This window comes from gamma proteobacterium SS-5 (assembly GCA_009497875.2).
Classification (GTDB): Bacteria; Pseudomonadota; Gammaproteobacteria; order Chromatiales; family Chromatiaceae; genus Magnetovirga; species Magnetovirga frankeli.
Map to the genome: position 1 here is coordinate 2,818,444 of CP032508.2, position 57,671 is coordinate 2,876,114.

The window sequence follows — 57,671 nt, forward strand, 5'->3', positions numbered from 1 at the left end:
TGAGGCCAAGCCGCTGGGCAAGCCCCTGTGGCACAGCCACACTGGTTGCACCTGTGTCCAGCAAAAACAGTACCGGATGGCCATTGATCTGGCCCGGAGCCAGGTAGTGTCCGGCCCGGTTGCGCTTGAGCACCACCCCCACCTCGCCCTGCAGCCGCTGCAACTCCTGATTGGGATTGCTGAATTCATCCAGCCGCGCCTGAAACAGCCAGGTGAGCAGGCCCAGCAGCAATGCCCAGGCGGCGATGATCATGCCCTTGCCGATGCCGCCAGTCACCATCAGACGGCCACCATCAGCTGGTGATCTTGCGGTAGATGTCGGAGACCTTCAGCGGCAGGCGGCTGACCTCGTCGATCACGGCAAAGTTGGCCTTGCCGTACATGTGCGCCAGGTAGTTCTTGCCGGTCTTGTCGATGGTGATGCAGTAGGCGTGCACGCCCTGGCGATGGGCCTCGTAGAGGGCCATGCGGGTGTCTTCGATGCCGTAATCGCCGCGGTATTCCAGGTCGTAGTCATCGGGTTTGCCGTCGGACAGGGTGACCAGCAGCTTGACCCGTGCCTGCACCTGATTGAGCAGGCCCGAGAGGTGGCGGATGGCCGGGCCCATGCGGGTGTAGTCACGCGCCTGCATGGCGCAGATGCGGCCCTTGACCGCCTCGCTCAGGGGCTCGTCGAAGCCCTTGACCTTGAACACCTCGCAGCGCTTGCGCCCCCAGCCGGAAAAGCCGTAGATGGCGTAGCGGTCACCGAGGACCTCCAGCGCCTCGGCGAGCAGGATCAGCGACTCACGCTCGGCCTGGTTGATCCAGCCCTTGGTGGAGCCGGACAGATCGACCATCAACATCACCGCGATGTTGCGCTCCTCCCGCTGCAGCCGGGTGAACAGGCGGTCGCTCAGCTCCAGGCCGGAGCGCATGTCGGCCCAGCCGTCCACCAGGGCGTCGATGTCTATGCCCTCGCCATGGGGCTGGCGCCTGAGCAGCCGGTCCTCGCCGCGCAGGGCCTCGAAGGTGCGGCGCAGATGGCCGACGATGTAGCGGTAGCGGGTCAGGGTCTGGCGGTAGAAGTCGGTATCGCCGGGATCGATGCTGTGCTCGCGCACCACGCACCAGTTCTTGCGGTAATGCTGGCGGCGGAAGTCCCACTCGTTGTAGAGCGAGGCACCTTCCTCGTGATAGGTGCCGGACCAGACCTCATCCACGCCGCTGGGGTCCTTGCGGTACTGGCTGAGGTCATACTCACCCTCCCCCGCCGGATGCAGATAGTCCTCCGGCAGCTCGCCCAGGTCCAGCAGCACCGAGCTCATCATCGCCGCCACGTCATCCGGCGGCGGCAGGGGCTTGCCGTCGAGCATGATCTCCTTGGGCAGCTCCTCCGGAGCCAATTCAGTACCCTGCTCGGTACGGGTTCGGCGCAGCTCGAAGCGGTCATCGTCACGGCGCGCCCTGCCCTCCTGCTCCAGCTGATCCAGCACCTCGGCCAGGCGCACGCGGATCATCACCTTCTCCCGCTCGATGCGCTCGCGCTTGCGTGCCTCGATCAGCTCCGGCCGGAACACCCCCTGATAGCACACCGGCACTACCTCCAGGCCAGGATAAAACCTTGCCACCGCCGCCAGGCTGTCAAAGGCGGTGGCGCTGGGCTCGGCCAGCTGGGGCGGGCAGTCGGCCTCGACATCCCCCAGCCAGTGGCGCAGCTGCAACATGCGCCGATGCAGGCCGGGCAGCTCGCGGGCGAGGCAGGCATCCAGGCGCAGGCGCTCAAAATGGTGATAGAGAAACTGCGCCCTCTGGGGGTCATCGAAGGGGGCAAAGACTTCAGCGAAATCCGGCCGCAGGCTGCCGAAGCGGGTCTGCGCCCAGAGGTGGGTGGCCGTGGCCTTGTACAGCAGAAAGTTCCGCTCCGGGTCGTGCAGCCGCGCCACGACCTGGGGCAAGAATAGGGTCTCGCCATCGGTCCAGGCCAGCTCGTCCTGTTCGATCCGTAGCCTGCGGCCAGACAGGCCGCGCAGAAAGGAGCCAAGCACCCCCTGACAGTCTTCCAGGTAGGCACCGAAACGGCGCTCATGGGCACTGGCGACAAAGCCCTCGGGATTGCGGATCACCGCCAGGGCCGGGGCCAGGCCGGCGCTGTCGTAGCGGTCCATGGCCAGGTGGGTCCAATCACGGATCATGGCAGGCTCCATCAATTCCAGGGCCTGGCCTGCGCGGCGGGCGAACTGATGCGCCAGCTCGATATTGGTCGCCGCCACCCGCCGCACCAGCTCCAGCACAAAGGACTGCTGCGCTTGCCCCAACCGCGCCAGCTCGGCGGCCAGGGCCTCGACGCGGATGAAGCTGAACTCCGTCTCCAGCCAGTCATCCAGTAAGGAAATAATCTCCTGCTCAGTCAACCGGGGGGGCATAGGGGCCTCTGTTGGCTTGGGTGTAAGTATCGGGCTATCAGCCTTTTTCAACTCTGCGCTCGTTCGCGTTCCGTGCATCCTTTTTGCGTTCCAGATTCAAGGAGCGACTCAAATCTTCCCCCTTCGCCAAAGGGGGGCCGGGGGGATTTCCTCACCCCCCCCCTTTATCAAAGGGGGGCCGGGGGGGATTTCCTCAATCCCCCTTTTGCAAAGGGGGAGGCCAAGTTTCTCCCCAAAAGGGTAAGTGGGCCTAAGGGTCCGGGTGGTCAAGCCCCGGCTTTATCCGGGTTAGGCACCGGCAGGGCATTATCCTCCCCGTCTTCCGCGCCCAGTTCCACCTTTTCGATCCGCTCGAAGCGGCGGCTGATCTTTTCTGCCGAGCTGTGGATCTCGCTTACGTCCCTGCCGGCCTGGTCGATGTGGCGGGCCAGGTTATCCATGCGCTTGCGGAAGCGGGCGAAGTCCTGCGACAGGCCGTTGAGGTGATCCTGGATGACATGTACCTGCTGGCGCGTTTCCGCATCCTTGAGTACCGCCCGCGCCGTGGTCAGTACCGCCATCAGGGTGGTGGGCGAGACCAGCCAGACGCGCCGGGCATGGGCCTCCTCCACCAGTTCGGGGAAGCGGCCGTGGATCTCGGCAAATACCGCCTCGGCGGGAATGAACATCACCGCGCCCTCGGCGGTCTCACCAGGGATCAGGTACCGGCTGGCGATGTCGTGGATGTGTTTGCGGATATCACGCCGGAACTGCCCGGCCGCCAGCTCGCGCTGGGCCGGGGTCTGGGCCTCGTCGCTCAGCCTCCTGTAGCCCTCCAGGGGAAACTTGGCATCGATCGGCACATTGCCGGTGGGATCGGGCAGATGCAACATGCAGTCCACCCGGTTACCGTTACTGAGGCTGTATTGCAGAGAGAAGTTGCGCTCGGGGATCAGGTTGCGGATCAGGCCATTGAGCTGGATCTCGCCAAAGGCCCCGCGTGAGCGCTTGTCCGATAGCACCTCTTGCAGGCTGACGACATTGCTGGACAGCTCGGCGATGCGCTTTTGCGCCTCGTCGATGCGGCTCAGGTGTTGCAGCACCTGGGCGAAGGTGGCGGTGGTCTTCTCGAAGCCCTCGTTGAGGCGCTGCTCCACTTGCTGGCTGATCTCGCCCAGACGCTGTTCGGTGGTCTGTCTGAGCTGCTGCATTTGCCGCCCCAGCTCTTCGTTATTGCGCGACAGGCCCTCGCCCAGCTGGCGGCCGCTGCTCTCCAGGCCCTGTTGCAGGGCCTGCTGCAACTGCAGAGACTGGGCCGATTGACGCTGCTCAACCTGCTCGCGGTGCTCGGCAAAGGCCCGTTGCAAGGTCGCCTGCAACGCCGCCAGGGCCTCCTGCTGCTGAATTCGGCTCTCCGCCAGCTGGCCGCTGGTGTGCCGCTCCAGCTGATCGAAGCGCTCCACCAGGCCCAGCTGGATATCCCCCAGGCGCTGTTCGAACAGCCGCGCCAGCTCACTGCCCTGGGCCATGAAGCCCTTCTGCAGGCGCAGCATGGCGCGCAGCTGCAATTCCTTCTGCGCCTCCAGGCCCTGACCCAGGCCCTGCAGCTGGCCTTGCAGATTGCGCAGGCGCAGGCCCTGCCCCCAACAGAACAGCAGCAGGGCCAGGGCCAGGCCGGTCAGGCCCAGCAACAACAGCATTTCCAGGGTGAATTCGATACGCATGGGGGTCAAAAGGGGCATTGGCCAGGGTTGGGGCAGTATAATGCCTGTATTGGGGATTCGGGGCCCGGGACGTAACATCTAACGCCCATGGAGCGGACAGCGCCACCCCGGAACATGAAACATCTCTTGGCGGCTTCGGGGTTCGGGACTCAGGACTCGACATTTGCCACGGATGTTTCACAGTAAGGCTTGATGTACTCACTAAGAGCATACGTCCTTAGTATGACATTCTATCTGAGAAGGTGGCTACTTGCCCCTCCCTGCCTCTTTCCCTGCGGACTCCATGTGCTATCATTGCAATCATAGCTCTTTGCACAGGTGTTTTACATGGCCAACCTCGTCGTTAGAAATCTTGATCCCACTGTCGTGGCTGCATTAAAGCAGCGGGCCAGTCGGCATGGCCGGAGTACCGAAGCGGAACATCGTGCCTTGCTGGAAGAGGTACTTCTGCACCCTCGACCCAAGTCTTTTGCTGAGGTCCTGCTGGGTATTCCTGATGTAGGCAGGGATGAGGACTTTGTCCGTCAGGAGGACAAAATGGATGCGGCTCGTGTATTTGATTGATACGAATATTATCAGCGAACTGCGCAAGCATGAACAGGCTAATGCTGGCGTTTTAAGGTTCTTTCGGCAGGCCATTGAGCAGAATGACAGGCTTTATCTCTCTGTCATCACTGTCGGTGAACTGCGTCGTGGGGTTGAGTTGATACGTCATCGCGGTGATCTGCAACAGGCGGTGATCCTGGAGAGCTGGTTGGTTCAACTGTTGATTGATTACGGCGCTCAGGTACTCGACATCAACGCAGATGTTGCTCAATTATGGGGGCGTATTCGCGTACCTCATCCCGAAAACGCGCTGGACAAGCTCATTGCCGCCACTGCCCTGATTTATGATTTGAAACTGGTAACTCGAAACAAAAAGGATTTTTCTATCTCTGGCTTGACGGTACTCAATCCTTTCTCCTAGCAACAGATACCCCGAGCCAAGGCACACCAGCGGGCCATGCTGGAGATGATTGGCTCTGGTGCCGTTCGTGGTGGGGGATGGGGGTTCATCCTGCAAGGGATTGAGATGAAAGACGGTTGCGTGGTCGAGTTTCAAGGCCTTTTTGTAGTGGCCAGCTCATAGCTTGTTGGTCACAGTGCCAACTGCTACATTCAACTTGACCATATGGTCACTTTTAAGGGAGAGGCCCATGCGCCATGTCCAGATTGCAGAGGCCAAAGCCACCCTGTCGGCGTTGCTGGCACGTGTTGAGGCCGGTGAGACTGTGGCGATTACTCGTCACGGTCGGGTTGTTGCGCGCTTGGTGCCTGATGAGGCGCGGATGGCATCTGAGCTGTTTGCGCCCCTTTGGTCTGAATCGGATGAGATTGATTTCTCCGCGCCTGAAGATCATCCACCCCAGCCCATTGCTCCGCTCTGATGCGTTATCTACTTGATACCAATGTTTTTATAGGAGCGATGAAGGGGCTGGCGCCGATTCGACAGCGGTTGCAGGTCACGCCCCTGTCTGACATTGCCCTGTCTGTCATTGTGTTGGGGGAGCTCGAATTGGGAGTGGAGAAAAGCGCCTACAGGGACAAGAATGCCGCCAAGCTCTCAGCTATTCTGGAGAATATCGAAGTTTATCCGCTGGATGCTCAGGTCAGCCGAATCTATGCCCAGATTAGGGCTCGGCTGGAAGGGAAGGGGGTGACCATTGGGGCCAATGATTACTGGATTGCCGCACAGGCCCTGGTTTTGGACCGCGTGCTGGTCACTGACAACGAAGCAGAGTTTTCCCGCGTACCCGACTTGCGGATTGAAAGCTGGTTGAGGGGTTGATTTGCCCAGCAGCAATCGCATTGACGCGCTGTATTCCCCACGCCTGAGTGCCATCTTCACCCGGTTGGCGCAGCAGCGTTTTGGCACGCTGACCGATGCACACCAGCTGATGGAGGATGCCCGCCAGCAGCTTGCCCTTGGATTGGAGCGCCGACTCAGGGATTCCGATTTTGAACCCACCGACAGCTACCTCATCGTCGCCTTCAAGCATGCCCTGACAGACGTGATGCGCGCTCGCTTTGGCCGCCCGGAACCTCGGGCCTGGCTCAAGGCTTTCGGTCCATTGGGTCGCTGGCTGTTTGAACGCTATTGCCTGGAGGGAAGGGCGCAACCGGAAATCATTCAGGCGGCACTTGAAGAGCCCTCTCTGGCCCAGCTCACCACCGAGGATCAGATACGCCAGCTGCTGTGGGAAATGGACCGTGTTCAGGAGTGTGAGGGGCCGCGAGGTCAAGAATACTCCCTGCATGACGAGGATGGTCAGGTGCTGGAAATACCCGTTGATGCCAGCCCGGAGCGCCAGCTGATGGAGGAGCAGCGCCTAGCCCTGCAGGCGCGTATCTTTCAGCACGGCCAGGCGAGTCTACAAGCTGCCAGGGGCCTGATCAGCCATATTGATTCTCTGTTGGGCCAAGCAGGTGAGCGGCTCAGGCTGGATGATGACCAGCGATTCATCCTGCAAGCCAACCTGGATGGCGAGCTGACGGAAGAGCGCATGGGCGAACTGCTCAACGGACTGAGCGTGCGCCAAGTGCGCTATCGCCGGCAACAGGCGCTGGAGAAGCTGCGTGAGCTGCTGGACAAAGCGGGGATCAGGCTGGACGATCTTTTACCGGAGGACGATCTCTGATGGTCAGTCAGCGTTGCTCTGCACCCCTTGTCAGAATCCGCCTGTCAGATTCCAGATGCGCCTCCGTTTACTGGCTATGAGCACAAGCAGAACCCTATGAGCCAATCCCATCCCCTGAGTTCCAGCGAGATCCTTGCCCTGGCCGCCGCATTGGCTGCGGATGAGCCAGGCTTGCCCCAAGGCAACCCGCCCGATCTGGCCGAGCTGGAATCCTGGCGGCAGGGCCAGCTGCCTGCACAACGGGCAGAAGAGGTACTGAGCCATCTGGTACGCCAGCCCGAGCTCATGCAGCAGCTGCGGCAGATGGAGCTGGCCGAGTCTGAGTTGAGGCGTCTGACCGAGCAGCTGGATGCACCATCCCCAGCGGCCCTATCCAACCAGAGCACCGAAGATCAACCCCACTGGCTGGCGCAATTCCTCCTCTCTCTCACCCGCCCGGTCTGGGCCATGGCCCTGGTGGTGATGCTACTCGCGGTTGGCATACTGCCCCTGCTCAAGCCGGTCAGCCTGCAAGCCGAATTGGACGCCCTCTATGCCGAGCCCCTGACCCTGCAGACCGATACCTGGCCCTGGCGCGCTGGCCTGGGCGGCAAATCCATCGACCTGCTGTCTGACCTCGTCGAGCCTGCTACCCAGCTGGAGATTCAGGCCTTTCGCCACGGGGTACGCAAAGGTCTGATGAGGATGCAACTCTCAGGCAAAGGCTGGTCTGGCATCATCAACCAATACCCGGCTCAACCGCCTGCCTGTAGCGCAACCCTTAGGGATTGTGAGATCCGGCGCGACCTCGCCATCGCCACCGGCTACTGGGCCATAGCGGCCAGAATCCGCTGCCTGGCCAATCAGCCTTTGCCTGCGGTAGAGCAGTTATTCGAGCAGCTGAACGCCTTGCCGCAGGCATCCGCTCTCAAACAGCAGTTGACCCAGTTGCAGGCGAAAGCCCAGTGCACGCAGCTGGAACAGCTGATGAACTGGGGGCTGAAGTGAAACTTGTCAGATTGCCGCTGGGGTTGGTGATGAGGGGGTCGTCACGCCCCACTTGATAGATTACCAGCGGATACTCAGGTATCCCCAATCCGTAATGGCACGGTCCTTTGTCACCAGTGGCGCGCCTGCCGCTAAACTGCTGGCGACGATGAGCCGGTCCGCAGGGTCGCCGTGGAAATCGCCCGGTAACCGCGTGGAGAGAACGGCTATTTCGGGTGTTAACGGCAGTAGTTTTACCTTGGGTCGCTGTAAGGCCAAGTCGATCCACACCGCTACGTCCATACTCAACCCCACCCGCTTCTTGGCGACCAGCATGGCCAGCTCCCAGCAGCAAATTGCAGGTATGCCCACGGTGTTGCTGGATGCAATGGATTGAGCAGCGGATTGCGGCAAGGCGTCGGATTCATTCATCCACCACAGCCAAGCATGGGTGTCGAGGACAATCACTGATCAGCGTCCCAGGTTGCATTGATCGGCGAGAGGATGTCCTTCTCAAAGGTCAGGCTGCCTTTCAAGGGATTGAAATCAGCAGGCGGGTTGGTTGTCTGGGATTGGTATGCGGGTTTAGTCAGCGCCCCGATGATTCTGTGCAGGGTTTCGATATTGGCATCGTCCACCGCATCAATCTCGGCCTTGATGAGTTCGCGGGTATTCATGTGTGCTCCTGGTGTGTGTTCAGGGCCCGCCTTGGGTGCCAAGGCAAGCCGTATAGCGAAGGGGATACGGGGCCTTGGTCGAGAAGTGTAGCGCAGCACTGATGCCCAAGTCAGGTTCCTTTGGGGGGCATGGGCCTGCCGTTTGCCTACTTATCTGTTGTTCTTGGCCTGCTGTCATCCGGCTGGCCAATAGAGCGATGGGTTAAACTGCCTGGGTAGCTCCAAGCGAATTCTTGTCAGATACCCCCACCGCCTCCGTTAAGCTATCTAACCACCATGGAAACAGGGAGAAAACGATGCGTCACACTCGTCATTTAACCACTCGTCTGCTGCTGTTGCTTGTGCTCCTGCCTGCCCTGAGTGGGCCGCTGTTGGCGGCAGACCGCGCTTTGCTCATCGGCGTGGGTCAGTATGCCAACCCGGCCTTCAATCTGGAGGGGATAGACATAGATGTCAACAACATGCAGGTGCTGGCCGAACGCTTGGGTTTTGCTGAAATCCGTTCGTTGCAGGATCAGGATGCCACTGCCGCTCAGGTGGAGCAGGTCTTCAAGGACTGGCTGATACCTGGCGTAGGGCCCAATGATCGGGTGCTGATCTACTACAGCGGCCACGGCACTCAGGTCAAGGACGATAACGGTGATGAAACCGATGGCGCCGACGAGGTGCTGGTGATGCACGATGCGGCGCTCACCGATGGCAAGATCGGGGGCGTGTTGCGGGATGATCTGATCTACACCTGGCTGAGCCAAATCCCCAGCCAGAACATCATGGTGCTGGTGGACGCCTGCAACAGCGGCACGGTCACCAAGAACATCAGCCTCGGTAGCCTGAGTTCCGGGGTCAATCGCGGCCAGTCGAAGTTTCTCCACTATGAGGGCATGCCCTCGGCCGGGCGCAAGGAGATGGCGCTGGATAACCCGCAGCAGGGCAAGGTCAACTATGTCGCCCTCTCTGCCGCCGCGGACAATGAGCGCGCCCTGGCCACCAGCAAGGGCAGCCTGTTCACCCGTGCAGTTACCGAGATCGTCGAAAAGGGCCTGCAGCAGGAAAACAAGAGCCTGGGTCTGCGCGGGCTCAAGCGCATCCAGAGCGACAGCTATTCTGGCCGAGGGGGCGCTGTGGCGGCCGAGGATTTGACCCTGGAGCGGATTCATCGTGAAGCCAAGCCGCTGATCGCCACCTACATCGGTGAGGAGGAAATCTTCGACAGCTCGCAGATGTTTCACCCGCAGCTCAGCGGCAACCTGGAGCTGGCGCAAAAGGCCCTGATGGTGCGGCCGGTGCTGAGCGGCGAAGGGCCGGAATGGCAGCGTTTTCGTGCCCTGGCCGATGGCGCTGGTGACCAACTCAAGGTCAGTGCAGAGAGCCAGCGGCTGGAGGAGGGCGACCTGTTGCAGTTACGCGTGGAAACCCCTGGCAAGGGCTATCTGAACATCCTGCAGGTCAACGCCAATGACCAGGTGACGGTGCTCTATCCCAACGGCTTTGATCAAGACAACCAGGTAGGCAAGGGACTGCAGGAGTTTCCTGGCCCGCGGCCCTTTGACTGGGTGGTGCAGGAGCCCTTTGGCCCCAACCTGATCATTGTCCTGTTCAGTCGCCGCCCGCTAAACCTCTACCAGGCCAGCAGTGGTGCCCGCGATGCCTCGGGCAAGATCCTCGATGCCTTCACCAGCATGAATGCGGCCACTACCCGCAATGTGGTCGCTGCCCAGCCCCTGCAGGCCAGCGCGTTGCAATTGATCAGCTGCGCCGACCTGCGCCAGTGTGGGCCATGAGCGGCTCTCGGCGGCCCTCGAATTCAGGACGCAGAGAGCGCAGAGTTGTAAATACTCACTCCCTCTCCCCTTCAAGGGGAGAGGGCTGGGGTGAGGGGTGTTCTGATCCGTGCCCCTCTCCCCAAAGGGACGAGGGGCATAACGGACTGAGCAGTTAAGCGCAAAGAGAAAATTAACGCTCCGCGTTCTCCGCGCTTCTCTGCGATCTCTGCGTCCTTTTTGGTTCCGGCTAGGATAACTGCTGAATAGGAAGACAAATCATGAAGATGACAAACTGGTTGGTGATGGCCAGCCTGCTGCTGACTGGCCCTGCAATGGCGGCTCCCTTCTACGGCGGTCTGTTTGACCTCTACGAAAAAAACCGGCGTGAGCAGGTGCCCAACTACATCACCGAAGACCTGCTGTTGCTCAGCTATGGTCTGCTGGAAGCTCAGGCCACCCAGAATCTGGAACAAGAACAGATCATGCCCCGGACGCAGGCCATGATCCAAAAGCTGGACCAGGCTCTAAAGGTGGCTCTAAACCAGAACCAGCCGGAAGACCAAGATGAAGTCAGTCAGGCCAATCGGGACTACCTGGCTGTGCTCATGGCCCTGGGCAGCGACACAGCCTTTCCCTTGTCGCAACGCGCTCAAGCCGAGCATCAGCTGATTCAACAGGCCAAGGGTATCAGCCGCTCACCCCTCTGGGGCTATGACCTGGACTACAGCCAATTCAAGCCCCGCGGACGCTATACCCAAAGCCCGCAGTTGCAGGCGTATTTCCGCAGCCTGCGTTATGCCAATACGGTGCTGTTTGCCGTCACCCCCAGTCGCGCCACCGGGGTGACCGCAGAGATGGCCCAGCGCATGGCGGCGCAAGCGGCGCAGTTGCAGCAGCTATTGCAGACCGATGCCGAGCTGGATCAAGCCCGTCAGGCGCTATTGCAACTCATGGAGCAGCGATTCGGTCGCAACGAAGACCTCAGCGATCAAGACCTGCGCCAAGTAGTGCAGCAAAACCCGGACGACCTTGCCCTGGCCCTGCTACAGCGGGCACGCCAGCAGCAACGCCAACCGCGCATCCTCGGCGGGCTGATCGACCTGGCCAAGTTGGAGCCCGAGCTCAGCCCAGCAGATGCCCTGACCGGCTGGCGACTGCTACCTGCCAGCTTCAGCGCCGAAAGCGCCGCCTTCCAGCAACTCGTCGCTCCCTACAGTGGCGTTTGGACCGGGCAACAATCCGACCTGGCCAACCCTGATTATGCAAGGCCCTTTGGCCTGGGCAGCCTGGGTGGCCAGCCGGTCAAGGCCTATCCCAGCAGTCTGGAACTGCTCGCCCTGCTCGGCAGCCAAGAGGCCAGCCAACGCCTGCACCAGCAGCAGGAAGATCAATTCAGCGACTACGCCCAGGCCTTTGCCCAGGCCAAAACCCTGCTGCAGAGTGGCCAGGGGCTGGGGCAGCAGCGGCTGGGGCAGCAGCGGCTGGATTTCATCGCCGCCAGCGCCAATCCCGAACCGGGCAAGGATGCTCTGGAGCGCACACAAGCCCTGCGCGCCCTCTGGACCCAGAGCCGGCACAGCGAACAGCTCTACCTCAAACAGTCCTACACCCCCACGTTCAAGGCCATGGTGCTGAGCAAACCCAGAGCGGGCACCCGCTTGGAGCCCTCGGCACAGCTCTATGCCGGCCTCGGCCAGATGGCGGAATCCTGGGCGCAATCCTGGGCCAAACAGGGCATGCAAGGTTGGAGTGAGTTCGCCAAGCTGTTGCAACGCTTGGTAGAACTGAGTGAGAAGCAGGCAAGCGGTGTGCTGGATGAGGAGGAAGAGGCTTTTCTCAACCAGCTGGACAAGCAACTGCTGGCCCTCACCGGGTGTCGAGTCCCGGCTGATCATGACATGGGCGGTGCTGCTTTTCAGCTACCTGTTGCATTACTGTGAAAGCCGCGAAGCCTCGGTTGACCATTGGACTTCGCGTCCCGCCGCCGCAAACTGGCCCTATTCGGTAGCATAAGCTCACCGACGTTCAACCGAGGCCGCCTCATACCTTGTTGGTCTGAGGCGGAACCTTGCTAAACTTGGTACCGATGATCCTACACCTGAGCAGCCTTGGCTGCCGCCTTAATGAGGCCGAATTGGAGACCTGGGCGCGCCAGTTCCAGCAGCGCGGCCATGTCCTGAGCCCGGACCCACAGCAGGCCGATCTGCTGGTGGTGAATACCTGCGCGGTGACCGATGAGGCGGTGCGCAAGTCACGCAAGCTGCTGCGCCGGGCGCAGCGTGACAACCCCAGTGCCCGGCTGGTGGTGAGCGGCTGCTACGCCTCGCTCAACCCCCAGGAGTCGGCCAGCCTGCCCGGCGTCGATCTGCTCATCGATAACCGCGACAAGCCCCGTCTGGTAGAGCTGGTCTGCCAGCAACTGGACCTGCCGTTGATGCCGACAAGTGCCGCCGAGGCCGAGGCCAGCCCCTTCCGGCGCGGCCGTCAGCGTGCCTTCATCAAGGTGCAGGACGGCTGCCGCTACCGCTGTAGCTACTGCATAGTTACCCTGGCTCGGGGCGAGGAGCGCAGCCGACCGGCGGGGGAGATTATCGATGAGATCAACGCCCTGCAGCACCAGGGCATCCAGGAGGCGGTGCTCGCCGGGGTGCATCTGGGGGGTTACGGTAGTGATACGGGCAGCAGCCTGACGCAATTGATCGGCCAGGTGCTGCGGGAGACCGACCTGCCGCGCCTGCGCCTGGGCTCCCTGGAGCCTTGGGGGCTGAGCGCCGATTTCTGGGCCCTGTTCGCCGACCCGCGCCTGTTGCCGCACCTGCACCTGCCCCTGCAAAGCGGTGCCCGCTCGGTGTTGCGGCGCATGGCCCGGCGCTGTGATCCCGCCAGCTATCGCCAGCTGGTGGCCGAGGCCCGTGCGGCGGTGGCCGGGTTCAACATCACCACCGATATCATCGTCGGCTTTCCCGGCGAAAGCGAGCCGGAGTGGCGGCAGACCCTGGAGTTCTGCGCCGAGATCGGCTTTGGCCATATCCACATCTTCGCCTTCTCACCGCGCCAGGGGAGCAAGGCGGCGACCCTACCGCAGCAGATCCCCACCGAGATCAAGCGTCAGCGCAGCAAACAGCTGGAGCAACTGGCCGTGCAGGGCCGGGAGCGGTTGTTGCGGGACCAGGTCGGCCGCCGGGTGCAGGTGCTGATGGAGGGTAAACAGGCCGATGCCCAAGGCTACTGGTGGGGCTACACGCCCAACTATCTGCGCCTTGCCCTGCCCACCGAGCACGGGCTGGAACTGGGTAACCGCATCCTGGAGGTGGATATTACAGGCTGGCAGGGGGGTCACCTGCTGGGCGAACAGAGGACAGAAGTCGGGGACTGAGGATAGAAGTCAGATCGCTGAAGGCGTTTTGCGCCAGGCTAAGTAACCGATCGCGCAGCGACACCAAACACTGTCCTCCGTCTTCCGTCTTCTACCTCTGAATCAGCTTGGTCCCGCTGCAAAGGTAATGCTGTCGATGCGGCAGCGTGCGGCGGCTGTCTCGGTTGCGGCGTTGGAGCCGGTCAGGGAGAAGGGTACGGCCTTGTTGCCCAGCTGCAATTCAGCGCTCTTGCCCTTGCGCATGGCCTCCAGCAGGGCCTTGCTCAGGGGTTTCTGCAGGGCCTGATTGAAGCTAGCCTCGCCGATCTTGATGGCAAAGGCCTGGGTTTTTTCCGATACGCCGGGGGCGCTGACCCTGAGCATGGGCTTGCAGCCAAGCTGTGCATGGAATTGCAGGGCCAGCCGGGCCGGGCCATTACCGGTGAGGGCGACAAAGCGCCCCTTGCTGGCATCCAGCATGGCCCAGTCACCAAAGGCCAGGGGTTTATCCGCCGCTAGGGCAAGACCGGGAGACAACAGGGATATCAGCAGGAGTAAGTAACGCATGGCGGCATTGTAACGTGCCCGGTCCTGAGGTTAAACCTGAGAACCGGAGTTTTTTTCAGAACAAAGTCCGTGTCTCTACGACATTACGAGTAGGCATGGCAACCTCCCAAACTGAGCTTATGACACATTCTGCCAACGCGTCTTGAGCAAAATAACCCGGCAAAACCGGATCGGAATCGGCCAGGGTATCAGTCGTGATCCATATAGGACTTGCGGAAATTGAGGATCTCGGGCAGCACCTGCTTGAACAGGGGGGTGAGCCTGGGGTCGAAGTGGCTGCCGCTGTCGCGTTCGATCAGGGCGGCGGCATCCTCCACGCTCCAGGCCTTTTTGTAAGGGCGTACCGAGGTCAGGGCATCGAATACGTCGGCAATGGCGCAGATGCGCCCTTCCAACGGGATGTCCTCGCCGGCCAGGCCCTGGGGGTAGCCGCTGCCGTCCCATTTCTCGTGATGGGTCAGGGCGATGGTGCGGGCCATCTGTAGCAGGGGGTTGGGGTTGTCGCCGATGATCTCGGCACCGATCAGGGTATGCTGCTGCATCTGCCGCCATTCGTCGGCATCCAGCTTGCCGGGCTTGAGCAGGATCAGGTCGGATACGCCGATCTTGCCGATGTCGTGCATGGGCGCGGCGTTGAACAGCATCTCGGTCCACTCCGGGTTGCTGCCGTAGGCCTGGGCGATGAGCTTGGCAAAATGGCTCATGCGGATGACGTGGTAGCCGGTCTCGTTGTCGCGGTACTTGGCGGCGCGGCCCAGACGGCGGATGATCTCCAGGCGCGTGGTGTTGAGTTCCTGGGTGCGGGCATTGACCTGCTCGGCCAGTTGCCGCTGCTGATCGTACAGGGCCAGATGGGTGCGGACCCGGGCCGATACCACCGAGGGGCTGATCGGCTTGGTGATGTAGTCCACCGCGCCCAGCTCAAAGCCGTGTTCCTCGTCGGCGCTGTCATCACGGGCGGTGATGAAGATGATCGGGATATCGCTGGTCACCGGGTCGGCCTTGAGGCGCTTGCACACCTCGTAGCCGTCGATGCCGGGCATCATGATATCGAGCAGGATCAGGTCCGGCTTGGGATCGCTGACGGCGATACGCAGGGCCCGCTGGCCATCCAGGGCGACCTTGATATTGTAATTGCGGCGCAGGATGCCGCCGAGGACATCGATGTTATCGGGAACATCGTCAACAATCAGGATAAGCTGGCGCTTGGTTAGGTTTTCCATGGGTTCCCAGGGTGATGGACGGGGCTGCGGGCTGCACGAGGAGATCCGGCAAGCGCCTGGTTTTCGGCTTGCGCGATAGAATCTCATTATTCGACGGAACAAATCAACCGCAGGGCAGCGAGCGTGGTCCTGGACCCGATCAGCGGCAGGATCGGCAGGGGCATTGCCCCTCCTGGGTACCGCGACTATACTTTGTCGCGGCCCGCTGCTGGCGGCTGACGGCTGCCCGCTGAAAGCTGACCGCTGAAACCCGACTTCCACGGTAACCCTGATGCCCCAAACCCACCCCCAGCGCCGGATCCGGTTCCCCAGCCTGTTACTGCTGATCAGCCTGGCCCTGCTGCTGGGGGTCTATTATCTGATCAGTCAGACCCTGGGGGCCTATCTATCCCAGGCCATCACCGAGACCACCCAGGCGGGCAACGCCACCCTGACCCGGGTGTTCGTCAACGACCTCTACCCGCGCCTGGCCGCCGATCTGGGCCTGAGCGGCAATCCACGTCAGATGAAGCAGCAACTCAGCGCGGAAGAGTTGGCCCGGGTCGATCAGGCGGTGCGCAAGTTCATGTTCGGCACCGACATCCTCAAGATCAAGCTGTTCAACCTGGATGGCGTCACCCTCTACTCCAGCGAACCGGCCCAGGTGGGCGAAAAAAAGGCCGACTACCCCGGCTTTCGCGCCGCCTCACGCGGCCGCGCGGCCAGCGAGATCAGCTTCCGGGATGAGTTCTCCGCCTTTGAGGGCAAGCTGTTTCGGCGTGATCTGGTGTCCAGCTACATCCCCATCCGGGCTGCCGATGACAGCATCATTGGCGTTACCGAGATCTACACCGACCGCACCGGCATGATGGGCCTGGCCAACGAACTGGGCCTGCGCCTGAAGGCCCAGCTGATTCCCCTGCTGGCGGTGATCCTGTTTCTGCTGGCGGCCATCGTTTGGCGCTTCAGCTACCAGCTGACCCGGTTGCGCGTGGAACGCCTGGAGCGGGATGATGACTAAGAGCCTGTCGGGCCTGTGATCCAGCGTATCAGTTATCGGGGTGCCGCCCTGCTGTTCATTGCCGCCCTGTTCGTTGGCTCCAGCCTGGTGGCCATCACCTGGTGGCACACCAACAACATCGAACAGGCCACCCTGCTGCGTGCCGCCGAATCCTACGCCAAGGCCATCAGCGCCTTTCGCAGCCTCTATACCAGCGAGGTGATCAACAAGATCGCCGGCAGCGGCATCAGCGCCAGCCCCTTCTTCAAGGGCGAGGCGCACACCATCCCCATCCCCGCCAGCATGAACATCGAGGTGGCCCAGTACATCAACAGCCTGGACAGCAAGATCAATGTCGCCGTGGTCAGTGACTACCCCTTTCCCTGGCGGGCCAAGCGGGAACTCAGCCCATTTGAACGCAATGCCCTGAGCCGCTTTGCCCACAGCAGCCTGGACAGCTACCACGAACGGGTGCAGGAAAACGGCCAAACCAGCCTGCAATACGCCACCCCCATGCGCATGACCGCCGCCTGCGTGGCCTGCCACAACGGCCTGGCGGACAGCCCCAAGACCGACTGGAAGGTGGGCGATGTGCGCGGCCTGCTGGTGGTCTCCCTGCCGGTGGGCGGGGGCAATGTGCAAAGCCGCCTGGGCCTGGCCTATCTGATCGGCTTTATCATCATCAGCTTCATCGTCGCCTTTTCCGTGATCCTCTGGCTGTACAACCGCAATCAGTTGGCCTTTGCCGAGCTGGCGCGCAAGGGCCGCAGGCTGGAGAAGGCCCTGACCGAGCTGAATTTCTTCAAGGATGCCCTGGACCAGCACGCCATCGTCAGTATTGCCGACGTGGCCGGCAACATCACCTACGCCAACGACCGCTTCTGCGAGATCAGTGGTTACCGGCGCGAGCAGGTGCTGGGCCAGAATCACCGCCTGGTGCGCTCCGACGAACACCCGTCGAGCTTCTTCCGCGACATGTGGCAGACCATCACCCAAGGCCAGGTCTGGCACGGTGAAATCAAGAACCGCGCCAGCGACGGCAGCTTCTATTGGGTCAGCTCCACCATAGTGCCCTTCCTGAATGACCGCGGTCGCCCCTTCCAGTATGTCTCCATCCGCACCGACATTACCCAACGCAAGCGCATGGAAGAAGAGAAAGAAAAGGACCGCAGCTTCCTGGCCAGCCTGACCAACGCCATTGGTGACGGGGTTTACGCCCAGGACCCGCAGGGTAATTTCCTGTTCGTCAACACCGCCGCCGCCGAACTGCTCGGCTGGCCGGTGGAGCAACTGATTGGCCAGCCGGTACACCAGACCATCCACCACAGCAACGCCCAGGGCCAACCGGTGGCCGACGCGCAATGCCCCATCATGCGGCAGATCCGGGCGGGGCGGGAATACCGCAGTGATCGGGAATACTTCTGGCGGCGCGACGGCAGTGGCTTTCCGGTGCAGATGGTGGCCGTGCCCCTGCACGAATCCGAGCGCCAGGAAGACCAGACGGTGGGCGTGGTGGTCGCCTTTCAGGACATCAGCCAACGCCTGCAGGCGCAGCAGGAGCTGGCCCGGGCCAAGGAGAGCGCGGAACAGGCAAACCAGGCAAAAAGCCGTTTCCTGGCCAATATGAGCCACGAGATCCGCACCCCGATGAATGCCATCATCGGTATGAGCTACCTGGCCCTGCAGACCGATCTGGACCGGCGCCAGCGCGACTACATCGAGAAGGTCAACCGCTCCGCCGAATCCCTGCTCGGCATCATCAACGACATCCTCGACTTCTCCAAGATCGAGGCCAACCGGCTGGAGCTGGAGCGCATCGGCTTCCGCCTGGACGAGGTACTGGATAATCTGATCAGCATGGTGGATATCCGCGCCCAAGAAAAACGCCTGGAGTTTCTGCTCGACCTTACCCCCGACACCCCCCTGGCCCTGGTCGGCGACCCCCTGCGTCTGACCCAGGTACTGATCAACCTGTGCAGCAACGCCATCAAGTTCACCGAGCGGGGCCAGGTCAGCCTGACCATTCTCCCCGAGCACCACCCTGGGCAGGGCATCGGCCTGCACTTCGCGGTGCGCGATACCGGCATCGGCATGACCGAGCAGCAGCGTGCCGGGCTGTTCCAATCCTTTGTCCAAGCCGATACCTCGACCACCCGCAAATACGGCGGCACCGGCCTGGGGCTGGCCATCAGCAAGCGCCTGGTGGAGCTGATGGGCGGCGAGATCCGGGTAGAAAGCCAGCCCGGCCAGGGCAGCTGCTTTCACTTCAGCGCCGAATTCGCCCTGGACCCCGCCGGGCAGGATCAACACTATGCCAGCCAGGTGGCCGAATGGGTCGGGCGCAAGGCCCTGCTGCTGGAGCCCAACCCCCAGGTACGGCGCGCCTGCGGCAGGATACTGCACGCCTTTGGCCTGCAACTGGACGAGGCCCAGGACGCCGCCGAGGCCCTGACCCTGCTGGCGGCAGAGGCCAGCCCGCCGCTGCTGCTGATCGACAGCGGCCTGCTCGCATCGGCCAACGAGGCCATGCTGGAGCTGTTGCGCCAGGCCGATGCCGGGCAGATCATCCTGCTCGGCGACAATGCCTGGCAGGCCGACCCCAAGGGCCCGGCCACGCCCTATCTGAAATCGGCCAGGGCCCTGGCCAAACCCCTGCTGGCGGGGCGTCTGCGGGATGCCATCGCCCAGCTCTGGGATGGACCGCGCAGCGAGCAGGTCAGCGCCAACGGCGAGGACGAACTGGCCCAGGCCCGGGCCCGGCTGGGCGGTGCCCACCTGCTGCTGGCAGAGGATAATGACTTCAACCAGCAACTGGCAGTGGAACTGCTCCAGGCCAGCGGCATTCGGGTAGAGGTAGCCTGCAACGGCCAGGAGGCGCTGGATTACCTCAACCAGGCCAGCTACGATGGCGTGCTGATGGACTGCCAGATGCCGGTGATGGACGGCTACAGCGCCACCCAGGCGATCCGCGCCCAGGCCCGGTTCGCCGACCTGCCGATTATCGCCATGACCGCCAACGCCCTCACCGAGGACGTGCAAAAGACCCTGGATGTGGGCATGAACGACCACATCGCCAAGCCCATCAATGTGCGTGACATGTTCCTCACCCTGGCCAGGTGGGTCCGGCCCAGCGCCGGGTCCAGCGCCGATGACGCAGCCGCCCAGAGCGATGAGCTGGCACCTGTGGCCCTGTTCGACGATATGCCCGAGGAGCACAGCGCCCTGGCAGAGGATATCGACCTGTCCCGGCTGCGCAGCCTGGATACCGAGCAAGGCCTGGCCCGTCTGGAGGGCGACCGAACCCTGTACCTCGGCCTGCTGCGCAAGTTTGCCGCCAATCAGGCCGATAGCGCGGTCCAGCTGGAGCAGGCCCTGCGGCGGCAGGACAGGGACAGCGCCACGCGCCTGGCGCACAGCCTCAAATCCACCGCCGCCGCCATAGGTGCCGAGCCGCTAAGCCAGATTGCCGCCGAGCTGGAGCAGTTGCTCAAGGCCGCCGACCCGCTGGATGCGACGCGCATTCAACCGCTGCAACGCGCCCTGGGCCAGGGCCTGGAACAGGTGATCGAAGAGATCAAGGGCCTGGCACCGTCGGCCAACCCGGCGCAGGGCACCAGACTGACCCAACCCGAGCTGCAACAGGCCCTGGGGGAACTGCGCGAGGCGCTGGAGAATTTCGATGTGCAGGCAGAGGAAATGCTGGCAGACATCATTCAGGGGCTGAACAATACCGACCTGAAGCGGGAGCTGGGCCTGATTCTGCAACGACTGGGCAACTACGACTTTGAGGGTGCCCTGGAGCAGCTAGACAGAAGACTGAGGACTGAGGACTGAGACAGAATCTCACGGCCAGGAAACACATTCGGTAGCCAAGTGGAAACCCATTCATGACTGCAAGCAGCAAGCCCCTCATCCTCTCGGTGGATGACGTAGCAGAGAACATCCATGTGATCAAGGGCATACTCTCTGATGACTACAGGGTATCCGCTGCCATCAACGGTCCGCTGGCGCTCAAGATCGCGCATAAGCAGCAGCCGGACCTGATCCTGCTGGATGTCATGATGCCGGAGATGGACGGCCACGAGGTCTGCCGCCAACTCAAGGCCAACCCGGTCACGGCGCACATCCCGGTGATCTTCGTCACCGCCATGACCGAGGAAAAGAACGAGGTGGCCGCCCTGGAGCTGGGCGCGGTGGACTATGTCACCAAGCCCATATCGCCGCCGGTGCTGCGCAGCCGGGTCTCGGCCCAGATCCGCCTGGCCCGCCTGCGCCGGGAGCTGGACGAAAAAAACCGCCTGCTACAGGCCGAGCGCGATTTTCTCGAACAGCTGGTCGGCCAGATGCAGGAGGAAGACCGCTTCGACGCCAGCCAGCTAAGCTACCTGCACCGCCCCCTGGAGCGCACCGGCGGCGACCTGATACTCTCCGCCCGCCGCCCCGATGGCGGTCGTCACCTGATGGTCACCGACTTCACCGGCCACGGTCTGCAGGCGGCCATCGGCGGCAGCCTGGTGGCCTACATGTTCTACTCCATGACAGCACGCGGCTGCCCGGCAGAGGAACTGCTCTGCGAGATCAACCGGGTGCTGCAACAGAAACTGCCGATCAATGTCTTCATGGCCGCGGCCCTGGCGGAAATCCCCCCCGAGGGGGGCCGCCTGCGCCTGTGGAATGCCGCTATGCCCGACTGCCTGTTGCAGCGGGCCGATGGCCAATGGGCCCCTCTCGGCTCCAACCTGCTGGCCCTGGGCATTGTCGAATCACTGGACCCGGATGGGGCGCAGGAACAGCCCTTCAACCCCGGCGACTGCTGCTATCTCTTCAGCGACGGCATCACCGAGGCGGAGAACCCGATGGGCGAGGCCTTTGGCGCGGAGCGCCTGCGCCAATGGCTACAGACCCAGGGGCCAGGCCAGGACCTGGCCCAGGCCCTGGAGCGGCAACTGAGCGAATTCAGTGCCGAACGCGGCCAGCTGGATGACCTGACCCTGGTAAGGCTCAGGGCCGAATAGCGCAAAGACACCCCAATCAAGCCATGCACGACACACAGCACAAACCCCTGATCCTATTGGTTGACGACACCCCGGAAAACCTGGACGTACTGCGCGGCATACTCACCCCCAGGTACCGCATCAGCGCCGCCACCAGCGGTGAGCTGGCCCTGCGCATCATCGCCAAGAACCGGCCCGACCTGATCCTGCTGGATGTGATGATGCCCGGCATGGACGGCTACCAGGTCTGCCGCCAACTCAAGGCCCATGCCGAAACGGCCAGTATCCCGGTGATCTTCGCCACCGCCATGACCGAACTGGATGACGAGATGCGCGGCTTCGATGCCGGCGCGGTGGACTACATCACCAAGCCGGTTCATCCCGGCATAGTCCATGCGCGGGTTGCCGCCCAGCTGGCCCTGGCCAACCAGCGCCGCGCCTGCGAGACCGAGGTAGAGCGCCGTACCGGCGAGCTGAGCAAAAGCCAGAAGGCGGCCATCTTCATGCTCGGCCAGGCCGGCCACTACAACGACACCGACACCGGCGTACACATCTGGCGCATGGCCGCCTATTCCGCCGCCCTGGCCCGCGCCCTGGACTGGCCGCTGGAGCGCAGCGAGTTGCTGCGCGATGCCGCCGCCATGCACGACACCGGCAAGATCGGCACACCAGACAGCATACTCAAGGCACCGCGCAGGCTCACGGCGGAAGAATGGGAGATCATGAAGCAACACGCCCGCATCGGCTACAGTATCCTCCGCCACAGCGACACCCCGCTGTTCCGCATGGCCGCCGAGGTGGCCCTGGGCCACCACGAAAAATGGGACGGCAGCGGCTACCCCCAGGGCCTGGCCGGCGAGGCCATCCCCGCCAGCGCCCGGGTGGTGGCCATCGCCGATGTGTTCGACGCCCTCAGCATGCGCCGCCCCTACAAACCCGCCTGGCCCCTGGAGCAGACCCTGCAAACCCTGCAAGCGGATGCAGGCAAGCACTTCGACCCGCAGATGCTGAACGCCTTCCTCGGCATCATCGACGAGATCCTGGAGATCAAGCAAAAATGGGACGCCAAGGAGACCCAAGGCCACTAGACACAAAGCCAGGGCCAGGCCGCAAGGCTGGTGCTACAACGATAATGTACGCTGTGGGCATTACCCACTTGTCCCACCTCGATCGGTACGCGGCTGGATCGCGGGCAAGCCCGCTCCCACCGGCAGGCCTAATGGTGTAGGAGCGGCCTTGGCCGCGAAGGGTGCTTGAAAAGTCAGAAGTTTGAAGGGTGAAGTTTGAAGGAATGAGCCCTTCGGGCGTTTTTTAGCATCGTGAGCAAGCCCGCTCCCACTGGGACTGGCCTATTGATACGGTAAAAAATGACCAGCTTGGGCTGGAACAAATGGGTAATACTCACCCCCTGAGTCCACATATTATGTTTTTAACGGTTAAGCAAGCCATCAAGTTATTGAACCTTGTAGCGATAATCTTTTTTGGGGCTCTGGTGGTCTTTGCAGTACCCTCTTTTTTTGATGCCGAAATTGAAGTAATCAATAACTCTCCTGAGGTTGTAATGGTTGTAGCAGAATGGAGAAACAGCCAGAAAGAAATTGGCCCCCTAGATTCCAATTCATCGTTTCAATTCAGCATTGATGATGAGGCCGCAGTGAAGTTCAAAGTAAACTACGCCAGTGGCAAAGAGTTTGCGACTGAGCCGTTGTACTTCACTAGCGGAATCAGGGTGATTGCGAACATTACAAGCGATGGCGTTAAAGTGAGTTATGATTATGAAAGATAATAAAATACACAACAGGTCACCTGATTACCCACAAAGCTCAGCCAATCGAATAGGGCGGCCCGTGGCCGCCGGGCAACCACTAGGAGCCTGTCGGATTTAGGATGCTCCTACTGCACCGGTGGGAAGAACGGCCCAGAATGGTTTTAAACATTGGCCCCGATTTTTCGTTGCGTAGGCCAACTCAGCGCCTCAAAATCGTGAAAATTTGTTCTCGTTCTCCCACCTTGCTCGCTACGGACACCTAAACCCGACAGGCTCCTAGCCGAAGGGCCGAGGCCAGCAGCCACTCGCTTCGACCTCGCTCAGCGAGCGGCCTAAGCGGCCAGTGAATGCCTTAAGTTGACGCCATTGACCCAAGACCGACCACCAGGATGAACCAACCGCCTTCTCACTCAAACACCAATTAAGAGGAAATACAGATGCCTAAACTGACCCTGCTCACCGGCCTGCTGTGTGCTGGCCTGCTCTCTTCATCCCTGGCCCTGGCCGAGGTAATCAGCCAAGAGGTGGATTACCAGGACGATGGCGAGACCCTGCGTGGCGTGCTCTACTGGGACGACCGCATCAGCGGCAAGCGCCCCGGCGTGCTGGTTTATCCGGAATGGTGGGGCCTGAACGCCTACGCCAAGCAGCGGGCAAGGATGCTGGCGGAACAGGGCTATCTGGTATTCGCCGCCGACATGTACGGGCCGGACAAGGTCACCCGTGACGCCTCCCAGGCCAAGGAATGGATGAGCGAGGTGGTGGCCGACCCCGAACTCTGGCGGCAACGGGCCCAGGCCGCCCTCAAGCAGCTGCAACGGTCGGATAAGGTGCTGCCTGAGCGGATCGCCGCCGTGGGCTACTGCTTTGGCGGCGGCACCGTGTTGCAGATGGCCTACGGCGGCGGCGCGGGCCTGCTTGGCGTGGTCAGCTTCCATGGCTCCCTGCCTGCCGCCCCGGCGCAGAGCAAGGGTAAGATCCAACCCCAGATCCTTGCCTACCACGGTCAGGCCGACAGCTTCGTCAAGCCGGATGTGGTCAGTAACTTCCAGGCCAGGCTGGAGGAGGCCCAGGCCCAGTGGCAGATGGTGACCTTCGGCGGCGTGCGCCACAGCTTCACCAACCCCAAGGTGGGTGAATACGGCATACCCAACCTGAAATACGACGAACTGGCCGACCGCCGTTCCTGGGCCGGTGCCCTGGCCTTTCTCAAGGAGCTGTTTGCCCGCTAGGAGCCGGATCGCAAAGGGCGCAAAGAAAACGCAAAGGTCGCAAAGTTTGACCTGATTACCCACAAACCTCAGCCAATCGGACAGGTCGGTCCGGGGCAGCGTGGGAGGGCGGCTTGCTGCGCGACCTGGCAGGGTCGCTGGCAGCTGAACCCTTCCACATATTCAACCTAACGGACATGGAGCGGACAGCGACACCCCGGAACATGAAACACCTTATTGTGCGCTTCGGGACTCGGGGTTCGGGACTCGGGACTCGAAAATTGCCACGGATGTTTCACAGTATATTCCTCAGTTTTTTAGGTTCAAGGACCATCATGCTCGAAACCCTCAGTACCCCGCAATGGTCGGCGGCGGCGGCCATTGTCGCCCTGGCCTATTTTGTGCGCGGCATCACCGGCTTTGGCTCGGGGCTGATCGCCATCCCCCTGCTGGCGCTGATGCTGCCGCTGCCCCTGGTGGTACCCCTGATCGGCCTGCTGGATTACATCGCCTCGGCGGCCCACGGCGTCAAACACCGCGAGGCCATCGTCTGGCGTGAGCTGCTGCCACTGCTGCCCTTCACCCTGATCGGCGTCGGTCTGGCCCTGTACCTGTTCAAGACCCTGGATGCGGTCCTGCTCAGCCGCGTGCTGGGCGGTTTTGTCCTGCTCTATGCCCTGTATTCCCTGCTGGGTCGGGAGCCCTCTGGGCAGGGCAGCCGCCTCTGGTCGCCTCTGGCCGGGGGGCTGGGCGGTCTGGTGGGCACCCTGTTCGGCACCGGCGGGCCCTTTTATGTGATCTATCTACACTTTCGTGGCCTGCACAAGAGCGCCTTTCGCGCCACTATCGCCACCATCTTCCTGCTGGATGGTGCCAGCCGCATTATCGGCTACAGCCTGTCCGGGCTGTATAACCGGGACAGCCTGCTGGGGGTGCTGATCGGTCTGCCGCTGATGCTGCTGACCCTGTGGCTGGGCGGTCGCGTGCATGTCAATCTCAGCCAACAGACCTTTCGCAAGGCCATAGGCATTCTCCTGATCGGGGCCGGGCTGGCGCTGATTCTGCGTTGACCACCGCCCTGCTTTTGGGCGGGAAAAACCGTACAATGCGGCCCTTTCCCCCTCAGCAATCAACAAGGCACCCCAGTGACTGACTACAAGGCCACCCTCAACCTGCCCCACACCGCCTTCCCGATGAAGGCCAACCTGGCCAATCGCGAGCCGGAGATGCTCCGCGCCTGGCAGGAAAAAGACCTCTACCGCAAAATTCGCCAGGCCTGCGCCAGCCGACCCCGGTTTATCCTGCATGACGGCCCGCCCTACGCCAACGGCGAGATCCACATCGGCCATGCAGTCAACAAGGTGCTCAAGGACATGATCGTCAAGTCACGCGGCCTGGACGGCTTCGACGCCCCCTATGTGCCGGGCTGGGATTGTCACGGCCTGCCCATTGAGCTGCAGGTGGAAAAGAAGGTCGGCAAACCGGGTCGCAAGGTCAGTGCCGCCGAGTTCCGCCAGGCTTGCCGCGACTATGCCAGCAAGCAGGTCAACCAGCAGCGCGAGGACTTCCAACGCCTGGGCGTGCTGGGTGACTGGCAAAACCCCTACCTGACCATGGACTACGCCACCGAGGCCGGCATCATCCGGGCGCTGGGCCGCATCGTTGCCAACGACCATGTGCAGAAGGGCTTCAAGCCGGTGCATTGGTGTACCGACTGCGGCTCGGCCCTGGCCGAGGCCGAGGTGGAGTACGCCGACAAGGAATCCTTCACCATCGACGTGCGCTTCCCCCTGCTCAACGAGGCCGCCCTGTTCGAGCGCTGCCACAGCGTGCCCGATGGCCATGGCGAGGGGCCGATCAGCGTCGTGATCTGGACCACCACCCCCTGGACCCTGCCCGCCAATCAGGCGGTGGCGCTGAACCCGGAGCTGGAATACGCCCTGGTGCAGGCGGGCAAGGAGCGCCTGCTGCTGGCGGAGGGCCTGTTGAAGAGCACCCTGGACCGCTGGGGCATAGAAGACTACCGAGTGCTGGCCTACGCCCGTGGCGACAGCTTCGAAGGCCTGCGGCTGCAACATCCCTTCTATGCCCGCGAAGTGCCCATCATCCTGGGCGAGCACGTCACCCTGGATGCCGGCACCGGCGCCGTGCATACCGCGCCGGGGCATGGCCTGGAAGACTATATCGTCGGCCGCCGCTACGATCTCGCCGTGGACAACCCGGTGGGCGGCGATGGCCGCTTTGTCGAGGGTACCGAGCTGTTCGCCGGCGAACACGTATTCACCGCCAACGAAAAGGTCATCGAGGTGCTCAAGGCCCGTGGCATGCTGGTGATGGAGGCGCGGGTCAAGCACAGCTACCCGCACTGTTGGCGCCACAAGACGCCGATCATCTTCCGCGCCACACCCCAGTGGTTCATCAGCATGGAGCACAACCGCCTGCGCGCCGACGCCCTGACCGAGATCGACAAGGTGCGCTGGATGCCCGACTGGGGCCAGGCGCGCATCCAGGGCATGGTGGCCAACCGGCCGGACTGGTGCATCTCGCGCCAGCGTACCTGGGGGGTACCCATCGCCCTGTTCGTGCACAAGCAGACTCAGGCGCTGCACCCGGAGACGGCGCGGCTAATCGAGGAAGTCGCCCAGCGCGTGGAGCAGGCCGGCATCCAGGCCTGGTTCGACCTCGACCCAGCCGAACTGCTGCGCGAGGACGCCGAACACTACGAGAAAGTCGCCGACACCCTGGATGTCTGGTTCGATTCCGGCGTAACCCACAGCTGTGTGCTCGACCAGCGCGACGAGCTGCAATCCCCGGCCGATCTCTACCTGGAAGGCTCCGACCAGCATCGCGGCTGGTTCCAGTCGTCCCTGCTCAGCTCCGTGGCCATGTACGGCCGTGCGCCCTACCGTCAAGTTCTGACCCACGGCTTCACCGTGGATGCCGATGGCCGCAAGATGTCCAAGTCCCTGGGCAACGTGGTCAGCCCGCAGCAGGTCATGAAGACCCTGGGCGCCGACATCATCCGCCTCTGGGTCGCCGCCACCGACTACCGCAACGAGATGAGCGTCTCCGACGAGATCCTCAAGCGCATGGCCGACGCCTACCGTCGCATCCGCAACACCGGCCGCTACCTGCTCGCCAACCTGCACGACTTCGACCCGACCAGCGACCTGGTCGCGCCCGAGCAGATGCTGGCGCTGGACCGCTGGGCGGTGGATCGTGCCCTGCAGTTGCAGGAGGAGATCATCGCCGCCTACCGCGACTACCAGTTCCACCTGATCTACCAGAAGGTGCACAACTTCTGCGTCACCGACCTCGGCGGCTTCTATCTGGATGTCACCAAGGACCGCCAGTACACCTGCCAGAGCAACAGCCTGGCGCGGCGCTCGGCGCAGAGCGCCTGCTACCGCATCGCCGAGGCCCTGGTGCGCTGGATCGCACCCATCCTCAGCTTCACCGCCGATGAGATGTGGCACTATCTGCCCGGCGAGCGCGCGGATTCTGTGTTCCTGGAGACCTGGTTCGACGACCTCAGCCCTCTGGCAGACAGCAGCGCCATGAACCGCGCCTTCTGGGACCGGGTGCTGGAGGCCCGTATCGCCATCGGCAAGCAGCTGGAGGGGCTGCGCAAGGCAGGCACCATTGGCAGCAGCCTGGATGCCGAGGTGGACATCTATGCCGATGCCGAGACCCTGGCGCTGCTGGGCCAGTTGGGGGATGAGCTGCGCTTTGTCCTGATCAGCTCCTACGCCCGCCTGCACCCGCTGGCCGATGCACCGGCTGATGCCATTGCCACCGATCTGGCCGGGATCAAGCTTGGCCTGTCCGCCTCCGCTCACAGCAAATGCGTGCGCTGCTGGCACCACCGCGCCGATGTCGGCAGCCATGCCGAGCATCCCGAGCTGTGCGGTCGCTGCTTAGAAAATGTGGTCGGCGAGGGCGAGCAACGGCGGTTTGCTTAATCCTAAAAAAGCATTTGGCCACAGAGCCACAGAGTACACAGAGAAAAATCAATGTGTTGGAAAGTGAACATGCAACACCTTCTAGGTGAGCCCGGTCTGATGGGTAACTCATTGAAACAACTCTGTGATCTCGGCTCAGGCTCCAGGCTTCGCTCTACCTCCTCCGTCCCTGGAGTCGTCGGCTCTGGCTCCAGGCTTCGCCCTACCTCCTCCATCCCTGGAGTCGTCTGTGTCTCTGTGGCTTAACTGAGGAATATAGGTTAATGCGCCGCTCGCCCTGGCTCTGGCTTGCTCTGGCCGTGATCCTGTTGGATCAGGCCAGCAAGCTGTGGGTGCTGGCGGTGTTCGAGGACTACCAGGTGCTGCCGGTCACCGGCTTCTTCAATCTGGTGCTGGTGTATAACGAGGGCGCCGCCTTCAGCTTCCTCGCCAACGCCGGCGGCTGGCAGCGCTGGTTTTTCATCAGCCTGGCGCTGATCATATCCGTAGTGCTGTATCGCTGGCTCGGTCAACTGAAGCCAGATGAACGCCTCACCGCCGCCGCCCTGGGCCTGATCCTCGGCGGTGCCTGGGGTAACCTGATCGACCGGGTTATCTACGCCAAGGTGGTGGACTTTCTCGATTTCTATTATCGGCAATGGCACTGGCCCGCCTTCAACCTGGCCGACAGCGCCATCAGCTTGGGCGTAGCCCTGCTGCTGCTGGCCATGCTGCGGGAGGGGATCCAGGCAAAGGACCGATCCTAACGGGCGGGGAACGGGCAGCGACTCCCTGCGGGACGGCCTATGGGTAATAAGCAAGCTCAGGCTCGGACCCAGGCCTGCCCCGGCCTTATTCAGACCACATGCACGGCGGCGACCGCCTCGGCGATGTTGACCTTGAAGATGGCCTTGTGTACGTCCCCCATGCTGACCACGCCCACCAGGTAGCCGCCATCGGTAACCGGGATGCGGCGGAACTTGTGCCGAGCCATGACCGAGGCGGCACGCAGGATATGGGTATCCGGGGTGGTGCTGATGGCACCCTTGGTCATCAGGTCGGAGACCTTGAGCCGTACCACCTCCTTGTAGCGCCCCATCATTTCATCCATGTCCACCGAGGCCAGGCCGCCCTCCACCGCCATCAGGTCTTCCAGGCTGGGGAACATCCGCGCCAGCACGTCCTTCTCGGCGATGATGCCCACCAGCTTTCCCTCATCATCGACCACCGGGAGACCGCTGATACGATACAGACACATCAGCGAAACCACCTCCAGCAGGGAGGTATCTGCCTTAACCGAACGTACATTACAACCCATGATATCTTTAACCAGCATGCACTTGCCCTCTCTTGTTTGTTATTGGGATCGAGACAGTTGAGCCCTGCCCGTGGCTATTTCATTGCTCTTTGTACCACTATTTCCGCTCGAAACGCGGAAAAAATGCCTCTCCTGGCCCTCAAATTTTCTCTGCCTGCATAGATGATATAAATTTTAGAACCCGGCAATATTCGAAAAGAACCTATGACTTACACACCAATCAGGGTCGCAGACCCCAGCTTTGATCCCGCCACCCGGCGGCTTGGCCGATCCGGCTGGATGCTGGGCCTTGGCCTGTGGCTGCTGGTCGGCTGGCCCGGCCTGGCCGCGCCGATCGACTTCAGGCTCAATGACCTGGACGGCAAGCCGGTGGATCTGGGGGCGCAGCGCGGCCACTGGCTGGTGCTCAATTTCTGGGCGCACTGGTGCGCCCCCTGCCGTAGCGAGATCCCTGAGCTGATCCGCTTTCAGACCCAGCACCCCGATATCCGCCTGTTCGGCATCCATGCCGAACAGGCAGATGCCGCGCAACTGAGGGACTTCATCCAGCGCTTTGAGCCCAACTACCCGCAACTGCTCATCGGTGAGCTGCCCCTGACCCCCATTGAACCGCTCAAGGGTCTGCCCACCACCGCCATCATCAACCCCCAGGGAGAGTTGGTGAGCAAGCATACCGGGGCGGTGAGCGCCGCCGTGCTGGAGCGCTTTTTTATCCAGGAGGGGGTGATTGGGCACTGAGCCAGGGCCTGAGAAAAAAACGGCACCCCAGGCCGAGGCCTGGGGTGCCGTTTTGGCTCGGAGTCAGCGGTTTAGGCTACTCGTCTTCTTTGGCGTTTCTGATTTTATTGATGAAATAGACAACATACACCAGACCGATGACCAGCGTTGCGCCGATTATGGCCAAGGAGGCATAGAGTTCAATTTCCAATGCATCCATCGTTTTCCCCTTGTGAATTTCAAGCAGGTAAGATTCTAGGGGAAAGGGTCGTTGCAGGCAAGCCTTTTCTGGTCCAGGTTATTGATCTTTAAGCAAAAAAGACCGAGTTTTTTGCTGGGTAATGAAGCCCTGTCCCGAGCGCGATCCCTGGCATAGCGCCAGGAGCCTGTCGGGTTTAGGTGCCCGTAGCGAGCAAGATGGGAGAGCGAGAACAGATTTTCACGATTTTGAGGCGCTGAGTTTCCCTACGCAACGAAAAATCGGGGCCAATGTTCAAAACAATTCTGGGCCGTTCTTCCCACCGGCGCAGTAGGGGCACCCTGAATCCGACAGGCTCCTAGGTCGAGTCCAGCGGCGGCAGGATCTCCACGTCGTCCATGCCCACCAGGCTTGGCAGGGCGTTGATCACCCGATCCAGCCAGGGGCGCAGCTCGGGGTCGTGCAGCTGGTCGCGCTCCAGCCCCTCCAGCCAGGCGTAGAGGGCGAGCTCTAGCTGTTCGCGGGTGCGCACATGCTGGCTGAGGTCATGCAGCAGGTGGGCATACTGGGTGCGCGTGGGGGACATGCCCAGCTGGGTAAACAGCTCATCCAGCTGCTGCATGATCGGCCGTGCCTCCTCGCCCAGGCCGAAGTCCTTGGGCCGGTAACAGACCAGCCGTTGCGATACCCGATTGACCCAGATGCGGTAGCTGGCCTTCTGCAGGGAGTGATAAAGCGGCTGGTCGGAGATCAGCAACAGCAGCAGATAGGCCGAGTTGGCGTAGTAGGAGGCATCCTTTATCTGCCACTGCTGGCTGTCCAGAAAACGCGACAGGCGGATGTGCTCGCGAAAATCCGCCTCGTGCAGCTGATCGATGATGGCCAGGGTCTTCTCCCCCTCGCTGAAGGCGCAGGCCTTGCTCATCAGGTCATCGAAGGGGTCTATGGGCGGCTCCTCGCGGCCGGCCTCATCCCGGCTGGGTGGCAGGATCACCTCCGGCGGTGGCGGTTTCTTCTGGCTGAAGTCGTGATAGAGGATGTGCGGATAGTCCAGGGCCTGGCCCAGGGCATTGGCAAAGGCGGTGCGGTGGCGCGCAGGCTCGCCCTCCAGGTTCAGGCAGCGGATGCCACGCAGCGGGCTGTTGAGCAGGCAGCGGATTTGAAAGCTGTAGTCGTCATTGGACTCGAAACCGAATCGGGCCAGGCGTTTTTGCAGGGATTCGCTCATCTATTTCGGATTCGGGATCAGTTCCCGCGCCAGGTAGAAGGAATAGAAACCCTCGGCGCTGGTGCTGCCCAGATAGCGCCAGCCCTGGTCCGGGCTGTTGAGGTAACGCAGATAGGCGGTGGTGGCCTGGGCCGGGTCCTGGCCCTCGATGCGGTAGTCCACGGCAAAGCGGGTCTCGCCAAAGGGGGCGAAGTCATACAGGGGCCGGGCGGCACGGACCTGGATCACCAGCAGGCGCTTGCGCGCTAGCCTCAGCGCCTGGTCGGCCACCGCGCCCAGGTCCCCCTGGCCGAGGGAGTGGGAGAGGGATTTGATGCCGCCCTCAAGCAGGTCCGTGCTCAACCGCTGGCGCAGCATCTGGTAGATGGCCGGGTCGGACACCTGGGCCACCTGCTGGTAACGCAGAAAGCCGCCGCCAACAAGCAGCAGGGCGAACAATACCGAGACACCGAGAATGCCGCTGGGCTGGCGCATGAGATCCTCAACAAGGTGGTGGATGGGCCTTGCAGCATAGCAAATTGGCCGCGGGATTCATTTTAACCGAACGGACATGGAGCGGACAGCAACACACGGGAATATGAAACATCTCATAGCGGCTCCGGGTCTCGGGCTCGTGATCGCCGGGAGGGCATAGGGCGGCCCGTGGCCGCCCTGCCTCAGGGCAGCAGGGGCAGCACCTCCGCATGGCCCTTGCGCTCTGCCCAGTCCCGTGCGCTCAGGCCCTTGAGATCGCGCAGGGCGGGGTTGGCCCCCAGCGCCAGCAGGCGCTCGACGCTGGCCCTGTGCCCCATGTTGGCGGCCCAGATCAGGGCGCTCCAGCCGTTGGTCTGCTCCTGGTGGTCCAGATTGGCCCCGGCGGCGTGCAGCCGCTGCAGGATCTCGACATGATTGTTGGAGGCAGCCAGCAGCAGGGCGGTGTAGCCCCCCTTGTCGGCCAAGTCCACCTCGGCATCCAGTAACAGGAGGCGCTCCACCACTTGCAGGTGGCCGTTATGCGCCGCCTTCATCAGCGGGGTCCACTGACAGCTGTCGCGCACATCGGGGTCGGCACTGGACTCCAACAACTGCTCCAGACGGGCGATATCACCCGCCTCGGCCGCGCCGATCAGCGGCGGCTCGGCCGACACATCCTCCTGTGCCTGCTGGCCGCAGCCCAGCAGCAGGAGACTCAAAAACAAGGCAAGGGTGAATTTCATAGCGGAATTGTCGGACAAAGGCCGGGAATTTGCCATGCGAAAGCGCAAACAGCGGACAGAAGACAGAATTTTGCGTCGCTACGCGACAGATAGGTAAACCGGGTGCGATGCGCCTCAGTACTCCATCCTCCGTTCTCCGTCCTCTGTCCTCTGTCCTCTGTCTTCTGTTCCCGCTGCCTGCTTTTCGTGCCACACTGGCGGCATGAAGCCAGAATGCCCTCCCCTGCCGCCCAGCCCATTCGATCGGGAGATCGAGCGCGCCGCTACCGACTCGCTCAAGTACGACCTGCGACCGCAGTTGTTTGGTCGCGCCGATGTGCTGCCGCTGTGGGTGGCGGACATGGATTTTGCCACCCCGGACTTCATCATCCAGGACCTTGAGCAGCGCCTGCGCCATCCGATCCTCGGTTACAGCCTGCGCCCCCAGGTCATGACCGAGATCTTGCAGGCCTGGCTTGAGCGGCGTCAGGGCTGGCGTCCAGCCGCCGAGCATTGCCTGTTCAGCCCCGGCGTGGTGCCCTCCCTGGCCCTGGCGGTGCGCGCTTTTTCCCGGCCCGGTGATGGGGTGCTGGTGCAGCCGCCGGTGTACCCGCCCTTTTTCAGTTGCGTCCAGGATAATGGCCGACGCCTGTTGCGCAACCCACTGATCCTGAAAGATAATCAATTCCAGATGGACCTGGAGGGGCTGGAGCGCCTGTTACAACAGGAGGCCCCGGCCCTGCTCCTGCTGTGCTCACCGCACAACCCCGGTGGCCGGGTCTGGCGTCGGCAGGAGCTGAGCGAGCTGATCGCCCTGTGCCAGCGCCATGGGTGCCTGATCGTCTCCGATGAGATCCATGCCGACCTGCTCTATCCCGGCGAATGCTTCACCCCTGCGGCGGCGCTGTCCGAGCGGGTTGTCTGCCTCACCTCGCCGGGCAAGGCGTTCAATATCGCCGGCATCACCCCCTCGGTCAGTCTGATCGCCGATGCCGGACTGCGTCAAACCTTTCAGCAGGAACAGCAGGCGGCCCACCTGACCGATGCCCGCCTGCTGGGGGATATTGCCCTGTGCGCCGCCTACCAAGAGGGCGACGCCTGGCTGGACCAACTCATGGCCTATCTCCAGCACAGCCGTGATCAGGCCCTGGCATACGCCCGCCAGCACTGGCCAGGTATCCGCGTCATGTCGCCCCAGGCCAGCTTTCTGTTCTGGCTGGACTGCCGCGAACTGGCCGCCGAGCGGGGGCTGACCGATACCGCCCTCAACCGCCTGTTCATTGACCAGGCCGGGCTGGGCCTGAGCGCCGGCCACAGCTTTGGCACCGAGGGCAGCGGTTTCATGCGCCTCAACTTCGGCCTGCCGCGCAAGCCCCTGCTGGCCGCTCTGGAGCGCATCGCCCGGCTGCACTAGCCCCTCCCAAGGCCTCCCGGTAAACTTCCCGCACCCCCTGAACAGATGGGCTATCCTCATATCAGACCGGCCTGAGCGGCCCCGCGCAATAAATCAAATCATTTATGGCATATAAGCTGCTAAAGGAAGGTGGAATTTTACTCAAGCTTCCGACCTGGCTACCGATAACCTTGGCGAACACCTTGCATAATGATGACAATGAAAGAAAAAAGCCTCAGCATTCAGACCAAATTCCTCGCCGCCTTTACCGTCGGTTTTCTGACGATCCTGGGCGCATCCACCTTCCTCACCATGGAAAAGGAGAAGCAGCTGATCGATCAGTTGCTGGAAGACATGCTGCACAACACGGCGCGCTCCTATTTCGACGGCATCAACACCATGATGCTCACCGGCACCATGGCGCAGCGGGATGTACTGCGCGACAAGGTGCTCAAGCAGCCGAATATCCTGGATGCGCGTATCATCCGCAACCAGGCGCACGACCCCCTGCTCAAGGCCACCGAGGCGCGGGAACACGAACTGCCTCTGGATGAACTCGACCGCCGCGCCCTGGCCGGGGAACAGATCAGCCTCACCGGACGCAATGAGGCAGGCCGCACCCTGAGCGTGCTGGTGCCCCTCAAAGCGGTGGAAGACTACAGCGGCACCAACTGCCTGACCTGTCACCAGGTACCCAAAAACAGCGTGCTGGGGGCGGTGCGCATCGACATGTCGCTGGCCGGCACCGATGCCGAGATCCACGCCGGTCTGCTGGGCAACCTGCTGGTCAACGCCGCACTCTTTCTCATCGGCCTGGGCCTGTTTGCCTGGCTGTTCCGCCATCTGATCAGGCGCCGGATGCAACGACTGGAGCAGAGCATGACCCATATCGCCGAGCAGGCCGACCTCTGCACCCGCATCGAGGTGGTCGCCAATGACGAGATCGGCCGCGTCTCCATGGCCTTCAACCACATGGTGGAACGCTTTCACCACAGCCTGCAGGAGGTCACCAAGACCAGTCACCAGCTGAACCAGTCCGCCGATGAGATTACTCAGGTGGTGGAACAGACCGCCAACGCCGTGCTGGAACAGCAGAACGAGACCGATTCGGTGGCCACCGCCATCAATCAGCTCTCCGCTACCGCCAACCAGGTGCGCGACAACGCCCAGCGCGCCGCCGAGGTCTCCATCACCGCCGACAACGAGGCGGCGCAGGGCACCAAGATCACCACCGAGGTAATCCAGGGCATAGATCAGCTGATGGCGGAGATCTCCCGTGCCGCCGCAGTGATCGAGCAGCTGGCCAGCCGTTCTACCGATGTCGGCGGCGTACTGGACGTGATCAAGAGTATCGCCGAGCAGACCAACCTGCTGGCGCTGAATGCCGCCATCGAGGCGGCCCGGGCCGGCGAGATGGGGCGTGGCTTCGCCGTGGTGGCCGATGAGGTGCGCAACCTGGCCAATCGCTCCCACCAATCGACCCAGGAGATCGAATCCATGATCGCCCAGTTGCAGCAGGGGGCCCAGGAGGCGGTAACCGCCATGCAAACGGCGCGACAAAGCGCCCAGGAGCGCAGCGAGCAGGTGCAGCAGGCGGTCAACAACCTGAATACCATCAGCGGCATAGTCGGCGATATCCGACAGCTCAACACGCAGATGGACCACGCCGCGCAAGAGCAGTTCTCGGTCACCGAGAGCATCAGCTACAATATCACCCATATCGCCCAACTGGCCGACAACACCGCCGAGGACGCCTCGCGCACCTCGCGCGTGAGCGAAGAGCTGGCCCGTCTATCGCATCAGCTCAACAACCTGATCGAACAATTTAAGCTGTGTGACTGAGCCAGGCGATGCCGGGCCGCGGCCAGCGGGCATTCTGTGGTAGGGTTAGCCCCTGTTGATTGAACGGACCTGCCCATGCGCCGAATCCTTGCCCTGAGTCTGCTGCTGAGCCTGGCCGCCTGTGGCGGCCCCAGTGAACAACCCAGCATCAGCCTCTACCTGGCCCTGCAGCGTGGCGACCTGAACCAGATCGAGCGCCATATTGCCTGGCAGGCCGATCTCAACGCCCCCCTGCCCAATGGCCTGATGCCCCTGCACCTAGTGGCGGCGGACGGACGCGTGGCCATTGCCCGACTGCTGATCAAACAGGGTGCCCAGGTCAATGGCCGGGATCAGAACGGCAACACCCCCATCTACCACGCCCTGCGCCAGGGCCGCACCCAGCTGGCGGAGATGCTGCTGCAGAAGCAGGCCAGGCTGGATGCCGACGCCATGCTCTGGCAACTGGTGCAGGATGAGATCAACGACCGCGATGTAGTACAGTTCCTGCAGCGCCAGGGGGCCGACATCAACCGCCTGCGGCAGGGCAAAAGCCTGCTTGGCGAGGCCATAAGGCGTGACAACCTGCACCTGAGCAAGCTGTTGATCCGCGCCGGGGCCGACGTCAACCTGGCCGAGGAGTCAGGCACCACGCCACTGCACTGGGCCCGCCAGGTGGGCAATGATGACATCATTCGCCAACTCCTGCGCCAGGGTGCCAAGGATCGGCCTTGAAGCATTGACCTAGGAGCCTGTCGGGTTTAAGTGCATCGCAACGGCCTGAGCCGCTCGCGTGAACACGCAACACCTTCCATGTGAACGGGATTGAGACATCACACATTGAAAAACTCTGTGATCTCTGTGGCTCTGTGGCTTAACTGCCAAAAAGCGGCAAACCTGCTCACTGACTGGAACGCCATCCTGAGCTTAAGGGCTTGCCGAAGCAACACACCAGCAAAGAGACCAATATGAGCAATACCCCGGAAGACTTAACCATCAATTACAGCGAGGCCGGCGAGGAGATCGTCAAGGAACTGGACAAGGTCATCCTCAGCCGTGGTGCCTGGACCACCATACTGTTCCGTTACCAGGAACTGGACCGGGCCAAGGGCGAGATGGGCAAGGACAAATACAGCATCCGCCGCTACCAGAAACGCAACGGCGAATATCTGCCCAAGTCCAAGTTCAATATCTCCAGCAAGGATCAGGCGAAGGCCATAGTCGAGGCCCTCAGCGGCTGGATCGATCCTGTCGAATAGATCGCAAGGGGTAAAGACTCCGTCATCAGGAGAATGCAGTGACAGTTCGCATCAAGAGTCATTGGCACGCCGAGGGGGCCGAGCGCTCCCTGGCAGAGATAGGCAGTGCCCTGGCCTTCAATGCCTGGCGTATCGCCAAGGACAAGGCCATCAATCTGCACGGCGAAGACTTTGTCTATGCCGACGACCGGCAGCGCATGGCGGTGATCACTGAATACCTGATATTTCAGGTACAGGTGGCCGATCGTGCCGCCCACCAACTGCTGGAGATGGACGCGGATGCACGCCGCCACCTCATCGTCAGCTTCGTCAAAAGTCTGGCGCAACACCTGCAGGACAACAGTGAAGACCTGTTCGGCCCGGGCGATTATGGTGGCCCCTTCATCGCCCTGCTCAACCAAGGGGCTGCGGACTATGCCGAATACCACTTCTCCGAAGACGGCCCCAGCTACCCCTTCTACCGCCATCTGGGCTTTCAGATACAGCAGATCATGGGGCAGGAAGGGGAAAATCGCTGGGTCATCGACCAGGTCATGGACAAGGATGGCCCGGATGTGGCAAAAAAGACCCTACGCATCCTCATGGACCTGACCGAATAAGCCATGCCTCATCCCATCAACGCCAAACCGGAAAGACTGCTGGACGCCCAGATCGCCAGCTGGGTGGAAAACCTGTGCCATTCCCACGAGATCTCCGACCCGGAGCTGATTCGAACCTCGAAAAAACAGGTCAAGCAATACGTGCTCGATAACCTGGAACAGGGTCAGGCGCTGGATATGAATCGGATTACACCGCTGCTGGCCGAGGCACTGAAGACCCTGAACGGCCAGCTGGCCAACAACGACCCGCGGGAAATCTGAGCCAGAGCACATGACCCTGACCGAACTGCGTTACATCCTGGCGGTCGCCCGGGAGGGTCATTTTGGCCGCGCCGCCGCCAGCTGTTTCGTCAGTCAGCCGACCCTGTCCATGGGCATCAAGCGCCTGGAAGAGGAGCTGGACATGCGCCTGTTCGAGCGCGGCACCTCCAGGGTCAGGGTAACCGCCAAGGGCCGCCCCATCATCGAGCAGGCCCAGCGGGTAATCGAAGAGGCCGAGCGTATCGGCACCATCGCCCGCCATGGCCAAGACCCCATGCAAGGCCCCCTGCGCATCGGGGCCATCTTCACCATCGCCCCCTATCTGCTGCCCAAGCTGATCCCGCTGCTGCACCAGAGCGCGCCGCAGATGCCCCTGCTGATCCAGGAGGATTTCACCGCCCAGCTGCGCGAAAAACTCAAACACGGCGAGCTGGATGCCATCATCATCGCCCTGCCCTTTGACGAGGTCGGGGTAGAGACCCTGCCCCTGTACACCGAAGCGTTCAGGGTGCTGTTGCCCCAGGACCACCCCTGGGCCGAACGCGACTGCATCGACAGCGGCCAGCTTAGCCAACTGGAGCTTTTGCTGCTCGGCCCCGGCCACTGCTTCCGCGACCAGATCCTGCAAGTCTGCCCCGAGTGCAACCGCAGCTCCAGCAGCAACATCGAATTGCAACGTACCCTGGAGGGTGGCTCGCTAGAGACCATCCGTCTTATGGTCAGCTCCGGCATAGGGGCCACGGTGCTGCCCTGCACCGCCCTGGCCGAGCGCCAGGACGCCAACACCCAGGTGCTGCCCTTCAGCGAACCGGCCCCAAGGCGCCAGGTCGCCCTGGCCTGGCGCCGCAGCTTCCACCGCGCCAGCGCCATAGATGCCGTGGCCGAGGCAATCCGCGCCTGCCCCCTGCCCTGCATCCAGAGGCTGAACGAAGATCAAACAGCGGATCAACCCAGCTTGTCACGAAAGGCGAAATAGACCGCGCCACACAGACAGAGCCCGGCCCAGAGATAATCCAGCTTGAGCGGCTCCCTGAGGTAGAACAGGGCAAAGGGGACGAACACGCTGAGGGTGATCACCTCCTGCAAAATCTTCAACTGGCCCACGCTCAACACCGTATAGCCGATGCGATTGGCCGGCACCTGAAACAGATATTCGATCAGGGCAATGCCCCAGCTCACCAGGGCGGCGATGATCCAGGGCTTGTGATTCAGCTCCTTGAGGTGGGCGTACCAGGCAAAGGTCATGAACACGTTGCTGCAGATCAGCAGCACGACGGAGAGGAATACGGGGTGCACAGGGGGAAGGCTCAAGGTGACAGGGATTTTTATCTTGGGTAAGTACTCGTCCACTCTCATCTCTAAGGACAGAGCATCCAATCCCCCCTTTACAAAGGGGGGGCAGGGGGGATTTCTTCAGCCTCAATCCCCCTCAATCCCCCTTTTGCAAAGGGGGAGGTCAATGCTTTACCCATTAAACCCCCTTTGGTTACGGTGAAACATCCGTGGCGACTCACGAGTCCCGAGTCCCCAGTCCCGGAGCCGCCAAGAGATGTTTCATGTTCCGGGGTGTCGCTGTCCGCTCCATGTCCGTTAGGGGCAATAACCGGTCGCCAAGGGCTGAGGTAGTTTCCACAGCTGTGCCACCTGAGGCATCCCTACAGTCGTTTATTCCAAGGGGTGATGGGCCTAATGGTTACTATCTTCGAAAAAGCACGCCAATCGGGCAGGGGCAGGATCAGGCGTAGGTGTCTATGCCCAACACCCGGCTGTTGTAGCTGCGCTCCTCGGCCCCGGCGATGTTGCCGTAGGCGCTGACCGCGTTGCGGGCGCGCCGATCCATCCCCTCGGGCACCACCCGGCCATCCTGCTCCCGCTCCAGCCTGCTGCGTACACGTTCATACTCCCCTGCGTTAAGCGCATCGTCCGCCTTGGCCGACTTGGCCGTACCCTGCACCGCATCCGTGGCAACCGGCTGCCGCCTGGCCTGCTCCTGCTGGGTGCGCACATCCACCTGGGGCGATAACAGCCCCGACTGGTAGAAGGCGGCAATGTTGCTGTCTATTCTCATCTGATTGCAGGCAGTTGTGTACTACGCATGGCCCGATCCGAACCCGTCTTGAAGTGTGGCTCAAAAATGGCCCTTTCGCCAGAAAAATTCAACCCCCCATATCCCCTGTCTTTGACCTGAAGACAGAGGACAGAGGACGGAAGACAGATTTTTGCGTCGCTGCGCGACAGATAGGTGAACCTGGCGCAAATCGCCTCAGCACTCTGTCCCCTGTCCTCTGAATCACCCCGGTGGCCAGGTCATCTGCCGCCCGCCCAGCAGATGCAGGTGCAGGTGATAGACCTCCTGGCCACCGGCGCGGTTGCAGTTGAACAGGGTGCGGTAACCCGCCTCGGCTATGCCCTCGTCGGCGGCCACCTGCCTGGCGGCAAGATACAGCCGACCGATGAGTTCGGCGTCCTCCGCCTGCACGTCATTGAGGGTGGCAATGTGCCGCTTGGGAATCAGCAGCACATGGGTCGGTGCCTGGGGATTGATATCACGAAACCCCAACACCTGATCGTCTTCATAGACCCTTGCTGCGGGGATGTCACCGGCGATGATCTTGCAAAACAGGCAGTCGGTCATGGCAAACTCCAGAGGTTGTAGAGGCTGTCAGCCTTAAGCCAATGTTCTCAGTAAAATTAACTCAATCGAGTAAGTGTGCCCCTCTCCCCAACTCATCTCCCCAAGGGGCGAGGGGCTTAATCTCCTGAGCAGTTATCTCAATAGATGCGAAAAACACATTTTGTCTCTGCGATCTCTGCGCTTCTCGACTCTGGCATCCTGCTTGGATCTACCCTCTGCATCCTTGCAGTCGTTTGCGGTCTCCGCGTCCTTCTCTTCGTGCCAGCCCAAAGCCGACCTCAACCGCCGTTTTCTGGCCCCAGCAGGCCCCGTCGGCCGCTGAAGGCATGGGCCAGGGTGCCGCCGTCGATGAACTCCAGTTCGCCGCCCAGGGGTACGCCGTGGGCGATGCGGCTGGCCCTGACCCCGTTCTCGGCGCACAGGCTGGCGATGTACTGGGCGGTGGCCTCGCCCTCGATGGTCGGGTTGGTGGCCAGGATCACCTCCTCTACCCCGCCGGCCTTGAGCCGCTGCTCCAGCAGGTCCAGGCCGATCTCGGCAGGCCCCAGGCCATCCAGCGGCGAGAGCTGGCCACCGAGCACAAAATAGCGGCCGCGAAAGTCCACCGCCTGCTCCACCACGCGCACATCGGCCGGTGATTCGACGATGCAGATCTGGCCATCATCACGCTGGGGATTGGCGCACAGGGGACAGATATCCATCTCACTGAGGGTACGGCAGCGGCGGCAGCGGCCAATGTGTTGCAGCGACCGGGCAAGCACATCGGCCAGGTGTTGGCCACCTGCCCTATCCCGTTCAAGCAAGTAGTATGCCATGCGCTGGGCAGATTTCTGCCCCACCCCCGGCAGGCAGCGCAGGGCCTCGATCAGCTGATCCAGCAGGCCTTGGGCCATGATGCCCGGCCTAGAAGGGCAGCTTCATGCCGGCCGGCAGGCCCATCCCTGCCGTCAGGCCGGACAAGCGCTCCTCCTGAACCGAGGCCACCTTTTGCACTGCGGCATTGACGGCGGCGGCCACCAGGTCTTCCAGCATCTCCTTGTCGTCCTGCAACAGGCTGTCGTCGATCTGGATGCGGCGCACCTCGTGGCGACCGTTCATAGTCACCCGCACCAGGCCACCACCGGCCTCGGCATCGACCTCTTCATCGGCCAGTTTCTCCTGGGCCTGTTGCAACTCCTGCTGCATCCGCTGGGCCTGTTTCATCAGGTTGCCTAGTCCACCTTTCATCATCTTGTAAGCCTCTTCAAGGGTTCTGTAAGTCATCCCAGATTCAGCATTTATAGGCCACAGAGCCACAGAGATCACAGAGGGTTTTCAATCAAGTAACTTCTACTCATCTCACCTAAGGCCCCTATCACCAAAAGGGCGGGGGGTTAACCGGACTGAGTAATGAGCCTTTTTCTCTGTGTGCCCTGTGGCTCCGTGGCTAAATGCTCTTTCTGAGGTTAGGGTTCTATGGGTCTGATCGATTCGTTCACCACCGCCGCGTCAAAGTCCCTGCTCAGACCCTGCACATAGGGGTTGGCCTGGAACTCATCCTCGGCCCGCCGCTGGTGCTCGGCGCGCTGCTCGGCCTTGCGCTCGGCCGGTGATTGCTGCTGCTGTGGCGCGGCATCCAGCGGCTTCAGCTGTAACTTGATGTCACGGCGAAAATATTCGCTCAGGGCGCGCTGCAACCGCTCCACCGCCCGCTCGCCTGCCAGGCTGTTGCCGCTGGGCAGCAGGGACAGGGTCAGGGTATCACCGCGCCAGCCCTGGAGCAGGCAATTCTCCGCCAACTGCATGGCCATGCCGCCCAGGGCGGGGGCGATGGCGGCGGTGACCTGGTGCCAGTCATCTTCCGCTGCGGCCGAGGCAGCAGCGGGCACCGCCGCCGGGGCAGCATAGGCGCTGTCGGTGCGCTCGGCCACGGCCTGGGCGGGATGGGGTTGCGACCGGGACTGGGATGGGGGCAACGGCCGGGGCTGGGGCTCGGGGGTTTTTTCCGCCGTTTTCACCCCGGACACCGGTACAAAGCCTGGCTGCGCGCCCTGTCCGGCGGGGCGGAAGGCGAGCATGCGCAGCAGAACCATCTCGAAACCGCTGCGTGGGTCCGGCGCATAGGGCAAATCGCGCTGACCGGTGAGGCCGATCTGATAGAACAACTGGGCATCCTCCGGGCTTATGCACTGGGCCAGGGCGCGTACCTGCTCGGCATCGGCATCGGCATCGCTGATCGCCCCGGTGATCTGCTGACACAGGGCGGCGCGATGCAGCAGCAGCAACAGGCCCTGCAGGGCAGAGGCAAAGTCCGGCGCGTAATCGGCCAGCTCCGCCACCCCGGCCAGTACCCCAGGGCCATCACCAGCGGCCACCGCAGCCAGTACCTGATACAGGCGCTCTTGGGGGATCACGCCGAGCATGGCGCGCACGTCCGCCTCCTTGACCTGACCGGCACCAAAGGCAATGGCCTGATCCAGCAGGCTGAGGGCATCGCGCATGCTGCCGGCGGCGGCACGGGAGAGGATGGTCAGGGCCGCCGCCTCGGCCTGGATCTGCTCGCTGGCCAGGATCTGCCGCAGATGGTCCTGGATCAGCTCCAGCGGCAGCTGCTTGAGGTTGAACTGCAGGCAACGGGAGAGCACGGTCACCGGCACCTTCTGCGGGTCGGTGGTGGCGAGCAGGAACTTGACGTGGGGCGGCGGCTCTTCCAGGGTCTTGAGCAGGGCGTTGAAGCTGCCGTCGGAGAACATGTGTACCTCGTCGATCAGGTACACCTTGTAGCGCCCGGCCACCGGGGCGTAGGGGACGTTTTCCAGCAGTTCGCGGGTCTGTTCCACCTTGGTGCGCGAGGCGGCGTCCACCTCCAGCAGATCGACATAACGGCCCTCGTCGATGGAACGGCAGGCGGAGCATTCCCCACAGGGGGTCGAGGTGACGCCCTGCTCGCAGTTGAGGGATTTGGCCAGGATGCGCGCCAGGGTGGTCTTGCCCACGCCACGGGTGCCGGTGAACAGATAGGCATGGTGCAAGCGGTCGTTGTCCAGGGCATTGCCCAGGGCGCGCACCACATGCCCCTGCCCCACCAGCTCGGCAAAGTTGCGGGGGCGCCATTTGCGCGCAAGTACCTGATAAGACATCGCGGAAATAGACCCATTGAAGGTATTGGGTGGCGGGCCATGCCAGCCACACCCCGGCGCCCGCATCCACCGCTGCGGCTGCTCCCTTCCGGGCCTGACCGGGTTCACGGCTTAGCGTCGCGAGGGGACCAACACAGCCCACCATTGAGTACCGCACTTAAGGCGGGTGGTCGATTATACCGATCTTTGCCCAGATCGAAAGGAAATAGCGGTCGGCTGTCGGCCTCCAGCCATCAGCCATCAGCTGGCGGCTGATATAGAATGTCGGCATGAACAAACTCCCCAATACCCAAGCCTTCCGCACCGGTCTTGACCTGCTGCTGGCCGATGACGCGCTGCGCGCCCCGCTGCATGGCCGGCGGCTGGCCCTACTGGCCCATCCCGCCTCGGTCAGCGCCGATCTGACCCACGGCCTGGATGCCATCGCCCAGCACCCGGAGCTACAGCTGTGCGCCGCCCTTGGCCCCCAGCACGGCCTGCGCGGCGAGAAGCAGGACAACATGATGGAATCGACCGATTACCTCGACCCGCGCCTGGGTATCCCGGTATTCAGCCTCTACGGCGAGGTGCGCCGACCGACCCCGGCGATGCTGGCGAACTGCGATGTGCTGCTGGTGGATCTGCAGGACCTGGGCTGCCGCATCTACACCTTCGTCACCAGCCTGCTCTATGTGCTGCAGGCGGCCGCAGAGGCGGGCAAGGCGGTGTGGCTGCTGGATCGACCCAACCCGGCTGGCCGCCCCATCGAGGGCCTGAGCCTGCGGCCGGGCTGGGAGAGCTTTGTCGGGGCCGGCCCCATGCCCATGCGTCACGGCCTAACCCTGGGCGAGATGGGCTACTGGTTCATCCAGCACTTCGGCCTGGAGCTGGAATACCGCGTCATCCCCCTCAACGGCTGGCGGCCGGAGGCCGCACCCGGCTTCGGCTGGCCCCAGGGCCTGCGCAGCTGGATCAACCCCAGCCCCAACGCGCCGAACCTATCCATGGCGCGGGCCTATGCCGGTACGGTGATGCTGGAGGGCACCAACCTCTCCGAGGGCCGTGGCACCACCCGGCCGCTGGAGCTGTTCGGCGCGCCCGATCTGGACGCCGAGGCCCTGCTGGCGCGGATGCAGCAGCTGGCACCGGACTGGCTGGCGGGCTGTCGTCTGCGTCCCTGCTGGTTCGAGCCGACCTTCCACAAACACCAGGGCCAGCTCTGCGCCGGCCTGCAGATCCATCTGGATGACCCGACCTACGACCACGCCCGCTTCCGCCCCTGGCGGCTGATGGCCCTGGCCTTCAAGGCGCTCCGCCTGCTCCGGCCGGACTACCCCCTGTGGCGGGATTTTGCCTACGAATACGAGTTCGACAAGCTCGCCATCGATGTGATCAACGGCGGCCCGCTGCTGCGCCAGTGGGTGGATGACGCCGAGGCCGAGCCGGGCGATCTGGACCAGCTCGCCGCAGCGGACGAGGCCCAGTGGCAGGAGATCGGCCGGGGATTGCGGCTTTATGCCTGAGGCGCAGGCCAAAAAGGGCGCAGAGGACGCAAAGAAGATCCTGATTACCCCTGTATCTCAGCCATTATCTTGGCTTGGCTGGCCGTGCACGTCCTGGGGTGAGAGGCCGACTTTGCCATGCGGCATAGGGCGGGCCGCAGCCGCCGCCAAGCCACAGCAATGAAGCCTGCCCCTGGTGGTTGCACGGCGGCCACGGGCCGTCCTATTCGATTGGCTGAGATTTGTGGGTAATCAGAAAGAAGAATGAGACAGTAAAGCCCCTTGCTCCTTCGTGGAGAGCAACTCTGTACGTAACTATTCAGGGGGCATCCCCATGAAATCGGGCCACCGCCCCTCGTAGAGGAGCCGCAATGCCTGTTCGGAAGATACCCCATTTTTCTGGCAGGTGGACAGATAGCTGCGGATGCGTGCAAAGATTCTTGCCCCAAGCTCTGAACGGAAACAGCCGGAGATCTTCTGCTGAACTTTGCTCATGCGCAGATCCCGTTCTCCCTGATTGTTGGTAAAGGGCACGTCCAGCTCCACCATGAAGCGCAGGACATCGGCCTCGAACTGAATCAACCGTTCCAGCAGGTTTCGGGATTTGGATCATGAGAACAGCCCATTCTCAAACAGAGGATGGAACACAGCATAGATGGGCCTTCCTATGCTGTCAAGGGCAAATGTAGGTGATTTTTGGTTCGGAGAGTTATGGCTTGGCTCTGACGGGCACTTTATTGAAGCGCCTCTGAATAGTTACCTCTGTACAAGATCAACCATCCGCCTCCAGGGCATCCACCCGTTGCAGGCCACGGGGCAGCTTGTGGCCACGGCGGCCGCGCTCGCCGCGATAGGCCTCAAGGTCGGTCTGTTTGAGGCCCATGTGGCGCTTGCCCGAGATCACCCTGAGGCCCTCGCCCTCGGCCAGGGTGGCGAGGGCGCAGACCCGCTCCTCGCCGGCCTTGAGGCGGGCTCCGGGGATGCCGATGATCTTGTTGCCCTTGCCCTTGTTCAGGGCCGGCAGCTCCTGCACCGGGAACATGAGCAGATGGCCCTCGCTGGTGGCGGCCACCAGCAGGTCCTGCTCGGGATCGCGCACCCGCAGCGGCGGCAGCGGTTGGGCACCCTGGGGCAGGCTGAGCAGGGCCTTGCCGGCCTTGTTCTTGGCGTAGAGGTCTTTGAGCTGGATGAGGAAACCGTAGCCGTGATCCGAGGCAATCAGGTACCAGTCCTCCGCCTCGCCGCCAAGCACGGCGACAAAATGGGCCCCTGGTGGCGGCGTCAGCTTGCCGGTGAGCGGCTCGCCGTGGCCCCGCGCCGAGGGCAGGCCATGGGCGGGCAGGCTGTAACTGCGGCCGCTGCTGTCGAGAAACACCACCTGCTGATTGCTGCGCAGCCGGGCCGCCTGCAGGAAGGCATCGCCGGACTTGTAGGTGAGGCTGCCGGGGTCCAGATCATGGCCCTTGCCTGAGCGCACCCAGCCCATTTTGGAGAGCACCACGGTGACCGGTTCGCTGGGGTTGATGTCTTCCTCGCCCAGGGCCTCGGCGGCAGCGCGCTGCACCAGGGTTGAGCGGCGCTCATCACCATATTTCTGCGCATCCGCCTGCAGTTCTTGCTTGATCAGCTTTTTCAGCCGCGCCGGCGAGGCCAAGGTCTGCTCCAGCTCGGCGCGCTCCTTTTCCAGCGCCTCCTGCTCGGCGCGGATCTTCATCTCCTCCAGCCGCGCCAGCTGGCGCAGCTTGGTGTCGAGCACATAGTCCGCCTGCAGCTCACTGAGGCCGAAGCGGGCCATGAGCACCGGCTTGGGTTCGTCCTCGCTGCGGATGATGCGGATCACCTCGTCGATGTTGAGATAGGCAATCAGCAGGCCATCCAACAGGTGCAGGCGTTCGAGCACCTTGTCCAGGCGGTATTGCAGACGCCGACGCACGGTCTCGGTGCGGAAGCTGAGCCACTCCACCAGGATCTCGCGCAGATTCTTCACCGCCGGGCGGCCATCCAGGCCGATCAGATTGAGGTTGGCGCGGTAGCTTTTTTCCAGGTCGGTGGTGGCGAACAGGTGCGACATCACCCGCTCCAGATCCACCCGGTTGGAGCGCGGTACTATCACCAGCCGAATCGGGTTTTCGTGGTCGGACTCGTCGCGCAGGTCCTCCACCAGGGGCAGCTTCTTCGCCTGCATCTGCGCGGCGATCTGCTCCAGCACCCGCGCCCCGGAGACCTGATGGGGCAGCGCGGTGATGACGATCTCGCCCTGCTCCTTGATGAAGCGGGCGCGCATGCGCACCGAGCCCAGACCGGTCTGATAGAGACGGCGCAACTCATCCGCCGGGGTGATGATCTCGGCATCGCAGGGATAGTCGGGACCGGGGATAAAAGCCAGCAGGGCATCCAGATCGGCATCCGGGTGATCCAGCAGATGCACCGCCGCCCCAACCACCTCGCGCAGGTTGTGCGGCGGAATGTCGGTGGCCATGCCGACGGCGATGCCGGTAGCGCCATTGAGCAGCACATTGGGCAGTCGCGCCGGCAGCACCACCGGCTCCTTGAGGGAGCCATCGAAGTTGGGCTGCCACTCCACCGTGCCCTGACCCAGCTCCTGCAGCAGCACCTGGGCGTAGGGGGTCAGCTTGGCCTCGGTGTAGCGCATGGCGGCGAAGGATTTGGGATCGTCCTGCGAGCCCCAGTTGCCCTGACCGTCGATCAGCGGGTAGCGGTAGGAAAAGGGCTGGGCCATCAACACCATGGCCTCGTAGCAGGCGGAATCGCCATGGGGATGGAACTTGCCCAACACATCGCCCACGGTGCGCGCCGATTTCTTGTGTTTGGAAGCCGCCGACAGCCCCAGCTCGGACATGGCATAGACAATCCGCCGCTGCACCGGCTTCATGCCATCACCAATGTGCGGCAGGGCGCGATCGAGGATGACGTACATGGAATAATCCAGGTAGGCCTTCTCGGTAAAGCTCTTGAACGGCAGCTGTTCGAAGCCCTCGACCAGGGTTTGAATGGTACTGCTCACGGATGCACCGCTCCTGCAAGGAAAACCGCACGAGTGTGGCACAGGGACAGAAGGGGGTCAAAATCCCGCGTGGTGCGCCTATCCCAGCCCCGCCGCCATGTGGCGAAAGTTCGCCAGTCGGCGCGGATCGATCTGGCCCTGCTCCACGGCCTGTTGCAGGGCACACTGGGGTTCGCCCCGGTGTTGGCAATTACTGAAGCGGCAGTGGCCGAGATAGGGGGCGAATTCGCGGAAGCCGCACTCCAGGTCACTACGGTCCTTGACTGTCGGGCGAAAGCTGCGCACCCCAGGGGAGTCGATCAGCTCACCGCCCTGGGGCAGGTGGTAGAGGCAGGTGGTGGTGGTGGTGTGACAGCCCTTGCCGCTGAATGCCGACAGGCGGCCGGTCTGGATCTCCCGGTCCGGCAGCAGGGCCGAGGCCAGGCTGGATTTGCCCACGCCGGATTGACCAAGCAGGATGGCGGTGCGCCCCCGCACCGCGTCCAGCAGCGGGGCGAGGCCCTGTTCCTGCCTGGCGCTGACCCGGATCAGCGGGTAGCCAATGGCGGGATAGTCACCAAATTCCTGGCTGAAGGAGGCCTCTCCGGCGGCATCCAGCAGGTCGGTCTTGTTCAGGCAGATCAGCGCCTCTATGCACAGCAGCCGGGCGGCGATCAGGTATTGGTCGAGCAGGTAGCGGCGCGGCGCGGGCTCAGGCGCAAGGACGATGATCATGCGGTCGATATTGGCCGCCAGGGGGCGCTCCTGGCCGCTGTAGTTGGGTCGGATGAGGACCGAGCGGCGCGCCTCGATGGCGCTGACCACGCCCTGCCGGTCACCGGTGGCCTGCCAGGCCACGCGGTCGCCGCAGACGGCCTGGCCTATGTTCTGGCGCAGCAGGCAGGGCACCAGCTGGCCCTGCGCGTCCTCGATGATCAGGTTGCGGCCAAAACGGCTGATCACCCGCCCCGACTGCTGCTGGCCGGGGTCTTGCCGCAGCTGCTGTTCGGCGCTCTCGGCGGCCTGCTGCAGACGCCGCTGCTGAATCGCGCCGATGCGCAGGCGCTGTTGCTGGTTGAGTCGTCGGCCCATCAGCGGTGCTTTGCTCGGATCATCTTCGGCTTCCTGAATCGGGTTGGCGGCAAAAGGATACAGTGCCTGGATGGGCTCTGCTAGAATCGGCTCATTCATGACGGAGTGAGGCCCATGGCACAGAGCAAAGACAACCTGGTGTGGATCGACCTGGAGATGACCGGCCTGGAGCCGCAGACCGACACCATCATCGAGATCGCCACCCTGGTCACCGACAAACAGCTGAACACCCTGGCCGAGGGGCCGGTGATCGCCATCCATCAGCCAGAACAGATCCTGGCCACCATGGATGAGTGGAACACCAATCAGCACGGCAAATCGGGCCTGACCCAGCGGGTACGCGACAGCGACTACGACATGGCCCGGGCGGAGCAGGAGACCCTGGCCTTTGTGCGCCAGTTCGTGCCGCCGGAGACCTCGCCCATGTGCGGCAACAGCATCTGCCAGGACCGCCGCTTCATGGCCCGGCTGATGCCGCAGCTGGAGGCCTTCTTCCATTACCGCAATCTGGACGTCAGCGCCCTGAAGGAACTGGCCCGCCGCTGGGCACCACAGATGGCCGAGGGCTTTGAGAAAGACTCCAGCCACCTGGCGATGGACGACATCCGTGACTCTATCTCCGAATTGGTCTATTACCGCGAACACTTCCTGCGCCTGGAGGGATAGGGCTGCGGCCCAGCCCTGTTGTCTCCCCGCCCCATGCCGCTCGGCCCTGGGTAGCATCTTACCCTTTGCCTAACTACTCAGGCCGTCAAGCCCCTCGCCCCTTTGTAAAAGGGGGATTGAGGGGGATTTCCGGCGCTGGTATTAATTGTTGCAAAAGTAATGGCAGTTTAAATTCTTTCCTGATGCCTGAATTAGAAGCGCCCAGTGAATAACATCAACTGCAAGAACTTATGCAACGATTAATAGTTACGCAGGCGCTGAAGAAATCCCCCCTGCCCCCCTTTGGTAAAGGGGGGGAATTTGAGCGCCCCTTTTGCCAATTATCAATTACACCGATTTTCTGCTTTAATTTCTTTCGAATATAGCGGACTTCTCTTCAAGAACCTCCGCCATTGGACGCTATGCATAGAGAGCCACCGATGAGGGCATCTGCCCGTATCGGAAAACCAGGCCGCCAAATCGACCACCAATAAAGAGAATCAGCGCGTGAAACCAAGCATTCTGAGGAACCTCAACCTATCATTCCTGGCATTTGGCCTCAGCATGGGGCTGGTGTTTCCCGTCTATGCCCAGTTCTTTGTCCAGTGGAAGGAGGGCATGTTCATCTGGTTCATGCTCGGCTGCGTGGTCGCCGGGGTGACCATTGGCATCATCAACTTCCAGCTGTGCAAACACATCCTGCTCAACCGTCTGACGCGCATCTCTGACGTCTCCCGGGCGATCAGCAACAACGACATCAGCCACCGCTGCACCATGCAGAGCCATGACCTCATGGGCGAGATCATCGACAGCACCAACCAGATGACGGACAACCTGCGCGGCATGATCTGCAGCATAGACGAAGCCGTGGGCGTACTGCGCGAGCAGATCGGCCGCATGGCAGAGCTTTCCAACAGAACTAACAGCAATACCGATCATCAGCGGGCCCTTACCGGCAAGGTGCTCAGCGGCGTGGAGCAGATCCGCGATGCCCTGCAGCAAATCGCCGAGCAGGCCAAGGTCTCGGCCGATTCCGCCCGGCAGGCCAATGACCAGTCCGGTCAGGGCGCGCTGATCGCCACCGAGGCCATGGGCTCCATCGCCCGTCTGTCGCGGGAGATGGATCAGGCCGCTGACGTTATCCGCCAACTGGACATGAAGAGCGCCAACATCAGCAAGGTGATGGACGTGATTCGCGGCATCGCCGAGCAGACCAACCTGCTTGCCCTGAATGCCGCCATCGAGGCGGCCCGCGCCGGCGAGCAGGGCCGGGGCTTTGCCGTGGTGGCCGATGAAGTGCGCACCCTGGCCACCCGCACCCAGCAGTCCACCGAAGAAATCGCCGGCATGATCGGTGAGTTGCAGGCCGGTTCCGCCGCCGCCGTGCAGAGCATGGAGGAGGCCAAGGAACAGGCCAATGCCACGGAGACCCGGTTCGAGGATGCAGCGGAACTGCTGGCGGAGATGTCCGGCCTGATCAGCTCCATATCCAATCTGAGCGGCAGCTTCGCCCAATCCGCCGAGGAGCAATCCGCCGAGATCCAGGGCATAGTGGGCGACCTGTCGGAGATCAACAACATCTGCCAGACCACGGCCGATAACGCCGAAGAGACCGCCCAGGCCAGCAACGCCCTCAAGGAGCAGGTAACCGAGCTGAACCGGATAGTCGATCGCTTTCAGCGCTGAGAAACAGAAGACAGAAGACTGAGGACAGAGGACAGAGAACAGAGGACAGAAAAGTTTGAAGACTGAAGCTTGAAGGGTAAAGTGGGGCGGGCCTTGATTGGGCTATAGTTCACACTTCACACTTTTCTACTTCACACTTCCCGAAGGGTAAAGGCATGCCCAACCTCGATGCCCTGCTGGCCGATTGCCTTGCCCTTGACCTGGAGGTCAATGAGTCCGGCGAACTCTACGCCCTGGGTGCCCTGTTTGCCGATCAAGGCTTCAGCCGCAGCGGTGATTTCAACCGCAGCAAGGCCCTGGCCGAGCTGGATGCCTTTGCTGCCCCGGCGGGCCTGCTGCTTGGTCACAATCTGCTGCATCACGATCTGCCCCTGCTGCGCGGTCTGGCCCCTGGGTTGGGTCTGCTGCGCAAGCCGGTGATCGACACCCTATATCTCTCTCCCCTGGCCTTTCCCGAGAACCCCTATCACCGCCTGGTCAAGGACTACAAGCTGGTGCGTGACAGCCGCAATGACCCCCTGGCCGATGCCCGCCTGGCCCTGCGCCTGCTGCGCGATCAATGCCAGAGCCTGAGCGAGCGCCAACAGAAGGATCCGACGCAGATGGCCCTGCTGCGCTACTGTTTCGAGCAACACCCCCAGGGTGCCGGCTTTATCGCCCTGTGGCAGGCCCTGGAGGTGGCGCGGATCAACGCCGCCGAGGCCTTTGCCGGTTTTCAGGAGCAGCTGGCCGGGCGGGTCTGCGCCAGCCAGTTACCCCAGGTACTGCTGGAGCACCTGCCCGATCCGGAAAAACGCCTGCCTTTGGCCTATGTGCTCAGCTGGCTCAGGGTGGCCGGTGGCAATTCGGTGCTGCCGCCCTGGGTACGTCAGCGGCTTACCGCTGTCGCCCCCATTTTGCGCCAGTTACGCGATGTACCCTGTTCCAGTCCGGATTGCGCCTGGTGTCGCCAGGCGCATGACCCTCGGGCGCAGCTGGCGCGTTATTTCGGCTTTACCGAGTTTCGTCCCAGGCCCGCCAGCGAGGATGGCTCCAGCCTGCAACAGCAGATCGTCACCCAGGCCATGGCGGACCAATCCCTGCTGGCGATACTACCCACCGGCGGCGGCAAATCGCTCTGTTATCAGCTGCCCGCGCTGGCACGCTATCAGCGGCGCGGGCTGCTGAGCATCGTCATCTCGCCGCTGCAGGCGTTGATGAAGGATCAGGTGGATAACCTGCGGCAGAAGACCGGCGCGGCCCATGCCGCAGCGCTCTACGGCATGCTCACGCCGCCGGAGCGGGGCGAGGTGCTGGAGGGCGTGCGTCTGGGCGATGTGGCGCTCCTGTATGTCTCGCCGGAGCAGCTGCGTAACCCCAGCTTCAATCGCGCCATCGCCCAACGGGAGATCGGGGCCTGGATATTCGATGAGGCCCACTGCCTGTCGAAATGGGGGCATGATTTCCGCCCCGACTATCTCTATGCCGGTCGCCGCATCCGCGAGATTGCCGAGCAGCAGCAAGCACCCATGCCGCCGGTGCAGTGCTTTACCGCCACCGCCAAGGAGGACGTCAAGACGGAGATCCTGGATTATTTTCAGGCCAATCTGGGCCTGCACTTGCAGCTGTTCAACGGCGAGGCCCAGCGCGACAACCTCAGCTTCGAGGTACAGATGATCCGCTCGGCCGAGAAACAAGGGCGCATCCAGACCCTGTTGCAGGAGCGCCTGCAAACCGGCGCGGCAGTGATCTACTGCGCCACCCGCAAGGGCGCGGAGCAGCTGGCCGAATTTCTGCTGCATCAGGGCTGGCCGGTGGCGGCCTATCACGCCGGTCTGGAGGCACCGCGCAAACGCGCCATCCAGGAGGACTTCATCCTCGGCAATCTGCGTCTGATCTGTGCCACCAATGCCTTTGGCATGGGCATAGACAAGGATGACGTGCGCCTGGTGATCCACGCCGACATCCCCGGCTCCCTGGAAAACTATGTGCAGGAGGCGGGCCGGGCCGGGCGTGATCTGCAGGCGGCCCAGTGCGTACTGCTCTACGATGAACAGGATATAGAGACCCAGTTTCGCCTCGGCAGCGGCTCCCAGCTGAGCCGCAGCGATATCGCCCAGATCCTGCGCGGACTGCGCTCGGCGAAAAAGAACCCCTTGGGCGAGGTGGTGCTCACCAGCGCAGAACTGCTTGGTCTGGAGCAGGTGGAGGCCTCGTTCGACAGCGCCGACCCCGCCGCCGAGACCAAGGTACGCACCGCCCTGGCCTGGTTGGAGCGGGCCGGTTTTGTCCAGCGTAACCAGAACCGCACCCAGGTGTTTCAGGGTCGGCCCAGGGTCAAGGACCTGGCCGAGGCCGAGGCGCGCATCGCCGCCATGGACCTGTCCCAACGTCAGCGCCAGCGCTGGCTGGCGATTGTCGAGGTGCTGATGCAGGCCGACCCGGACCAGGGCTTCAGCGCCGACGAGCTGGCCGAGCTGGGGCCTTTCAAGCCCCAGGACGAGGCCGAGCGGGCCAGCCAGGAGACCGCCGCCCAGCGCGTGCTGCGCAGCCTGCACGACATGGCCGGGGTGGGGCTGATCGAGAAATCTCTGCGCCTGAGCGCCTATCTGCGCCACCGGGTCAAGGACAGCTCAGAGCAGCGCCTGCACGAGGTATTGGCGCTGCAACGGGGCCTGCTCGCCCTGCTGCGCGAGGAGGCCCCACAGGCCGATCAGGGCGAATGGCAGCTGCTGCAACTGCGTCGGCTCAATCAACGCCTGCTGGATCAGGGCTTTCAGTGTCTGCCGGATCAGCTCATCGCCCTGCTCAAGAGCCTGGCCCTGGACGGCAAGGGCCTGGCCGCCAGTCGCGCCAGCCTGGATCTGAGATACCTGGGACAGAACAGCTATCGGATCAAGCTCCAGCGCAGCTGGCAGGCCCTGGAGGAGACAGCCCAGCGCCGCTCCGAGGTGGCCGCCCGGCTGCTGGAGCACCTGCAAGGGCGCATCCCGCCGGACACCCCGGCCAGCGCCGAGCTGCTGCTGGAGTTCTCCGCCGAGGAGCTGGTCGAGGCCCTGAGCGGCGACATGCTGCTGGCGGCGCAGATCAAAGACCCGCTGGCGGCGGTGGATCGCGGCCTGATGTTTCTGCACGAACAGCGGGTGATCATCCTGCAGCAGGGGCTGGCGGTATTCCGCTCGGCCATGACCATCCGCATCCTGCCCCAGGCCAAGGGGCGGCGCTACGCTCAGAGCGACTTCGAGCCCCTGTCCCAGCACTACGCCGAGCGGGTGTTTCAGGTACATGTGATGAACGAGTACGCCCGCCGCGGTCTGCACAAGATCGGCCAGGCGTTGAATCTGGTGGCGGCCTATTTCAGCCTGGACAAGGGGGCCTTCATCCGCCGCTATTTCCCCGGCCGCAAGGAGATGCTACAGCGGGCCACCGGTGAGGAGTCCTACCAGCGCATCGTCGCCGACCTGGCCAACCCGGTGCAGCAGCGCGTCGTCAGCGCACCCTTGCAGCCCAATCTGCTGGTGCTGGCCGGGCCCGGTTCGGGTAAGACCCGGCTGCTGGTGCATCGCTGCGCCTATCTGCTGCGGGTGCTGCGCCAACCGGCGCGGAGCATTCTCCTGCTCTGCTTCAACCAGCAGGCCGCCGAGCAATTGCGCCAGCGCCTGCGCCAGCTGCTCGGCAGCGAGGCGCGGGGCCTGAGCGTACATACCTACCACGGCCTGGCCCTGCGCCTTACCGGTCGTTCCCTGGCCGAGACGGCAAGACGGGATCAGGCGCTGGATTTCGATCAATTGCTGGATCAGGCCCTGGCCCTGCTGCAAGGACAGCTGGAGATCACCGGGCTGGAGCCCGACAGCCTACGCGAGCGGGTACTGGCGGGATATCAACACATCCTGGTGGACGAATATCAGGACATCGACGAGCGCCAGTACCAACTGGTCGCCGCCATCGCCGGGCGCAGCCTGAGCGACCCGGAGCAACGCCTGAACCTGCTCGCGGTGGGGGATGACGACCAGAACATCTACCGCTTTCGGGGTGCCCAGCTGGCGTTCATCCAACGCTTCGTGCAGGACTACAGCGCCGAGCCGGTCTATCTGGTGGAGAACTACCGCTCCAGCGGCCAGATCATCGCCGCCGCCAACCGGCTCATCGGCCACAACCGCCAGCGTATGAAGCAGGACTGGCCGATCCGTATCAACTCCGGCCGCGCCGAGCTGAAACCGGGTGGGCGCTGGCAGCGCCTGGACCCCCTGGCGCAGGGCCGGGTGCAACGGCTGCAAGTGGCCGACCGCTATGCCCAGGCCCGCGCCGCGCTGGATGAGCTGCAACGGCTGCGCCAGCTCGACCCCGCCTTCCGCTGGGCGCAGTGCGCCGTGCTCAGCGGCCACTGGGCCGACCTGGCCCCCCTGCGCATCCTCTGTGAACTTGAGGACGTTCCCCTGAGCCTGCCCCTGAGCGCCGAGCAGCGCCCCAGCCCCTTTCGCATCCGCGAGCATCATCGCCTCTTGCAGTGGCTGCGTCAGCAGGGCGCGGGCCTGATCTCTGTCGCCGCAGTGCAGGAAGCACTCGACCGGCAGGGGGCAGATCGGGGCCACAACCCCTGGCAGCGGCAGCTGCGTCAATTGCTGCGCCACTGGCAGGGGCAGTTTGGCGATGATCCCCAGCCCGCCAGTCAATGGGAAGAACTGCTGTGCGAGACGCTGGCGATCCAACGCCAAGAACCGGTGCGTGGCGAGGGGCTGTTTCTCGCCAGCGTGCACGCCGCCAAGGGCATGGAGTTCGACCATGTGCTCCTGTTCGACGGCGGCTGGCAGCCGCGCCCCGACCCCGCCGAGCAGGAAGAGCGCCGACGACTCTACTATGTAGCCATGACCCGCGCCCGCGAGACCCTCTGTCTGCTGCAACGGGATGACTGCCACAACGCCTTCGGCACCGAGTTGCAGGGGGCCTTTCTGCTCACGCGCTGGGCCGAGCTGGCGGCAGCCTATCCCGATCGGCTCAAGGGCCTGAACTACCTCCCCATCGGCCTGCACGAGATCGACCTGGGCTATGCCGGCCGCTTTGCCGCCCGCCACCCCATCCACCAGGCCCTGGCGCAACTGCAACCGGGTGATTCCCTGAAGATGGCCCAGCAGGGGGAGCAGATTTTATTGATCAGCGGCCAAACGCCAGTGGCCCGCCTGTCCCGCCAGGGGCGCGCCAACTGGCAACCCAGGATAGGTCAAATCCAGGCCCTGCGCGTGCTCGCCCTGCTGGAGCGAAAGCGCCAGGACAGCACCGAGGCCTATCAGGCAGGCTTTAAGCAGGACAGCTGGGAGACGCCGCTGGTCGAGGCACTGGTTGCCATGGCCTGAGTCGTCAAGCTCAGATCAGCCCATCCAGCACGGCATTGAACCGCTCGGCGCGGCTTTCCGGGTCTTCCAGGTCGAGGAAAAAGCGCAGCTTGTCCGGGCCGTCGAGCTTGTATTCCTGCGGCCGGGTCTGGATCAGCTGGATCAGCCTGGCCGGGTCGATTTGCGGCTTTGGCGTGAACAGGATGCGCCCGCCCTTGGCGCTGGCCTCCAGCTTCTTCAGGCCCAGGGCCTCGGCGCGCAGGCGCAGGCGGGTGACGGCGAACAGGGTCTTGGCCGGCTGCGGCAGCAGGCCGAAGCGGTCGATCATTTCCACCTGAAGCTCCTTCAACGCCGCCTCGTCCTTGGCGCCGGCAATGCGCTTGTACTGCACCAGACGCATGTGCACATCCGGCAGATAGTCCTCCGGCAGCAGGGCGGGCAGGCCCAGATCGACCTCGGTGGCTGGTTCCAGACTCATCGCCAGCTCCGGCTGCTGGCCG

The 57,671-nt window shown here is 62.7% G+C and carries 51 protein-coding genes, 1 other RNA gene and 1 pseudogene (2 of these 53 only partly in view); 30 read left to right on the forward strand and 23 right to left on the reverse strand.

Annotated elements, in window-relative coordinates; all coding sequences use genetic code 11:
- From D5125_01085 to D5125_01095, 3 genes are all read right to left on the reverse strand, one after another.
- On the reverse strand, nt 1-253 hold the 5' portion of the coding sequence (locus tag D5125_01085; GenBank protein QFY91022.1) for a TIGR02281 family clan AA aspartic protease. 215 nt of this gene lie to the left of the window's left edge; the window shows 253 of its 468 coding nt (coding positions 1-253); the start codon lies at nt 251-253; its stop codon lies beyond the left edge, outside the window.
- 40 nt (nt 254-293) lie between these two features.
- Nucleotides 294-2,405, reverse strand: a complete 2,112-nt coding sequence (locus D5125_01090) for a nitric oxide reductase activation protein (GenBank protein ID QFY88181.1) — start codon at nt 2,403-2,405, stop codon at nt 294-296.
- 266 nt (nt 2,406-2,671) lie between these two features.
- A complete protein-coding gene (locus tag D5125_01095) occupies nt 2,672-4,126 on the reverse strand; it encodes a DNA recombination protein RmuC (protein QFY88182.2) in 1,455 nt (484 codons plus the stop codon).
- A gap of 309 nt (nt 4,127-4,435) precedes the next feature.
- On the opposite strand from D5125_01095, the gene D5125_01100 reads away from it, so the two are divergent.
- From D5125_01100 to D5125_01125, 6 genes are all read left to right on the forward strand, one after another.
- Nucleotides 4,436-4,672, forward strand: a complete 237-nt coding sequence (locus tag D5125_01100) for a DNA-binding protein (protein ID QFY88183.1) — start codon at nt 4,436-4,438, stop codon at nt 4,670-4,672.
- Entirely contained in the window at nt 4,659-5,075 is a 417-nt protein-coding gene (locus D5125_01105) for a type II toxin-antitoxin system VapC family toxin (protein QFY91023.1), read from the forward strand. Before D5125_01100 ends, D5125_01105 begins: the two co-directional genes overlap by 14 nt.
- Before the next feature lie 229 nt (nt 5,076-5,304).
- Entirely contained in the window at nt 5,305-5,535 is a 231-nt protein-coding gene (locus D5125_01110) for a type II toxin-antitoxin system prevent-host-death family antitoxin (GenBank protein QFY88184.1), read from the forward strand.
- Entirely contained in the window at nt 5,535-5,936 is a 402-nt protein-coding gene (locus tag D5125_01115) for a type II toxin-antitoxin system VapC family toxin (GenBank protein QFY88185.1), read from the forward strand. The genes D5125_01110 and D5125_01115 overlap by 1 nt, the downstream gene beginning before the upstream one ends.
- A 1-nt stretch (nt 5,937) precedes the next feature.
- A complete protein-coding gene (locus D5125_01120; protein ID QFY88186.1) occupies nt 5,938-6,786 on the forward strand; it encodes a hypothetical protein in 849 nt (282 codons plus the stop codon).
- Nucleotides 6,787-6,882: 96 nt separating this feature from the next.
- Nucleotides 6,883-7,773 carry a hypothetical protein gene (locus D5125_01125; GenBank protein ID QFY88187.1) on the forward strand — a complete coding sequence of 297 codons (891 nt, stop codon included), beginning with the start codon at nt 6,883-6,885 and terminating at the stop codon, nt 7,771-7,773.
- A gap of 60 nt (nt 7,774-7,833) precedes the next feature.
- Here D5125_01125 and D5125_01130 read toward each other — a convergent pair whose 3' ends face one another.
- Together D5125_01130 and D5125_01135 are read right to left on the reverse strand one after the other, a co-directional pair.
- A complete protein-coding gene (locus D5125_01130; protein ID QFY88188.1) occupies nt 7,834-8,220 on the reverse strand; it encodes a type II toxin-antitoxin system VapC family toxin in 387 nt (128 codons plus the stop codon).
- A complete protein-coding gene (locus D5125_01135; protein ID QFY88189.1) occupies nt 8,217-8,429 on the reverse strand; it encodes a hypothetical protein in 213 nt (70 codons plus the stop codon). Before D5125_01135 ends, D5125_01130 begins: the two co-directional genes overlap by 4 nt.
- Nucleotides 8,430-8,725: 296 nt before the next feature.
- Between D5125_01135 and D5125_01140 the strand changes: the two genes are divergently transcribed.
- The 3 genes from D5125_01140 to mtaB all read left to right on the forward strand — a co-directional run bounded on the left by D5125_01140 (nt 8,726) and on the right by mtaB (nt 13,568).
- On the forward strand, nt 8,726-10,210 hold the full coding sequence (locus D5125_01140; protein ID QFY88190.1) for a caspase family protein: 1,485 nt from the start codon (nt 8,726-8,728) through the stop codon (nt 10,208-10,210).
- A gap of 260 nt (nt 10,211-10,470) precedes the next feature.
- Entirely contained in the window at nt 10,471-12,132 is a 1,662-nt protein-coding gene (locus D5125_01145; GenBank protein QFY88191.1) for a DUF3160 domain-containing protein, read from the forward strand.
- 146 nt (nt 12,133-12,278) lie between these two features.
- A complete protein-coding gene (mtaB, locus tag D5125_01150; protein ID QFY88192.1) occupies nt 12,279-13,568 on the forward strand; it encodes a tRNA (N(6)-L-threonylcarbamoyladenosine(37)-C(2))-methylthiotransferase MtaB in 1,290 nt (429 codons plus the stop codon).
- A gap of 102 nt (nt 13,569-13,670) precedes the next feature.
- On the opposite strand, the gene D5125_01155 is transcribed toward mtaB, so the two are convergent.
- Both D5125_01155 and D5125_01160 read right to left on the reverse strand, forming a co-directional pair.
- Nucleotides 13,671-14,114: a hypothetical protein gene (locus D5125_01155; GenBank protein QFY88193.1), complete on the reverse strand. Its 444-nt coding sequence runs from the start codon at nt 14,112-14,114 to the stop codon at nt 13,671-13,673.
- Nucleotides 14,115-14,302: 188 nt separating this feature from the next.
- A complete protein-coding gene (locus D5125_01160) occupies nt 14,303-15,337 on the reverse strand; it encodes a two-component system response regulator (GenBank protein ID QFY88194.1) in 1,035 nt (344 codons plus the stop codon).
- A 271-nt stretch (nt 15,338-15,608) separates the two neighbouring features.
- Here D5125_01160 and D5125_01165 point away from each other — a divergent pair, with 271 nt between their 5' ends.
- From D5125_01165 to D5125_01205, 9 genes are all read left to right on the forward strand, one after another.
- Nucleotides 15,609-16,337: a hypothetical protein gene (locus tag D5125_01165; protein QFY88195.1), complete on the forward strand. Its 729-nt coding sequence runs from the start codon at nt 15,609-15,611 to the stop codon at nt 16,335-16,337.
- 15 nt (nt 16,338-16,352) lie between these two features.
- Entirely contained in the window at nt 16,353-20,150 is a 3,798-nt protein-coding gene (locus D5125_01170; GenBank protein ID QFY88196.1) for a PAS domain S-box protein, read from the forward strand.
- A gap of 53 nt (nt 20,151-20,203) precedes the next feature.
- Nucleotides 20,204-21,331 carry a SpoIIE family protein phosphatase gene (locus D5125_01175; GenBank protein ID QFY88197.1) on the forward strand — a complete coding sequence of 376 codons (1,128 nt, stop codon included), beginning with the start codon at nt 20,204-20,206 and terminating at the stop codon, nt 21,329-21,331.
- A 23-nt stretch (nt 21,332-21,354) separates the two neighbouring features.
- Nucleotides 21,355-22,398, forward strand: a complete 1,044-nt coding sequence (locus D5125_01180) for a response regulator (GenBank protein QFY88198.1) — start codon at nt 21,355-21,357, stop codon at nt 22,396-22,398.
- Between the two features lie 302 nt (nt 22,399-22,700).
- Nucleotides 22,701-23,096, forward strand: coding sequence for a hypothetical protein (locus D5125_01185; GenBank protein ID QFY88199.2), 396 nt, complete (start codon nt 22,701-22,703; stop codon nt 23,094-23,096).
- A 419-nt stretch (nt 23,097-23,515) separates the two neighbouring features.
- Nucleotides 23,516-24,310, forward strand: a complete 795-nt coding sequence (locus D5125_01190) for a dienelactone hydrolase family protein (protein ID QFY88200.1) — start codon at nt 23,516-23,518, stop codon at nt 24,308-24,310.
- Nucleotides 24,311-24,624: 314 nt separating this feature from the next.
- A complete protein-coding gene (locus D5125_01195) occupies nt 24,625-25,359 on the forward strand; it encodes a sulfite exporter TauE/SafE family protein (GenBank protein ID QFY88201.2) in 735 nt (244 codons plus the stop codon).
- 75 nt (nt 25,360-25,434) lie between these two features.
- The gene (ileS, locus tag D5125_01200) at nt 25,435-28,251 is read left to right on the forward strand and encodes an isoleucine--tRNA ligase (protein ID QFY88202.1); all 2,817 of its coding nucleotides are present in this window, start codon (nt 25,435-25,437) and stop codon (nt 28,249-28,251) included.
- 263 nt (nt 28,252-28,514) lie between these two features.
- Nucleotides 28,515-28,997, forward strand: coding sequence for a lipoprotein signal peptidase (locus tag D5125_01205; protein QFY88203.1), 483 nt, complete (start codon nt 28,515-28,517; stop codon nt 28,995-28,997).
- 89 nt (nt 28,998-29,086) lie between these two features.
- Here D5125_01205 and D5125_01210 read toward each other — a convergent pair whose 3' ends face one another.
- The gene (locus D5125_01210) at nt 29,087-29,566 is read right to left on the reverse strand and encodes a CBS domain-containing protein (protein ID QFY88204.1); all 480 of its coding nucleotides are present in this window, start codon (nt 29,564-29,566) and stop codon (nt 29,087-29,089) included.
- A 186-nt stretch (nt 29,567-29,752) separates the two neighbouring features.
- On the opposite strand from D5125_01210, the gene D5125_01215 reads away from it, so the two are divergent.
- Nucleotides 29,753-30,286, forward strand: a complete 534-nt coding sequence (locus D5125_01215) for a TlpA family protein disulfide reductase (GenBank protein ID QFY88205.1) — start codon at nt 29,753-29,755, stop codon at nt 30,284-30,286.
- 76 nt (nt 30,287-30,362) lie between these two features.
- On the opposite strand, the gene D5125_01220 is transcribed toward D5125_01215, so the two are convergent.
- The 4 genes from D5125_01220 to D5125_01235 form a co-directional block, all read right to left on the reverse strand.
- Nucleotides 30,363-30,485, reverse strand: a complete 123-nt coding sequence (locus D5125_01220; GenBank protein ID QFY88206.1) for a DUF3149 domain-containing protein — start codon at nt 30,483-30,485, stop codon at nt 30,363-30,365.
- Nucleotides 30,486-30,822: 337 nt separating this feature from the next.
- Nucleotides 30,823-31,692, reverse strand: a complete 870-nt coding sequence (locus tag D5125_01225) for a hypothetical protein (protein QFY88207.1) — start codon at nt 31,690-31,692, stop codon at nt 30,823-30,825.
- Nucleotides 31,693-32,166 carry a hypothetical protein gene (locus D5125_01230; protein ID QFY88208.1) on the reverse strand — a complete coding sequence of 158 codons (474 nt, stop codon included), beginning with the start codon at nt 32,164-32,166 and terminating at the stop codon, nt 31,693-31,695.
- Between the two features lie 182 nt (nt 32,167-32,348).
- Nucleotides 32,349-32,888: an ankyrin repeat domain-containing protein gene (locus D5125_01235; GenBank protein QFY88209.1), complete on the reverse strand. Its 540-nt coding sequence runs from the start codon at nt 32,886-32,888 to the stop codon at nt 32,349-32,351.
- 202 nt (nt 32,889-33,090) lie between these two features.
- On the opposite strand from D5125_01235, the gene D5125_01240 reads away from it, so the two are divergent.
- From D5125_01240 to D5125_01270, 7 genes are all read left to right on the forward strand, one after another.
- Nucleotides 33,091-34,281, forward strand: a complete 1,191-nt coding sequence (locus D5125_01240; protein QFY88210.1) for a PatB family C-S lyase — start codon at nt 33,091-33,093, stop codon at nt 34,279-34,281.
- A gap of 198 nt (nt 34,282-34,479) precedes the next feature.
- The gene (locus D5125_01245) at nt 34,480-36,102 is read left to right on the forward strand and encodes a methyl-accepting chemotaxis protein (protein ID QFY88211.2); all 1,623 of its coding nucleotides are present in this window, start codon (nt 34,480-34,482) and stop codon (nt 36,100-36,102) included.
- Between the two features lie 75 nt (nt 36,103-36,177).
- Nucleotides 36,178-36,816 carry an ankyrin repeat domain-containing protein gene (locus tag D5125_01250; protein ID QFY88212.1) on the forward strand — a complete coding sequence of 213 codons (639 nt, stop codon included), beginning with the start codon at nt 36,178-36,180 and terminating at the stop codon, nt 36,814-36,816.
- A 233-nt stretch (nt 36,817-37,049) separates the two neighbouring features.
- Complete coding sequence (locus tag D5125_01255) at nt 37,050-37,340, forward strand: hypothetical protein (GenBank protein QFY91024.1); 291 nt, start codon at nt 37,050-37,052, stop codon at nt 37,338-37,340.
- A 38-nt stretch (nt 37,341-37,378) separates the two neighbouring features.
- Nucleotides 37,379-37,939: a hypothetical protein gene (locus D5125_01260; protein ID QFY88213.1), complete on the forward strand. Its 561-nt coding sequence runs from the start codon at nt 37,379-37,381 to the stop codon at nt 37,937-37,939.
- A gap of 3 nt (nt 37,940-37,942) precedes the next feature.
- Nucleotides 37,943-38,200 carry a hypothetical protein gene (locus D5125_01265; GenBank protein QFY88214.1) on the forward strand — a complete coding sequence of 86 codons (258 nt, stop codon included), beginning with the start codon at nt 37,943-37,945 and terminating at the stop codon, nt 38,198-38,200.
- Nucleotides 38,201-38,210: 10 nt separating this feature from the next.
- A complete protein-coding gene (locus D5125_01270) occupies nt 38,211-39,176 on the forward strand; it encodes a LysR family transcriptional regulator (protein ID QFY88215.1) in 966 nt (321 codons plus the stop codon).
- Here the strand turns inward: D5125_01270 and D5125_01275 are convergent.
- The 7 genes from D5125_01275 to ffs all read right to left on the reverse strand — a co-directional run bounded on the left by D5125_01275 (nt 39,146) and on the right by ffs (nt 44,088).
- Nucleotides 39,146-39,496, reverse strand: coding sequence for a DMT family protein (locus D5125_01275; protein ID QFY88216.2), 351 nt, complete (start codon nt 39,494-39,496; stop codon nt 39,146-39,148). The genes D5125_01270 and D5125_01275 overlap by 31 nt on opposite strands.
- A 439-nt stretch (nt 39,497-39,935) precedes the next feature.
- Nucleotides 39,936-40,268, reverse strand: a complete 333-nt coding sequence (locus tag D5125_01280; GenBank protein QFY88217.1) for a hypothetical protein — start codon at nt 40,266-40,268, stop codon at nt 39,936-39,938.
- Between the two features lie 222 nt (nt 40,269-40,490).
- On the reverse strand, nt 40,491-40,835 hold the full coding sequence (locus D5125_01285; GenBank protein QFY88218.1) for a histidine triad nucleotide-binding protein: 345 nt from the start codon (nt 40,833-40,835) through the stop codon (nt 40,491-40,493).
- Nucleotides 40,836-41,113: 278 nt separating this feature from the next.
- On the reverse strand, nt 41,114-41,728 hold the full coding sequence (gene recR, locus D5125_01290; protein QFY88219.1) for a recombination protein RecR: 615 nt from the start codon (nt 41,726-41,728) through the stop codon (nt 41,114-41,116).
- A gap of 10 nt (nt 41,729-41,738) precedes the next feature.
- Nucleotides 41,739-42,065, reverse strand: a complete 327-nt coding sequence (locus D5125_01295) for a YbaB/EbfC family nucleoid-associated protein (GenBank protein QFY88220.1) — start codon at nt 42,063-42,065, stop codon at nt 41,739-41,741.
- A gap of 215 nt (nt 42,066-42,280) precedes the next feature.
- Nucleotides 42,281-43,954 carry a DNA polymerase III subunit gamma/tau gene (gene dnaX, locus D5125_01300; protein QFY88221.1) on the reverse strand — a complete coding sequence of 558 codons (1,674 nt, stop codon included), beginning with the start codon at nt 43,952-43,954 and terminating at the stop codon, nt 42,281-42,283.
- 37 nt (nt 43,955-43,991) lie between these two features.
- Nucleotides 43,992-44,088: signal recognition particle sRNA small type (ffs, locus tag D5125_01305), an RNA gene on the reverse strand.
- 135 nt (nt 44,089-44,223) lie between these two features.
- Between ffs and D5125_01310 the strand changes: the two genes are divergently transcribed.
- On the forward strand, nt 44,224-45,456 hold the full coding sequence (locus tag D5125_01310) for a DUF1343 domain-containing protein (GenBank protein ID QFY88222.1): 1,233 nt from the start codon (nt 44,224-44,226) through the stop codon (nt 45,454-45,456).
- A 294-nt stretch (nt 45,457-45,750) separates the two neighbouring features.
- Here the strand turns inward: D5125_01310 and D5125_01315 are convergent.
- The 3 genes and pseudogenes from D5125_01315 to rsgA all read right to left on the reverse strand — a co-directional run bounded on the left by D5125_01315 (nt 45,751) and on the right by rsgA (nt 49,534).
- Nucleotides 45,751-46,044: pseudogene (locus tag D5125_01315) on the reverse strand (transposase).
- 163 nt (nt 46,045-46,207) lie between these two features.
- On the reverse strand, nt 46,208-48,460 hold the full coding sequence (parC, locus tag D5125_01320; protein ID QFY88223.1) for a DNA topoisomerase IV subunit A: 2,253 nt from the start codon (nt 48,458-48,460) through the stop codon (nt 46,208-46,210).
- Nucleotides 48,461-48,538: 78 nt separating this feature from the next.
- Nucleotides 48,539-49,534: a small ribosomal subunit biogenesis GTPase RsgA gene (gene rsgA / locus D5125_01325; protein QFY91025.2), complete on the reverse strand. Its 996-nt coding sequence runs from the start codon at nt 49,532-49,534 to the stop codon at nt 48,539-48,541.
- 111 nt (nt 49,535-49,645) lie between these two features.
- Between rsgA and orn the strand changes: the two genes are divergently transcribed.
- From orn to D5125_01340, 3 genes are all read left to right on the forward strand, one after another.
- Nucleotides 49,646-50,197 (forward strand): oligoribonuclease, encoded by a 552-nt coding sequence (gene orn / locus D5125_01330; protein QFY88224.1) that lies wholly within the window; start codon nt 49,646-49,648, stop codon nt 50,195-50,197.
- Between the two features lie 486 nt (nt 50,198-50,683).
- Nucleotides 50,684-51,862, forward strand: a complete 1,179-nt coding sequence (locus D5125_01335) for a methyl-accepting chemotaxis protein (GenBank protein ID QFY88225.2) — start codon at nt 50,684-50,686, stop codon at nt 51,860-51,862.
- Nucleotides 51,863-52,017: 155 nt separating this feature from the next.
- Nucleotides 52,018-57,192: a RecQ family ATP-dependent DNA helicase gene (locus tag D5125_01340; protein ID QFY88226.1), complete on the forward strand. Its 5,175-nt coding sequence runs from the start codon at nt 52,018-52,020 to the stop codon at nt 57,190-57,192.
- A 10-nt stretch (nt 57,193-57,202) separates the two neighbouring features.
- On the opposite strand, the gene mfd is transcribed toward D5125_01340, so the two are convergent.
- A protein-coding gene (gene mfd / locus D5125_01345) for a transcription-repair coupling factor (protein QFY88227.1) crosses the window boundary here: on the reverse strand, nt 57,203-57,671 show its 3' end. 3,029 nt of this gene lie beyond the right edge of the window; 469 of the gene's 3,498 nt are visible here — the last part of the coding sequence; its start codon lies beyond the right edge, outside the window; its stop codon occupies nt 57,203-57,205.

What these genes read in the sequence shown, in the direction of transcription:
- D5125_01195 (QFY88201.2), top strand. Translation starts at nt 24,625, where the DNA reads ATGCTCGAAACCCTCAGTACCCCGCAATGGTCGGCGGCGGCGGCCATT.
- D5125_01220 (QFY88206.1), bottom strand. Translation starts at nt 30,485, where the DNA reads ATGGATGCATTGGAAATTGAACTCTATGCCTCCTTGGCCATAATCGGC.
- recR (QFY88219.1), bottom strand. Translation starts at nt 41,728, where the DNA reads ATGGCCCAAGGCCTGCTGGATCAGCTGATCGAGGCCCTGCGCTGCCTG.
- D5125_01180 (QFY88198.1), top strand. Translation starts at nt 21,355, where the DNA reads ATGCACGACACACAGCACAAACCCCTGATCCTATTGGTTGACGACACC.
- D5125_01165 (QFY88195.1), top strand. Translation starts at nt 15,609, where the DNA reads ATGCCCCAAACCCACCCCCAGCGCCGGATCCGGTTCCCCAGCCTGTTA.
- D5125_01140 (QFY88190.1), top strand. Translation starts at nt 8,726, where the DNA reads ATGCGTCACACTCGTCATTTAACCACTCGTCTGCTGCTGTTGCTTGTG.
- D5125_01205 (QFY88203.1), top strand. Translation starts at nt 28,515, where the DNA reads ATGCGCCGCTCGCCCTGGCTCTGGCTTGCTCTGGCCGTGATCCTGTTG.
- D5125_01265 (QFY88214.1), top strand. Translation starts at nt 37,943, where the DNA reads ATGCCTCATCCCATCAACGCCAAACCGGAAAGACTGCTGGACGCCCAG.
- D5125_01095 (QFY88182.2), bottom strand. Translation starts at nt 4,126, where the DNA reads ATGCCCCTTTTGACCCCCATGCGTATCGAATTCACCCTGGAAATGCTG.
- D5125_01270 (QFY88215.1), top strand. Translation starts at nt 38,211, where the DNA reads ATGACCCTGACCGAACTGCGTTACATCCTGGCGGTCGCCCGGGAGGGT.
- D5125_01100 (QFY88183.1), top strand. Translation starts at nt 4,436, where the DNA reads ATGGCCAACCTCGTCGTTAGAAATCTTGATCCCACTGTCGTGGCTGCA.
- D5125_01310 (QFY88222.1), top strand. Translation starts at nt 44,224, where the DNA reads ATGAACAAACTCCCCAATACCCAAGCCTTCCGCACCGGTCTTGACCTG.
- D5125_01235 (QFY88209.1), bottom strand. Translation starts at nt 32,888, where the DNA reads ATGAAATTCACCCTTGCCTTGTTTTTGAGTCTCCTGCTGCTGGGCTGC.
- D5125_01160 (QFY88194.1), bottom strand. Translation starts at nt 15,337, where the DNA reads ATGGAAAACCTAACCAAGCGCCAGCTTATCCTGATTGTTGACGATGTT.
- D5125_01285 (QFY88218.1), bottom strand. Translation starts at nt 40,835, where the DNA reads ATGACCGACTGCCTGTTTTGCAAGATCATCGCCGGTGACATCCCCGCA.
- D5125_01155 (QFY88193.1), bottom strand. Translation starts at nt 14,114, where the DNA reads ATGCGTTACTTACTCCTGCTGATATCCCTGTTGTCTCCCGGTCTTGCC.
- D5125_01255 (QFY91024.1), top strand. Translation starts at nt 37,050, where the DNA reads ATGAGCAATACCCCGGAAGACTTAACCATCAATTACAGCGAGGCCGGC.
- dnaX (QFY88221.1), bottom strand. Translation starts at nt 43,954, where the DNA reads ATGTCTTATCAGGTACTTGCGCGCAAATGGCGCCCCCGCAACTTTGCC.
- orn (QFY88224.1), top strand. Translation starts at nt 49,646, where the DNA reads ATGGCACAGAGCAAAGACAACCTGGTGTGGATCGACCTGGAGATGACC.
- D5125_01295 (QFY88220.1), bottom strand. Translation starts at nt 42,065, where the DNA reads ATGATGAAAGGTGGACTAGGCAACCTGATGAAACAGGCCCAGCGGATG.
- D5125_01230 (QFY88208.1), bottom strand. Translation starts at nt 32,166, where the DNA reads ATGCGCCAGCCCAGCGGCATTCTCGGTGTCTCGGTATTGTTCGCCCTG.
- D5125_01175 (QFY88197.1), top strand. Translation starts at nt 20,204, where the DNA reads ATGACTGCAAGCAGCAAGCCCCTCATCCTCTCGGTGGATGACGTAGCA.
- D5125_01185 (QFY88199.2), top strand. Translation starts at nt 22,701, where the DNA reads ATGGGTAATACTCACCCCCTGAGTCCACATATTATGTTTTTAACGGTT.
- D5125_01115 (QFY88185.1), top strand. Translation starts at nt 5,535, where the DNA reads ATGCGTTATCTACTTGATACCAATGTTTTTATAGGAGCGATGAAGGGG.
- D5125_01245 (QFY88211.2), top strand. Translation starts at nt 34,480, where the DNA reads ATGAAAGAAAAAAGCCTCAGCATTCAGACCAAATTCCTCGCCGCCTTT.
- D5125_01110 (QFY88184.1), top strand. Translation starts at nt 5,305, where the DNA reads ATGCGCCATGTCCAGATTGCAGAGGCCAAAGCCACCCTGTCGGCGTTG.
- D5125_01090 (QFY88181.1), bottom strand. Translation starts at nt 2,405, where the DNA reads ATGCCCCCCCGGTTGACTGAGCAGGAGATTATTTCCTTACTGGATGAC.
- D5125_01135 (QFY88189.1), bottom strand. Translation starts at nt 8,429, where the DNA reads ATGAATACCCGCGAACTCATCAAGGCCGAGATTGATGCGGTGGACGAT.
- D5125_01190 (QFY88200.1), top strand. Translation starts at nt 23,516, where the DNA reads ATGCCTAAACTGACCCTGCTCACCGGCCTGCTGTGTGCTGGCCTGCTC.
- D5125_01125 (QFY88187.1), top strand. Translation starts at nt 6,883, where the DNA reads ATGAGCCAATCCCATCCCCTGAGTTCCAGCGAGATCCTTGCCCTGGCC.
- D5125_01280 (QFY88217.1), bottom strand. Translation starts at nt 40,268, where the DNA reads ATGAGAATAGACAGCAACATTGCCGCCTTCTACCAGTCGGGGCTGTTA.
- D5125_01145 (QFY88191.1), top strand. Translation starts at nt 10,471, where the DNA reads ATGAAGATGACAAACTGGTTGGTGATGGCCAGCCTGCTGCTGACTGGC.
- D5125_01210 (QFY88204.1), bottom strand. Translation starts at nt 29,566, where the DNA reads ATGCTGGTTAAAGATATCATGGGTTGTAATGTACGTTCGGTTAAGGCA.
- D5125_01240 (QFY88210.1), top strand. Translation starts at nt 33,091, where the DNA reads ATGAAGCCAGAATGCCCTCCCCTGCCGCCCAGCCCATTCGATCGGGAG.
- D5125_01225 (QFY88207.1), bottom strand. Translation starts at nt 31,692, where the DNA reads ATGAGCGAATCCCTGCAAAAACGCCTGGCCCGATTCGGTTTCGAGTCC.
- D5125_01250 (QFY88212.1), top strand. Translation starts at nt 36,178, where the DNA reads ATGCGCCGAATCCTTGCCCTGAGTCTGCTGCTGAGCCTGGCCGCCTGT.
- mtaB (QFY88192.1), top strand. Translation starts at nt 12,279, where the DNA reads ATGATCCTACACCTGAGCAGCCTTGGCTGCCGCCTTAATGAGGCCGAA.
- D5125_01215 (QFY88205.1), top strand. Translation starts at nt 29,753, where the DNA reads ATGACTTACACACCAATCAGGGTCGCAGACCCCAGCTTTGATCCCGCC.
- D5125_01340 (QFY88226.1), top strand. Translation starts at nt 52,018, where the DNA reads ATGCCCAACCTCGATGCCCTGCTGGCCGATTGCCTTGCCCTTGACCTG.